General features: G+C 67.7%; 60 protein-coding genes, 1 tRNA gene and 1 pseudogene (2 of these 62 cut by a window edge). 47 read left to right on the top strand and 15 right to left on the bottom strand.

Going from position 1 to position 55685, the window contains the following annotated elements:
* A protein-coding gene (locus OG587_RS11490) for a phosphoesterase (RefSeq protein WP_329089518.1) crosses the window boundary here: on the bottom strand, window positions 1-1371 show its 5' portion. 132 nt of this gene lie to the left of the window's left edge; the window shows 1371 of its 1503 coding nt (coding positions 1-1371); its start codon is at window positions 1369-1371; its stop codon lies beyond the left edge, outside the window.
* A gap of 425 nt (window positions 1372-1796) precedes the next feature.
* On the opposite strand from OG587_RS11490, the gene OG587_RS11495 reads away from it, so the two are divergent.
* The 3 genes from OG587_RS11495 to OG587_RS11505 all read left to right on the top strand — a co-directional run bounded on the left by OG587_RS11495 (window position 1797) and on the right by OG587_RS11505 (window position 3755).
* Window positions 1797-2210, top strand: coding sequence for a ribonuclease domain-containing protein (locus OG587_RS11495; protein WP_329089520.1), 414 nt, complete (start codon window positions 1797-1799; stop codon window positions 2208-2210).
* Window positions 2211-2218: 8 nt separating this feature from the next.
* Window positions 2219-2599: a barstar family protein gene (locus tag OG587_RS11500; protein ID WP_329089521.1), complete on the top strand. Its 381-nt coding sequence runs from the start codon at window positions 2219-2221 to the stop codon at window positions 2597-2599.
* 604 nt (window positions 2600-3203) lie between these two features.
* Window positions 3204-3755 carry a phospholipase A2 gene (locus tag OG587_RS11505; RefSeq protein WP_329089523.1) on the top strand — a complete coding sequence of 184 codons (552 nt, stop codon included), beginning with the start codon at window positions 3204-3206 and terminating at the stop codon, window positions 3753-3755.
* 372 nt (window positions 3756-4127) lie between these two features.
* Here the strand turns inward: OG587_RS11505 and OG587_RS11510 are convergent, their stop codons facing one another.
* Complete coding sequence (locus tag OG587_RS11510) at window positions 4128-4808, bottom strand: NADPH-dependent F420 reductase (protein ID WP_329089525.1); 681 nt, start codon at window positions 4806-4808, stop codon at window positions 4128-4130.
* A gap of 500 nt (window positions 4809-5308) precedes the next feature.
* Here OG587_RS11510 and OG587_RS11515 point away from each other — a divergent pair, with 500 nt between their 5' ends.
* From OG587_RS11515 to OG587_RS11530, 4 genes and pseudogenes are all read left to right on the top strand, one after another.
* A complete protein-coding gene (locus OG587_RS11515; protein WP_329089527.1) occupies window positions 5309-5611 on the top strand; it encodes a hypothetical protein in 303 nt (100 codons plus the stop codon).
* A 134-nt stretch (window positions 5612-5745) separates the two neighbouring features.
* Window positions 5746-6093, top strand: a complete 348-nt coding sequence (locus OG587_RS11520; RefSeq protein ID WP_329089529.1) for a hypothetical protein — start codon at window positions 5746-5748, stop codon at window positions 6091-6093.
* A 298-nt stretch (window positions 6094-6391) separates the two neighbouring features.
* Window positions 6392-7651, top strand: coding sequence for a hypothetical protein (locus OG587_RS11525; RefSeq protein WP_329089531.1), 1260 nt, complete (start codon window positions 6392-6394; stop codon window positions 7649-7651).
* A gap of 46 nt (window positions 7652-7697) precedes the next feature.
* A pseudogene (locus OG587_RS11530) lies at window positions 7698-7850 on the top strand (IS5/IS1182 family transposase); the annotation flags it as partial.
* Between the two features lie 34 nt (window positions 7851-7884).
* Here the strand turns inward: OG587_RS11530 and OG587_RS11535 are convergent.
* On the bottom strand, window positions 7885-8373 hold the full coding sequence (locus OG587_RS11535; RefSeq protein WP_329089533.1) for a hypothetical protein: 489 nt from the start codon (window positions 8371-8373) through the stop codon (window positions 7885-7887).
* 79 nt (window positions 8374-8452) lie between these two features.
* Between OG587_RS11535 and OG587_RS11540 the strand changes: the two genes are divergently transcribed.
* Both OG587_RS11540 and OG587_RS11545 read left to right on the top strand, forming a co-directional pair.
* Window positions 8453-8944 carry a dihydrofolate reductase family protein gene (locus OG587_RS11540; protein WP_329089535.1) on the top strand — a complete coding sequence of 164 codons (492 nt, stop codon included), beginning with the start codon at window positions 8453-8455 and terminating at the stop codon, window positions 8942-8944.
* Between the two features lie 249 nt (window positions 8945-9193).
* On the top strand, window positions 9194-9721 hold the full coding sequence (locus OG587_RS11545) for a GNAT family N-acetyltransferase (protein WP_329089537.1): 528 nt from the start codon (window positions 9194-9196) through the stop codon (window positions 9719-9721).
* Between the two features lie 86 nt (window positions 9722-9807).
* Here OG587_RS11545 and istB read toward each other — a convergent pair whose 3' ends face one another.
* Window positions 9808-10770, bottom strand: a complete 963-nt coding sequence (istB, locus tag OG587_RS11550) for an IS21-like element helper ATPase IstB (RefSeq protein ID WP_329089539.1) — start codon at window positions 10768-10770, stop codon at window positions 9808-9810.
* Window positions 10771-10808: 38 nt separating this feature from the next.
* Entirely contained in the window at window positions 10809-11174 is a 366-nt protein-coding gene (locus OG587_RS11555) for a DUF2809 domain-containing protein (RefSeq protein ID WP_184759231.1), read from the bottom strand.
* A gap of 629 nt (window positions 11175-11803) precedes the next feature.
* Here OG587_RS11555 and OG587_RS11560 point away from each other — a divergent pair.
* The gene (locus tag OG587_RS11560) at window positions 11804-11980 is read left to right on the top strand and encodes a hypothetical protein (protein ID WP_329089544.1); all 177 of its coding nucleotides are present in this window, start codon (window positions 11804-11806) and stop codon (window positions 11978-11980) included.
* Window positions 11981-12208: 228 nt separating this feature from the next.
* Here the strand turns inward: OG587_RS11560 and map are convergent, their stop codons facing one another.
* Window positions 12209-12991, bottom strand: a complete 783-nt coding sequence (gene map / locus OG587_RS11565; protein WP_329089546.1) for a type I methionyl aminopeptidase — start codon at window positions 12989-12991, stop codon at window positions 12209-12211.
* A gap of 66 nt (window positions 12992-13057) precedes the next feature.
* On the opposite strand from map, the gene OG587_RS11570 reads away from it, so the two are divergent.
* The 12 genes from OG587_RS11570 (at window position 13058) to OG587_RS11625 (ending at window position 22039) form a co-directional block, all read left to right on the top strand.
* Entirely contained in the window at window positions 13058-13360 is a 303-nt protein-coding gene (locus OG587_RS11570) for a helix-turn-helix domain-containing protein (protein WP_329089548.1), read from the top strand.
* A gap of 725 nt (window positions 13361-14085) precedes the next feature.
* Complete coding sequence (locus OG587_RS11575) at window positions 14086-14223, top strand: hypothetical protein (protein WP_329089550.1); 138 nt, start codon at window positions 14086-14088, stop codon at window positions 14221-14223.
* 317 nt (window positions 14224-14540) lie between these two features.
* Window positions 14541-15206 carry an RNA polymerase sigma factor gene (locus tag OG587_RS11580; RefSeq protein ID WP_329089552.1) on the top strand — a complete coding sequence of 222 codons (666 nt, stop codon included), beginning with the start codon at window positions 14541-14543 and terminating at the stop codon, window positions 15204-15206.
* Window positions 15203-16207, top strand: a complete 1005-nt coding sequence (locus OG587_RS11585; protein ID WP_329089554.1) for a CU044_5270 family protein — start codon at window positions 15203-15205, stop codon at window positions 16205-16207. The genes OG587_RS11580 and OG587_RS11585 overlap by 4 nt, the downstream gene beginning before the upstream one ends.
* Window positions 16208-16403: 196 nt before the next feature.
* Window positions 16404-16979, top strand: coding sequence for a DUF4240 domain-containing protein (locus tag OG587_RS11590; RefSeq protein WP_329089556.1), 576 nt, complete (start codon window positions 16404-16406; stop codon window positions 16977-16979).
* A gap of 579 nt (window positions 16980-17558) precedes the next feature.
* Window positions 17559-17903, top strand: coding sequence for a type II toxin-antitoxin system RelE/ParE family toxin (locus tag OG587_RS11595; RefSeq protein ID WP_329089558.1), 345 nt, complete (start codon window positions 17559-17561; stop codon window positions 17901-17903).
* Window positions 17904-17908: 5 nt separating this feature from the next.
* The gene (locus tag OG587_RS11600; protein WP_329089560.1) at window positions 17909-18208 is read left to right on the top strand and encodes a helix-turn-helix domain-containing protein; all 300 of its coding nucleotides are present in this window, start codon (window positions 17909-17911) and stop codon (window positions 18206-18208) included.
* 704 nt (window positions 18209-18912) lie between these two features.
* Complete coding sequence (locus tag OG587_RS11605; RefSeq protein ID WP_329089562.1) at window positions 18913-19107, top strand: hypothetical protein; 195 nt, start codon at window positions 18913-18915, stop codon at window positions 19105-19107.
* 216 nt (window positions 19108-19323) lie between these two features.
* The gene (locus tag OG587_RS11610; RefSeq protein WP_329089564.1) at window positions 19324-19557 is read left to right on the top strand and encodes a hypothetical protein; all 234 of its coding nucleotides are present in this window, start codon (window positions 19324-19326) and stop codon (window positions 19555-19557) included.
* Between the two features lie 133 nt (window positions 19558-19690).
* Window positions 19691-20071: a hypothetical protein gene (locus OG587_RS11615; protein ID WP_329089566.1), complete on the top strand. Its 381-nt coding sequence runs from the start codon at window positions 19691-19693 to the stop codon at window positions 20069-20071.
* A gap of 409 nt (window positions 20072-20480) precedes the next feature.
* On the top strand, window positions 20481-20984 hold the full coding sequence (locus OG587_RS11620) for a SigE family RNA polymerase sigma factor (protein ID WP_329089567.1): 504 nt from the start codon (window positions 20481-20483) through the stop codon (window positions 20982-20984).
* A gap of 5 nt (window positions 20985-20989) precedes the next feature.
* The gene (locus OG587_RS11625) at window positions 20990-22039 is read left to right on the top strand and encodes a hypothetical protein (RefSeq protein WP_329089568.1); all 1050 of its coding nucleotides are present in this window, start codon (window positions 20990-20992) and stop codon (window positions 22037-22039) included.
* On the opposite strand, the gene OG587_RS11630 is transcribed toward OG587_RS11625, so the two are convergent.
* Entirely contained in the window at window positions 22021-22317 is a 297-nt protein-coding gene (locus OG587_RS11630; RefSeq protein ID WP_329089571.1) for a hypothetical protein, read from the bottom strand. The genes OG587_RS11625 and OG587_RS11630 overlap by 19 nt on opposite strands.
* 362 nt (window positions 22318-22679) lie before the next feature.
* Here OG587_RS11630 and OG587_RS11635 point away from each other — a divergent pair, with 362 nt between their 5' ends.
* The 4 genes from OG587_RS11635 (at window position 22680) to OG587_RS11650 (ending at window position 26522) form a co-directional block, all read left to right on the top strand.
* Window positions 22680-23141 (top strand): tyrosine-type recombinase/integrase, encoded by a 462-nt coding sequence (locus OG587_RS11635; RefSeq protein ID WP_329089573.1) that lies wholly within the window; start codon window positions 22680-22682, stop codon window positions 23139-23141.
* A gap of 475 nt (window positions 23142-23616) precedes the next feature.
* Window positions 23617-24891, top strand: a complete 1275-nt coding sequence (locus OG587_RS11640; protein WP_329089575.1) for an IS256 family transposase — start codon at window positions 23617-23619, stop codon at window positions 24889-24891.
* The gene (locus OG587_RS11645; protein ID WP_329089577.1) at window positions 24891-25253 is read left to right on the top strand and encodes a hypothetical protein; all 363 of its coding nucleotides are present in this window, start codon (window positions 24891-24893) and stop codon (window positions 25251-25253) included. The genes OG587_RS11640 and OG587_RS11645 overlap by 1 nt, the downstream gene beginning before the upstream one ends.
* Before the next feature lie 124 nt (window positions 25254-25377).
* Window positions 25378-26522 (top strand): IS3 family transposase gene (locus tag OG587_RS11650; protein WP_329083762.1). Its coding sequence is split into 2 segments (ribosomal slippage): window positions 25378-25591 and window positions 25591-26522, totalling 1146 coding nucleotides; the frame shifts between segments, so codons are not numbered across the junction.
* An 847-nt stretch (window positions 26523-27369) separates the two neighbouring features.
* On the opposite strand, the gene OG587_RS11655 is transcribed toward OG587_RS11650, so the two are convergent.
* Both OG587_RS11655 and OG587_RS11660 read right to left on the bottom strand, forming a co-directional pair.
* Window positions 27370-27843, bottom strand: a complete 474-nt coding sequence (locus tag OG587_RS11655; protein WP_329089580.1) for an NUDIX hydrolase — start codon at window positions 27841-27843, stop codon at window positions 27370-27372.
* Between the two features lie 41 nt (window positions 27844-27884).
* Window positions 27885-29099, bottom strand: a complete 1215-nt coding sequence (locus tag OG587_RS11660; protein WP_329089581.1) for a helix-turn-helix domain-containing protein — start codon at window positions 29097-29099, stop codon at window positions 27885-27887.
* 308 nt (window positions 29100-29407) lie between these two features.
* Here OG587_RS11660 and OG587_RS11665 point away from each other — a divergent pair, with 308 nt between their 5' ends.
* Together OG587_RS11665 and OG587_RS11670 are read left to right on the top strand one after the other, a co-directional pair.
* On the top strand, window positions 29408-29821 hold the full coding sequence (locus OG587_RS11665; RefSeq protein ID WP_329089583.1) for a hypothetical protein: 414 nt from the start codon (window positions 29408-29410) through the stop codon (window positions 29819-29821).
* 323 nt (window positions 29822-30144) lie between these two features.
* Window positions 30145-30405, top strand: coding sequence for a tyrosine-type recombinase/integrase (locus OG587_RS11670; RefSeq protein WP_443075613.1), 261 nt, complete (start codon window positions 30145-30147; stop codon window positions 30403-30405).
* Between the two features lie 101 nt (window positions 30406-30506).
* Here the strand turns inward: OG587_RS11670 and OG587_RS11675 are convergent.
* Window positions 30507-30580, bottom strand: a tRNA-Gly gene (locus OG587_RS11675).
* Between the two features lie 150 nt (window positions 30581-30730).
* On the opposite strand from OG587_RS11675, the gene dcd reads away from it, so the two are divergent.
* The 3 genes from dcd to OG587_RS11690 all read left to right on the top strand — a co-directional run bounded on the left by dcd (window position 30731) and on the right by OG587_RS11690 (window position 33347).
* Window positions 30731-31306, top strand: a complete 576-nt coding sequence (gene dcd, locus OG587_RS11680) for a dCTP deaminase (RefSeq protein WP_329089587.1) — start codon at window positions 30731-30733, stop codon at window positions 31304-31306.
* 418 nt (window positions 31307-31724) lie between these two features.
* Complete coding sequence (locus OG587_RS11685; RefSeq protein ID WP_030924556.1) at window positions 31725-32342, top strand: DUF47 domain-containing protein; 618 nt, start codon at window positions 31725-31727, stop codon at window positions 32340-32342.
* Window positions 32343-33347 carry an inorganic phosphate transporter gene (locus OG587_RS11690; protein WP_329089591.1) on the top strand — a complete coding sequence of 335 codons (1005 nt, stop codon included), beginning with the start codon at window positions 32343-32345 and terminating at the stop codon, window positions 33345-33347.
* A gap of 62 nt (window positions 33348-33409) precedes the next feature.
* Here OG587_RS11690 and mshD read toward each other — a convergent pair whose 3' ends face one another.
* Window positions 33410-34333, bottom strand: coding sequence for a mycothiol synthase (gene mshD, locus OG587_RS11695; RefSeq protein ID WP_329089593.1), 924 nt, complete (start codon window positions 34331-34333; stop codon window positions 33410-33412).
* 131 nt (window positions 34334-34464) lie between these two features.
* Between mshD and OG587_RS11700 the strand changes: the two genes are divergently transcribed.
* From OG587_RS11700 to OG587_RS11710, 3 genes are all read left to right on the top strand, one after another.
* Entirely contained in the window at window positions 34465-36264 is a 1800-nt protein-coding gene (locus OG587_RS11700; RefSeq protein WP_329089595.1) for a bifunctional metallophosphatase/5'-nucleotidase, read from the top strand.
* A 446-nt stretch (window positions 36265-36710) separates the two neighbouring features.
* Window positions 36711-37844 (top strand): sensor histidine kinase, encoded by a 1134-nt coding sequence (locus OG587_RS11705; protein WP_329089597.1) that lies wholly within the window; start codon window positions 36711-36713, stop codon window positions 37842-37844.
* 43 nt (window positions 37845-37887) lie between these two features.
* Window positions 37888-38577 carry a response regulator transcription factor gene (locus OG587_RS11710; RefSeq protein ID WP_329089599.1) on the top strand — a complete coding sequence of 230 codons (690 nt, stop codon included), beginning with the start codon at window positions 37888-37890 and terminating at the stop codon, window positions 38575-38577.
* Between the two features lie 374 nt (window positions 38578-38951).
* On the opposite strand, the gene OG587_RS11715 is transcribed toward OG587_RS11710, so the two are convergent.
* Window positions 38952-39665: a winged helix-turn-helix transcriptional regulator gene (locus OG587_RS11715; RefSeq protein WP_329089600.1), complete on the bottom strand. Its 714-nt coding sequence runs from the start codon at window positions 39663-39665 to the stop codon at window positions 38952-38954.
* A 206-nt stretch (window positions 39666-39871) separates the two neighbouring features.
* On the opposite strand from OG587_RS11715, the gene OG587_RS11720 reads away from it, so the two are divergent.
* From OG587_RS11720 to OG587_RS11760, 10 genes are all read left to right on the top strand, one after another.
* Entirely contained in the window at window positions 39872-40123 is a 252-nt protein-coding gene (locus tag OG587_RS11720; protein ID WP_329089601.1) for a MoaD/ThiS family protein, read from the top strand.
* Window positions 40124-40222: 99 nt separating this feature from the next.
* Entirely contained in the window at window positions 40223-40903 is a 681-nt protein-coding gene (locus tag OG587_RS11725; protein ID WP_329089603.1) for an LmeA family phospholipid-binding protein, read from the top strand.
* A 48-nt stretch (window positions 40904-40951) separates the two neighbouring features.
* Window positions 40952-41464: a sigma-70 family RNA polymerase sigma factor gene (locus OG587_RS11730; RefSeq protein WP_329089605.1), complete on the top strand. Its 513-nt coding sequence runs from the start codon at window positions 40952-40954 to the stop codon at window positions 41462-41464.
* Complete coding sequence (locus OG587_RS11735; protein ID WP_329089607.1) at window positions 41461-42306, top strand: anti-sigma factor family protein; 846 nt, start codon at window positions 41461-41463, stop codon at window positions 42304-42306. The genes OG587_RS11730 and OG587_RS11735 overlap by 4 nt, the downstream gene beginning before the upstream one ends.
* Window positions 42307-42570: 264 nt before the next feature.
* Window positions 42571-42927, top strand: a complete 357-nt coding sequence (locus OG587_RS11740) for a TlpA family protein disulfide reductase (protein WP_329093821.1) — start codon at window positions 42571-42573, stop codon at window positions 42925-42927.
* Between the two features lie 91 nt (window positions 42928-43018).
* Window positions 43019-43102: a putative leader peptide gene (locus OG587_RS47140; protein WP_350943563.1), complete on the top strand. Its 84-nt coding sequence runs from the start codon at window positions 43019-43021 to the stop codon at window positions 43100-43102.
* 62 nt (window positions 43103-43164) lie between these two features.
* Complete coding sequence (locus OG587_RS11745; protein ID WP_329089609.1) at window positions 43165-43563, top strand: DUF4395 domain-containing protein; 399 nt, start codon at window positions 43165-43167, stop codon at window positions 43561-43563.
* 15 nt (window positions 43564-43578) lie between these two features.
* Window positions 43579-44418 (top strand): sulfurtransferase, encoded by an 840-nt coding sequence (locus tag OG587_RS11750; RefSeq protein WP_329089611.1) that lies wholly within the window; start codon window positions 43579-43581, stop codon window positions 44416-44418.
* Entirely contained in the window at window positions 44418-44714 is a 297-nt protein-coding gene (locus tag OG587_RS11755; RefSeq protein WP_329089613.1) for a DUF1416 domain-containing protein, read from the top strand. The genes OG587_RS11750 and OG587_RS11755 overlap by 1 nt, the downstream gene beginning before the upstream one ends.
* Before the next feature lie 482 nt (window positions 44715-45196).
* Window positions 45197-46474: a hypothetical protein gene (locus OG587_RS11760; RefSeq protein WP_329089615.1), complete on the top strand. Its 1278-nt coding sequence runs from the start codon at window positions 45197-45199 to the stop codon at window positions 46472-46474.
* Here the strand turns inward: OG587_RS11760 and OG587_RS11765 are convergent.
* The 3 genes from OG587_RS11765 to OG587_RS11775 all read right to left on the bottom strand — a co-directional run bounded on the left by OG587_RS11765 (window position 46464) and on the right by OG587_RS11775 (window position 49695).
* Window positions 46464-47219: a hypothetical protein gene (locus OG587_RS11765; RefSeq protein WP_329089617.1), complete on the bottom strand. Its 756-nt coding sequence runs from the start codon at window positions 47217-47219 to the stop codon at window positions 46464-46466. The genes OG587_RS11760 and OG587_RS11765 overlap by 11 nt on opposite strands.
* A gap of 1001 nt (window positions 47220-48220) precedes the next feature.
* A complete protein-coding gene (locus OG587_RS11770; RefSeq protein ID WP_329089619.1) occupies window positions 48221-49048 on the bottom strand; it encodes a hypothetical protein in 828 nt (275 codons plus the stop codon).
* A complete protein-coding gene (locus OG587_RS11775; protein WP_329089621.1) occupies window positions 49045-49695 on the bottom strand; it encodes a hypothetical protein in 651 nt (216 codons plus the stop codon). Before OG587_RS11775 ends, OG587_RS11770 begins: the two co-directional genes overlap by 4 nt.
* Before the next feature lie 167 nt (window positions 49696-49862).
* On the opposite strand from OG587_RS11775, the gene OG587_RS11780 reads away from it, so the two are divergent.
* From OG587_RS11780 to OG587_RS11790, 3 genes are all read left to right on the top strand, one after another.
* On the top strand, window positions 49863-51818 hold the full coding sequence (locus OG587_RS11780; protein WP_329089623.1) for a hypothetical protein: 1956 nt from the start codon (window positions 49863-49865) through the stop codon (window positions 51816-51818).
* Window positions 51819-52182: 364 nt separating this feature from the next.
* On the top strand, window positions 52183-55155 hold the full coding sequence (locus OG587_RS11785; RefSeq protein ID WP_329089625.1) for an ATP-binding protein: 2973 nt from the start codon (window positions 52183-52185) through the stop codon (window positions 55153-55155).
* A 335-nt stretch (window positions 55156-55490) separates the two neighbouring features.
* A protein-coding gene (locus tag OG587_RS11790) for a MurT ligase domain-containing protein (RefSeq protein ID WP_329089626.1) crosses the window boundary here: on the top strand, window positions 55491-55685 show its start. Its footprint extends 1092 nt past the window's final position; the window shows 195 of its 1287 coding nt (coding positions 1-195); its start codon is at window positions 55491-55493; its stop codon lies off the right edge, out of view.

The following is a 55685-nucleotide window of genomic DNA, read 5'->3' on the forward strand; positions in this document are numbered from 1 at the left end:
GTTGCGCAGGGTGTGGCGGATGACGTACTCGCGTCCCGACTTGCGCCAGTCGCGCGGGCCGAACCGGGCCACGACCTTCGTGGTGGGGTTGGTGTCGGAGTCGAGGTTGCTGCTCGGGCCGGTGACCTGGCCGGTGATCAGGTCGACGCGCCGGACCTCCGGGTGGTCGCCGTTGGCGTTCTTGCCCTCCAGCGGCCGGAACCTGATCTCGATGTCGACGTCGGTGCGGTTGCGGCGGCTCACGCTGAGCGTCTCACCCGTGGTGGCCGAGCGGCCCTGGGTGCTCGCCGTGACGTCGAGGCTGGTGATCAGGTCGCCGGTGCCGACCCAGATGCGCCCGTTGCGGAGGCCGTCCATGATGTCGGCGTAGTCCTGCCTGGCCAGCACGTGGGTCTTGCTGTACTCGCCCGGCCAGAAGTCGGAGCCGCCGCGCGTCCAGTGCACGTGCGAGTCCGAGGTCGCCGTGATCCACCAGCGCCGGCCCTCGCCGAGCAGCGAGTCCCAGAGGCCGCCGACGCGCGCCGTCATCTGGTCGAAGCCGCCGTAGGTCGGGTGGTTGCCGTACCCGCCGCGTGCGCCGCCGTTGAGCGGGCCCGCCTGGTGGCCGGGAGCGCCCTCGAAGCCGACGTAGATCTCCGGCGCGGCGTTGTTGCCGTTGCGGAACTCCCGGGGAGTGTCCTGCCCGTAGACGCCGAGACCGGTCGCCGACCGCGCGGCGTGGTGGGCGATCACCAGCGGCTTCTGCCGCATGCCCTTCGCTGCCTTGAGGAACTCCACCATCTTGGCCTCGGTGTCGCGGCCGGGGTCGGCGGGGAACGCGTCGTGCTTGGCGAAGCGGCTCTCCAGCTCGAACAGCTGCTGCGCCTCGTCGGCGTGGTGGGGGATCATCAGCGTGTGGTGGTCCAGCGCCGGGGCGTCGAACTCCATCCCCCAGAACTGGAGCACCTCGGGCACGAGCACGCGCGAGCGCAGGAGGTCGGGGTACGCCTGCTCAAGGTTCACCTTCGAGTGCGTCGGCCCGCCGTGGTCGGTGCACATCGCCCAGCTGAGGCCGAAGTACTTCGCCATGATCGCGTTGGTGACGATCGGGTACACGGCGTCGGCGCCCTTGCTGAACTTCGGCGGGTTCGTCGACGTGTCGAACTCGCCGCTGTACTCCGAGTGCACGTGGTGGTCACCGGCACGCCACACCCGGTTGCGGGAGTCACCGCGGTTCTCGCTCCAGCGCTCGGGGTCTCCCTCCGCCCACGCCGCGTTGCCGGTCGCCAGCGGGCTCGCGGCGACCAGCGTCGCCCCGAGGCCGGCGTACTTGACCAACCGGCGCCGCGAGATCGCCGAGCGCTCGGGGTCTTCGATGTTCTGGTCCTTCACAATAAAACCTTTCGGTCATCTGCAGCTTGGTCCCAATCTGGGAGTCTCGAAGGCCGTGCTGAACGCAATGTGAACGGGGAACGGGGCAACCGAGAACAACGAGCTCAGGAGGTTGGAAATCGTCTCCGCGCGGCACTCGCTGACGCGTCGGACCGCCTCCCGGGGGTGGTACGGCGGCGCGTTGGACCGCCTCCCGGGGGTGATTCGGCGGCCGGTGCGAGACCCGCCCTCACGGTGCCGAGCGGTCCACGCCCGCCGCCTGACCGGATGACGAGCGCCCTCTCCGATCCCGCCGGAGGTCTCCGCCGCCGGATCCGCCAAGAGTTCACCGTACCTTTGGCGATCTTTGCCTTTACCTGACAGCTGTCGGGCGGCGATCCTGACAGGTGTCCGTCACCCTCGCACCCCCCTCGCAAGGAGACCCCGTGCACACCTCCCAGCGCCCCCGGCCCTCCCGGCTGGCACAGCTCGCCGTCATCCTCGCCGCCATCGTGTCCCTGACCGGCGTGGTCGGCGTCACCCCCGCCGGCGCGTCGGTTTACAACTCCTGCACCATCTCCCGGTGCGCCGACGCGCGCTCGGCCAACGCGACCTGGGCCTCCAAGGGCTACCCCACCAGCAGCGGCTGGTACACCTGGTCGGGTGGCAAGTACAACTACACCGGCGGACGCCACTACAACCGGGAGGGCCAGCTCCCCAGCGGTGCCACCTACTACGAGTACGACGTCTACTCCCGGGCGCGGGGCGCCGCCCGTGACGCCTACCGGATCGTCGTCAACCGCAGCACCGGCGTGACCTGGTTCTCGCCGAACCACTACACCGACTTCTACCGGCTCTAGGACTTCCCATGACATCCGCCGCACGTCCGCTGCCGCCATGGCTGACGGTGTCCACCGGCCCGGCACCCGCGGTCGTCGACGGGCGCGCGTGTCAGACCCGCGCCGCCTTCTTCGAGGAGGTGGCGCGGGTTCTGCGGTTCCCCGATTACTTCGGCCGTAACTGGGACGCACTCACCGACTCCCTGCGCGATGTGACCCGCACCGGGAACGTCACCCTGGTCGTGGAGCACGCCGAGGAGCTGCTCGGCGCCGAGCCCCTCGAACAGCTCGCCACCCTGCTCTCCGTCCTGGCCGATGCCGCCGACGCCGGGCTGACCGTGACGCTGCGCACCGATCCCGGCCACGAAATCCCACTCCGCCGGCGGGTCGCCGCCGCCCTGACCCAATAGCCCGTGTACGCGGGGGAGTCGCCGGTGGGCGTCTTCGTTCCGGCCCCGTGGCACGCTGGCGGCCGTGGACCACGCGGAGACTCCGGCCGTCAGCGGTCACGGCGGGCCCCGGTGCCGGGGCCGGGGCCGCGTGTCGACCGGCTGATCGGCGTGCTCGCGTGTCGGCGGGCTGATCGGTGTGGGGCCCGGCTGATCGGCGTGCTCGCATATCGGCCGGCTGAGCTGATCGGTGTGTTGCCGGGCAGCGCGCCGATCGGCGCCCGCGAGACGTCGACGATCGCGACAGCCGCCCGTCCGGGTACCGAGCCGCTGCCCGGAGGCGCCGCGAGCGGAGTGTCCACCCCCATGCCCCGCCCCTTCGAGACTCGCCATTACCTGACGTTGTAAATGTTGTAAAGAGCTTTCGTTAACGAATATCCACACCGATCTTCACAAAAATCTGTTCCGGCGTTCCGGGATATTTCGTTTCATTGTTGGGCCGTGGCAGATCCCTGCCGTGAGAGCCACCCCCCAGACAAAGGCAGAGTCCATGGTAAAACGTGCCCTCGCAACTGTCGCCCTATCCCTCGTTGCATTACTCGGATTAACCCTGCCCGCCTACGCGGTGACACTGCAGCAAAAACTCGCCGCACTTTCCAGTTTCAGCCAGCCTACGGCGGCCAGCGCCGCCAGCTGGGTTTCTGCCTGGCAGAACCAGGGAAGCTGGGCGGACTACAACTTCGACTGGTCGACCGACCTGTGTTCGACCAGCCCCGACCAGCCACTCGGTTTCGACTTCAGAATGCCGTGCCGCCGTCACGACTTCGGCTACCGCAACTACAAGGCGGTAAGCCTGTTCCCGGCGAACAAGCCGCGTATCGACGACGCGTTCTACTTCGACATGAAGCAGGTCTGCGCGAGATATTCCACCATCCCCAGGGGCACCTGTAACGGCCTCGCCTGGACCTACTACCAGGCGGTCAAGGAATTCGGCACCCTCAACGTCACCCAGGCGCAGATCGAGCGGATCCGCCAGGCCGCCGAGCAGGCCGCCCTGACGGCGGAACAGGCCACCCCGACCGCCGAGCAGGCCACTCCGACGGCGGAACAGGCCGCTCCGACCGCCGAGCAGGCCACTCCGACGGCGGAACAGGCCACCCCGACCGCCGAGATGTGACCCATCCCGCTCCCCGCAGGTGCGGGATTGCTCCTCCTCGCTGACCCGTGGCGGGCCGGTTTCGCACCGGCCCGTCACACCGCGATGATCGCGACGAGGATCGGCGCGTCGGCCGGCTACGGCGGGCGCGTGATGCGGCTACGGTCCCGGGAGTTGTTCCGCGAACGGCAGACGGGAAGGTCCGGCGTCCGTTCTCTCGCGCAGGCGGACAGGGGCGAGGAGGACCTGCCTGCCAGGTTCAGCCGCTCGCCTGCCGGCCCTTCCGGCGAATTTTGATATGGCGCATGTCCGTCACCGCGACGTGGCGAATCCGGTACCCGCTCGCCCAATGGGTCGGTCGGCTTGCGCCGATACCTGGGCCCGGTCCGGGTGTCAACGCCGGGCGGCGGCCAGCTTCGCGCTGAGCACCGCGGCGTCGGCGGGCACTCCCGGCGACTCCCAGAAGCTCTCGGTCTCCCCCGCGTAAACGAAGCCGTACGCGGGGGTTCCCGGCTGGAAACGCCACCCGTCCGCGAGTGCTCCCGCGTCGACGGCGTCGTAGCCGATCCGGTCGAGAAACGCGGTCACCTCTCCCTTCGCGCCGACGTCGTCGCCCGCGATCGCCAGGGCACTGCGGTCCGCCGCACCGGAGGACCGGGCCAGCGCCCGCAGATGCTGGAAGTAGATGTTGTTGAAGACCTTGACGACCTTGGACGTCGTCAGGTGCTGCTGCAGCAGTTCGCTGGACGTGGTGGATGCGGCGTCGAGCTCCGGGAAGGTCCCGTCCCGCTGGGAGTAGTAGTTGTTGGTGTCGAGGACGGTCTTGCCGGCGAGCGGCTCCACCGGAACGTCGCGATAAGCCTTCAGCGGGATGCTGACGACCACCAGGTCACCGGCCGCGGCGGCCTCAGCCGAGGTCGCAGCGCCGGCCCTCGGCCCGAGCTCGTCGACAAGTTCCTTCAGTGTCTGAGGACCGCGCGAGTTGCTCAGCACCACGTCGTAGCCGGCCGCGACGGCGAGCCGGGCGACCGTGCCACCGATACTCCCGCTGCCGATGAATCCAATGGTTGTCATGACAACCGCTAACCGCCGCACCACACCCGGCATTCCTCGCCGCCTTTTCCGGCACGGATCTGGCAAGCGAGCCATGGTGTGACGTCCCCCGCAGGAGGCGAAGGTGCCGTCGTCCAGCGGGAAAAGCCGTGGAGACTGCTGCGCCAAGTTGTTACGAAGGGCGGAGTACGAGAGGACGGGCGAAAGGCGGCGGGCAACGCGGACGCGATCGGGAGACTCGTGATCGGCGATGTGCCGATCGTGGCGGAAGACCACGGTGGGCACGGCAGGGATGTGCTTCTCCTGCATGGTGGCGGGCGGACACGCAGGAACTGGGACGTCTTCGCGGGGCTTCTCATGAGCGCCTCGTTCCGCTCTGAAGGGGCAACGGCTCGGGGACGGAGGGCATGGAGTTCGGGCCTCCGGATCGCCGATACGTACGACACGAGCTCGGTGTGCAGCCGTCGATCGTATGGGACAGTCGGGGGCATTGTTATCTACGCGGTTTCGAAGCGGGAGCCATGGCGGCGGAGTTTCAGCTCGGCGACTACATCCTGGTGCAGGACGGCAGGACCCTTGAGATCTTTCACCGGGGTCTCTCCGAGAGCAGCCGTTACCACGTGGCGTTTCTCGGGGTGGATGTCCAGCCGCACGGCGACGGGTTCAAGGTTCGGCTCGGTGCCAGGCGGGACGACGACCAGGTCGTGGGTGGGGTGAGGTTGAAGATGGACCAGGAGGAGTTCGCGCGTTTTCGCGATTTCATCGCCTTGGCCGTCGCGGCACGCGACCGGGTGAGCCCTCTGAACGAGCCCACCTCGCCCTGAACCACGGGGGCTTCGATCCACCCCGAGTCCGGAAGGGTTGCCCCGCTCATGGTGCCGGAGGTGATTCCCCCCCTGCCGGGGCCTTGAAGAAGGAGAACGGGTGGCGGGAATCGAACCCGCTGAGGGGGCGGCGGGTGGTCGGCGACAGCGGCGTCGTCATGGTCGTCGGCCAGAAGGTAGCCCTCCGATTTCAGCCACCACGCTACGATCCTCAGATGCCTGACTTCGTGCTCCCCTTTATTTTCATCGGGCTCTTCATCACGCTTTTTGCTGGTCTCTTCATATTTTTTATGGTGCTGCTGATCAAAGGTATTCGACAACGTCGTGTACTTAAGTACACAGATCCGATGAGGGCCATGGACATCATTGGCCGGGTGCGCCAGCTCAAGGTTCGAGGCAATGAAGAGGAAGCTGTGCTTCTCGTTCAAAGTGAACTCGCGATGCCTGCTGACGAAGCCCGGTCATGGGTGAAGTCCATCTGAGCCGTAAGTCACAGCCGCCGCGCAGCGGACTCCTCGTGCTGGCACCGCACCACCGGTTCGCGTCTCCATGGTCTGCTGCGGCCCAGGTAAGAGACGATTTCACTTTTATCCGTGAGTCCTCGTGATTCCCCCTCGGTGGCCCATCTGACGGGCACGCGACGAGTACGGCCTGAGCGCCTCGTGCGGACGCACACCCCCCTCACCGGATATTCGTTCCACCCCGGAGGGGCAACGGCTCGGGGACAGAGGGGCAAGGTCGTCTTCGTGTCTGTCGCTAGGGGGTCGGGTGGTGCCATGGGTGGTCTTTGTAGCGGAGGACGTCGATCAGGTGTCGGCTGTACCCGCTGGCCTGCACGACTTCGTCGATCTTCTCCGTGCGGGAGTGGTGAGGGAGGAGCTGCTGCACGAGGCTTGCGATCTCGGCGCGGACTTCTCGGAGCTCACGGGCCATGTAGCGCTCTTCTTCGCCGAGCCTGCTGAGTTCGGAGTAGCGACCGTCTGGAGGTGGTGTGCTCTCGGCCATGTCGCCACTGTAGGCGGCGGGTCGATGGTCGGCGAGCGGGTTGGGCGCGGCGGGTGCGCGGGCCGGTGGATGGCCTGGGTCGCCGTCGGCCGGGACCGGCGCCCACGCCACACGCCCGGACGGCGGGTGGTGGAGGGCCGGGTACACACCCGCAAGATCCTCGACGTGACCGTCGACGACACCCAAATCGCCATCCACGCCGACGGCGAACCGATCCGCGTCGTGTCCCGAACCGCCACCCAGGAAATCACCAGGATCAAGGCCAGAGCGCATACTGAACAGCGAAAGACCAGCCAGGAGTGTCAAGCATCAAATGAGACGAGACATCGTGACACGACATCCCTGCACCTGGTTTTGGGTTGGTCCAGGAAGCCAAATATGCAAGGGGTCATCGGCGTGCGGGATGTGCGGGTGATACTGATCGGCGGGACATCAAACGTCGGAAAGTCGACCGTCGCCCAAGCAGTGGCGGAGAAGCTCGGGTTCGAGTGCTTGTCAACGGACGGGCTGGCGCGGCACCCCGGGCGGCCCTGGAGAGCCTCAGAGTGGGAGGTGCCGGCGCACGTTGCCGAGCATTACGGGTCACTCACGGTTGACGAGCTGATCACGTCCGTTCTCGGCCACTACGAGCGGCTGTGGCCCCGCGTCGAGGAGCTGATCACAACCCGCGCGGCTGAGGGCGGTGCCAGGACGGGCCTGGTTCTGGAGGGGGCGGCGCTCTTGCCCGTCCGTGTCGCGACGTTGGAGGTCTCGCGCACGGCCGCCGTGTGGCTTACGGCGGACGACGCGGTTGTACGCGCTCGGGTGCATGCGGCCGGCCACTACGAGGCGGCAAGGGACGAAGAACAGTACCTGATGGACAAGTTCCTGGCCCGCACGGAGCGTTACCAGACACTCATGATCAATGTCATCGACAGGTTGGGCCTGGATCGCATCGACGCGGGTGACGGACGGTCCGTCGCGGCGCTGGTTGATTCGGTGCTCGCGGCCGTCGACGTGCAGGATGCGGTAAGGCGGTCCTCCGCAGGGTGGTGACCAGGCCCATCGTGGCAGCCCGCCAACAGCCGGCCCCGCTGGCTCAGCCCGTCGCGGCGTCCCCCACGGCTCCGGGCTGGGCAAAGTGCGCTGGGTCGTCGAGCGCACGCTCCACCAGTTCAGGCGACTCCGAATCCGCTACGAGCGCCGAGCGGAGCCCCACCGAGGCCTGCTCGAGCTTGCTCGCGGCATCATTTGCATCCGACGACCACCCGACCGCTCTGAACGATCGGCTAGGAATCCGAGCGGAGCCCCAACGCGCTGTGCTGAACGAGTCCAGCGGGCGCATCCGCAGAGCCGGACTTCCGGCGCGTCAACTCCACCAGCCTCGAACGGAGGTCAGACGCTGGTTCGCCAAGCACGATGGCACTGATCACCAACTCAAGCATCAGGCAGTCGTAGTCGTCGTCCGTGCTTCGATAGCGCTCGGGATCGCGTTCCACTACAGCATGAGCGACCCGCCGACCACCGTCATGAGCCGACGCGAAGGTCGCCGCGAAGACTCCGTTACCGGTCCAGCTTCGGTGCAGGAAGACGACCTCGCCCTCCGTGAAGACGTCCCACTTCTCGTCCATGCCCCGTGACGAATAGCCGCGCTGGATCCGCTCCCAGTCCTCATTCGACCAGATCCGCTGGGGCAGTTGTGGCATCGGCTGAGGAGCGGACATTGGCTGAATGCGACCGGAAAACGTAGACCGGGTTACGCGTTCGTCATCGGGCATGCGGCGATCCTACGGAAGAAGCCGAGCGTGACCACACCGGCTCCCTCGGCGATCCCATTGTGAAACGATCAGTAAGTCCGTGCCGGAACACAAGGAGAAGGACACCATGGGCACGATCCACATCGACCTGTTCGCGACGCTCGACCCGGTTGGCCAGGCGCCGGGTGATCCCGAGGAGGACCCTGACGGCTTTCCGTTCGGGGGGTGGCAGGCGCCTTTGTTCGACGAGACGGTCGGCCGGCAGGTCGGTGCCGGAATGGAGGGCATGGACGCCCTGCTCCTGGGCCGCAGGACCTACGACATCTTCGCCGCGTTCTGGCCGAACCAGGTCGACGGCGCCGACGGTGGGATCGCCACGCTGTTCAACGGCATCCCGAAGTACGTCGCCTCGCGAGGCAACCCGGATCTGGACTGGACGGGCTCGACCCGGCTGGGACCCGACCTGGTGAGCGCCGTGCGCGAGCTGCGTGACAAGCATGAGCACGTCCACGTGATCGGAAGCCTGAACCTGGTGCAGACCCTCCTGCGCGAGCGCCTCTTCGACCGGCTTGGTTTTGTTCGTGGGAACTGACCGCACTTGCTCGCGAGTTTTGACCGCACTTGGCAGCCGGAAGCATGATCTATGTTCGCGAGGAGTGACCGCACCTTTGGCGGCTGCGGGTCTGCGGCCGTGGTCGCCCTGGTGCGGGGTGAGCGGAACCGTGCTCCCGCCAGGTCGCGGCCGCTCGGGCATAGCGGACCACGTGGGGAACGTGGTGAGCGGTTGGCGCTTCTGCTTCGGCGGTAGCAGGGCGGTGGCTAGTCGGACATGATGTAACGAATGACCACTGTGCGCATGATTGCGGATCAAGAACCCGTTGAGATCGTCATTGCGGATGAGAGCGATCTCCCCGGGATCGTCGATATCTTGAACGACGTGGCGGCAAGCTCGATCGCAACCTTCGATACCCGGCCGACCAGCGTGGCCGAGCGGCACGCCTGGTTCGAGCAGTTCTCCCCGACAGGCCCCTACCGGCTGCTGGTCGCTCGGCGTCACGGTCGAATAGTCGGTTACGCCTGTAGTCAGCCCTATCGGAACCACGAGGCGTTCCGGGACACTGTTGAGCTCAGCGTTGCTCTCGACGCTGGTTGCCGGAGCGGGGGCGTGGGAACGTCGCTGTATCGAGCCTTATTCGAAAGCATCGCCGACGAGCCGATCCACGCCGTCGTCGTGGGAATCGCCATGCCTAACGACGCGTCGGTCGCCCTCCATCGCAAGTTCGGCTTCACAGAAGTCGGTACCTTCCGCGAGTACGCCACCAAGAACGGCCAGTACATCAGTTCGCTGTGGATGCAGCGGCTCTTCTGACTGTCGACTGTTCGCGCCTCGAAGGATGAGTTGTCGGCCAGGTGGGTCTACCAAGGCTCTGGCGATGGGATGGGGACCGATGAGGGTCAGCCGGCGGCATGTTCGGCTCGAGCGCGGGTCTGGGCGAGGCGGTAGGAGTCGGTGCCGGTCTCGATGATGTTGCCGCCGAAGGTGAGGCGGTCGACGATGGCGGCGCAGAGGCGGGGGTCGGTGAAGGTCTTGGTCCAGCCGCTGAAGGACTCGTTGGAGGCGATCGCGACGCTGGCCTTCTCCTCTCGCTCGGTGAGTACCTGGAAAAGGAGCTCGGCGCCGCGCCGATCGTGTTCCATGTAGCCCAGCTCGTCGACACAGAGGAGGTCGACGCGGCCGTAGCGGTTGATGGTCTTGGTCAGCTGCTTGTCGTCGGCGGCCTCGACGAGCTCGTTGACGAGCTTAGTAGCGAGGGTGTAGCGGACGCGGTAGCCGGCCATGGCCGCCTCGGTTCCCAGAGCGATGAGCAGGTGGGACTTGCCGGTACCGGAGTCCCCGATCAGGCAGAGGGGAAGGCCTTTCTTGACCCAGTCGCAGGCGGCGAGGGTGTTGATGACGGCGGGGTCGACGTTCGGGTTGGCGTCGAAATCGAAGGCTCGCAGGGACTTCTGGCGGGGGAACCCTGCGGCCTTGATGCGCCGTTCGGAGCGGCGGCGGGCGCGGTCGTCGCACTCGGCCATGAGTAACTCGGCGAGGAAGGGGTCCGGCCCACATAAGCCCAAAACCCACATTCGATCTTGCTGGGCTGCTGATGTACCGGATAACGCACCCGAGTCGCGCGGCGACCGTTCCGGTGAACCCGCAGGTCGCCGATACCTTGGCGACGGCCATGTACCGGATAACCGTCCCTTATCCGGTACATCAACCCATGTCCGCCGCGCGCCGCCCATCAGGCTCCTCGCCAGTGGCAACACCTGGTGAATGTGGGTTTTGGGCTTATATGGGCCGGACCTCGTCCTGCTTTGCAACGGCTGGCCGCCGCGCAGGACGAACCCGATGACCTCGCCGCTGTGGGGCATCCGTACCGTCAGCGTGCCGGTGGGGTGGAGTCCGAGAGTCAGCCGGTCTGATCACCGGATCGGACCAATCGGCGTTCCCAGGCCAGGGCCGCGACCACACCGATGGCATAGGCGACCAGGTCCCATGGGTCGGGGAACGCGCCGACCAGGACACCGCCGATGCCCGGCGGGGTCATGCCGACTATTTGGTAGAACTCGACGGCGGCGGCGATCGCGGCCGTGGCCAGGGTGCGGCGTGCGGCGGTGGTGCGCCACAGCAGCCCCAAGAACGCGTAGACCAGCATGGTGGCGCCGACGTCGCTCACGTAACCGCGGATGAACGGTTGTCCCGGGCCCCGGTAGAAGAGGGCGAACGCGCCGACGGCGAGGGCGACGCCACCCAGAAGGACCATGGCACGGCGCATGAGATTGACATCTTCTCCGAATCTCTATGATCAGGACGAACCTGATCATAGAGCTCGTCCCTTATGGCGGCACGCTGATTGCGGCAGGTCAGCGACCGCGGTGGAGTGCCATGGCGACGGCATGCCAGCACGCTGGAACGTAGTGACGATCCATCCGGAATGAGGCCCGACCAGATGAAACAGTGCCCCGCGTGGTACGAGGAAGAGCACTCCAACACCCGTTCATGATCCACCGAATGTGGGTTTTGACCTTATGTGGGCTGAACCCCTTGAACGGGTCCAGCTTGGAGGCCCTGGGTGGCAACTGCTTCCGCGGCTCGGGCCACGCAGACGCCAGGGCCTTGACGATCGTCCGCCGGCCGATTCGGTACTTCTTCTCGATCGCACGGCCCGACATCCCCGCACGGGCATCCCGGCGGATCGCCGCGTACAGATCAATCTTCGAAGGGGGCATGGGGACGCTCTCTCGTCACGAAGCGCATCCAGCATGTCACCATAAGACACCTCGTGCGGTCAAAACTCGCGAACAACGACTTCACCGGAATAGGGCCGCGGTCACACCTGGCGAGCAACTGCGGTCAACTCTCAGGAGCAGAACCAACCGGCTCAACCTGTGGGTCTTCCCCATCGTGCTCGGCGTCGGCAAGAAGGTGTTCGACGGCGGTGCGGTGCCTGCCAACCTGGTGCTCCTGGAGCCGCCCGTCGTCTCGTCCAAAGACGCCGTGCTCCTGCGTTACGGCCTCGACGCGGGGACCCCCGGCGTCGGGGACATGCGGCGTGAAGACCGCGGCGTCGATCCGAGCTGAACGGTGACCGCATTGGCGGTGACTATGCCACAACCGCACTACCGCCTCCTTGACCTGAGTCCTCCAGCGGTGCCGGCCTTCGCGTCCGAGCATGAGATTCATCTTCCTCGGACCGTGGTATCACTCCGGTGAAGGATTATCGGCCGCGGCAGTCGCCTGCGGTGCGGACAGGGCGATCACGGATGCGATCGACAAGCAGCTCGAAGGGCGCGATGACGACGGTCCGGCTCACGGTTGCGCCTGCTTCGGCAAGGTGAGGATCTCGGCTCCGTCGTCGGTGATGGCGATCGTGTGCTCGCTGTGTGCTGTCCGACAGCCTGTCGCACTTCGGAGCGTCCACCCGTCGGCATCGGTGACGAGCTCGGCGGTGTCCGCCATGACCCACGGCTCCAGCGCGAGCAGCAGCCCAGGGCGCAGTTTGTACCCACGACCGGGCCGCCCGGTGTTCGAGACGTGCGGGCTCTGGTGCATCGTTGACCCGATGCCATGACCTCCGAACTCGGTGTTGATCGGATACCCCGCCTCACTGAGGACCGAGCCGATGGCATGGGAGATGTCGCCGATGCGAGCCCCGGGCCCGGCAGCCGCTATCCCCGCGCTCAATGCGCGTTCGGTCGCGCTGATCATCGCGACGCTCTCCGGGGGCTTTGAGTCGCCCACGATGAAGCTGATGGCAGAGTCTGCAGCGACTCCGCCTTTGGAGACGGCGAGGTCGAGCGTCAGCAGGTCGCCGTCGGCAAGCGTGTAGTCGCATGGCAGTCCGTGGAGCACGGCGTCATTGACGGCCGTACAGATGTAGTGGCCGAACGGTCCGCGTCCGAACGACGGCTCGTAGTCGACGTAGCAGGACAGTGCTCCGGCCTCGACGATCATGCTCTTGGCCCACCGGTCGATGTCCAGGAGGTTCGTGCCGACCGTGCTGCGGCTCTTCAGCGTCTGCAAGATGTCGGCGACCAGGGCACCCGTCTCTTTTGCTCGGGCCAGTTCGGTGGGGTTCAGGATCTCGATCATGCGGCGCCCTTCTCATGCATCCAATAACTATACCGGCCATACTATCCCGGTACTAGAATCGGAGTCATGGTCAGATTGCCGCTCACACCCGCAGAGGTCGAGCGCGGACAGCGCCTCGGCGCCCTGTTGCGTCGCGCCAGGGGAGAACGCTCGATGCTCGAGACCGCGCTCGATGCACGCGTCTCACCGGAGACCCTCCGGAAGATCGAGACGGGCCGCGTAGCGACCCCTGCCTTCCCGACCATCGCGGCGATCGCCGATGTCCTCGGCCTCTCCCTCGACGCGGTGTGGGCCGAGATCAACCAGCCCGAACGTGGCGTTGAACCGGCCGGCTCTGATCGCAACACACGCGAGCGGTTGGTCTCGTGAGTCTCAATCCCGCAGCCGCGTTGGAAGCGTCGGCGAGAGAGGACGCGTGGGTACGGCTCTCAACCAACGTCCCCGGTCGGTGCAACTTGGCCGTGGTGTCGAGATACGGGAACAGCCCGCTGAGGAGCTCGTCACACCGCACCACGGCCTCAGGTCACGCCACGCCACCGTTCGAGAACCCAGTGATCGTCCTCACGGAATTCGTGCCTGATCCAATTTTCGGGCGGCGTCGACAGTCAGCCGCCGCCAGGCGATCGTGAGGGCGGTAGCCCAACAGGCCAGGTCTGGAGATTCCCTTCCCGGCGTGCGACCATCGGCTCATGACGTTGATCAGAAAGGGCTATGCCGCGTAGGCGCCCTTCGGGGGTCCGTGCACGGGGATCGGCGTGCGGAACCCACAGAGCTTCGATCCATCAGGTTCCGGGCCTCGGGCGTCGGCCTATGGCGGCGGTGATCGCGCTGGAGCACACTCGGATGAGGCCGGGCACAGTAGCGGAGGCACTGCTGGCTTGGACGCAGGCGGTCCTTCCTGGTAGCGCCGACCGGATCGGTCCTGGCTGCATGTGTCCTGAGTGCTGTGGAGACGCGCCACGCCGGCGGCTCGAACAGGCGCTCACCGCCTTGCCGCCCTGGGCCAAGCCGTACTTGTACGCCTTGATCCTTCCTATCGACAGGCGGTTTCTCGCGCGGACGTCGCCGGACCCGCACGCCTCGCCCGAATGGCCATGGTGGCAACAGCGGCGTTGAACGTCGAGGACGGCTATCAGCCGGTGGGCGGCGGCGCGGCCCCGGTGCGGCGGCTGACAGTCGGGTACGGCGGGTGCGTGGTGTGGTGGGCGGCCCGTGGTCCCGCCGCCGGCTGAGACCGGCGCCCACGTTGGGAGCCGTCTACTGACCTTGCTGTCCTGAGCTGGGAAAACGAGGGTGCAGATCAGAGCGGGTCGAGTCCCGTGATCCCCGTGAGTGACCGTGGTTCCCCGCCTGTTCTGGCACGCATCCAGCACGCGATCGAGAGTTCCGGTCGTGGTGGAAGGTGCGCTGCAAGCCTTGAGCTGGGCGAACGCACCACCCGCTTTCGTCCAGGCATCCTGGATCCTCGTCGAGGAAGTGGCCAGCCGGGTTTTCGCCCGAGGCGGCTTTCCGACGGGAACTCTGATGAGTTCTTTGGATAAGTACCGTTGTGACAACCATCCACGAACGGGAGCTCGCCTTGGCGGAGCCTCCGCATCCCATGGCGACGCAGTCGTCAATACACGACCGTGCCTGGCGGGCGGATCAGCGAGACGACTCATCGATCATCGAGGCGTCGCTGCGCACGCCTGAGTGCTTCGCGGAACTCTTCGACCGGCATGCTGCCGTGCTGCACCGCTACGCCGTCCGACGTCTCGGTCCCGAACACGCGGAAGACGTGGTGGCCGAGACGTTCACCCGGGCGTTCGAGAAGCGACACAGATACGACTTCGGCCGCTCGGAGGCGTTGCCCTGGCTGTACGGCATCACCACGAACGTCATCGGCAGTCACCGGCGGGCGGAGGTTCGGGGTTACCGGGCACTGGCCCGCACTGGTGAGGACCCCGTGGCGGTGGCATTCGACGAGCAGGTGGTCGCTCGGGTCGCTGCCTTGGCCACTCGGAAACGGCTTGCTGCCGCGCTGGCGAAGCTGGGGCGTGGTGAGCGTGACGTACTGCTGCTGATCGCCTGGGGCGATCTCACCTATGAGGAGACGGCGCAGGCGCTGGATGTGCCCATCGGCACGGTGCGCTCGCGCCTGTCACGTGCCCGCCGCAAGATCGTCCATGCTTTGGGCGGCGTCAATCCGATCAGTATGAGTGAGGAGACCTCGTGAACGACCTTGATCTGGTCCAGGATCTGCGCTCGGAAGTACGGCAGAGTGACCTCCGTACTCTGCATGGCGCGCGGGAGCGACTGCTCACCGCGATGGTCCCCGCGCCGCCTCCCAGGCGGTCCCGGCCCATGGTGCCGCGCCTGCTAGGTGTCGGTGCCCTCGGCCTCTCGATCGTTGTCGGTGTCACGGTCTTGCAGGGTCTCGATGGCACCGATTCGAGAGAGGGAACTGTCAGCACTCCGGTTTGGGCTCCGGCGGCCAGCGTAAAAAGCCTGGCAGAACGGGCCTCTACGGCGGCTGCGAAGGTGGTGGACGTCTACCCGCGTGCCGACCAGTGGCTCTACACCAAAGGGATCGGCTACCAAGCCCGGCAGAAGGGCACGTCGAAGGCGGGCAAGAGATGGACTCACGAACTCTGGCAGAAAGGTGACGGCAAGGGGAGGGCAAGGCGCTACAGCGATGAGACCACCGGGAAGAACGCCCCCCTCGCCACCGGCACTCCCAGCGGGAGTTCCGACGCCCCCAGGTGGGACGTCGCTTACCTGCGTTCCCTGCCCCTGGACCCGGCCGCCCTGTTGAAACGCTTGAGGAAAGATGGTGAGAACCCCTCCGATCGCCCCGACCTGCCGGAGGCGTGGATGCTTTTCCGAGACGTCAAGCTGATCCTTCAGGAGGGCGCCCCTCCGCCTCGCCTGCGTGCCGCCCTTTACACCGTCGTGTCCGAACTGGAGGGCATCGGGATCGAGGAGAAGGTGAAGGACCTGGCAGGCCGTGAAGGCGTGGGAATCTACCTGGACAGGGGGGACGGGACGCGCCACGAAGTCATCGTCGACCCGAAGAGTTACGCTTACCTCGGGGGACGAGAGATCTTCGTCGGAGGCGGCACGCAGGCTCCTCATTCCACTCATTCCACCAACGGTCAGTACGCCGAAGATGATGTGATCATCGCGTGGGCACAGGTGGCTCGTGGCATCGTCGACCACGCGGGTGATTTGCCGTAGCACTTGAGCCGCAAGGCGGAGACCCTCTCTCCGAGATGGCTTTTCCCGCTTGGAGCGGGTGACGGGAGCCGAACCTGCGCTGAGAGCCACGGCCGAGCCAAAAGGCCGATATGGCTCGTGGTGGGGACCAAGCTCACACACGATCAAGATTTCCGTGTCGTGGCACTGTCGGCGCAGCCTGAGACCATGCACCGTCATGGATATCGATGAGTTCTGGCTCTTCCTTCAGCGATCCCGGAAAGTGACCAGCAATCCGGATGAGCGTCTGAGGTGGCTCTCTCTCCACCTTGCACAGCGTCCGCCAGCCAAGATCGCCGACTTTCAGATCCTCCTCAACCAAGTACGGCGGCGATCCGATACCTACGACATGTGGGAAGCCGCCGACCTCATCTTCGGCAACTGCTCCACCGACGGCTTCTGGTACTTCCAGGCGTGGCTGATCGGGCTCGGCCACGACACTTTCGAACTTGCCGTAACCGACCCCGACAACCTGGCCGAGGTTCCGGAGGTACAACGGCTGGCAGAGCGCCCGATGAGAGAGTGGGCCGATGATGGGTGGCCGGAGTGGGAGGCGTTGAGCTACGTGGCCGCCGGCGCATACGAAGAGGTGACCGGTGAAGAGGACGGCGTCTACGACGCCATGGAAGAACGCGGACACACCAACCAGAGCAACCCTGAGCCCACCGGGCTGTCGTGGAGACTCCGCGACTCCGAAGCGGTGGCACAGAGATTGCCCCGGTTGAGCCGCGTGTTCCAACGAGATGAACTGTGATCCGGCGTAGGGAGACGCGGTTACGTACCTGCGTACACTCCACCCGCCCGTAGGAGAAGCAGGGCACGGGCCGGGGCGCCAGATGGAGCGCCCTACCGGATGAACGACTTGGCGTCCCGGTCCGTGGGCCGCCCGGCGTGTCCCGGGTCGAGGGCAGATGGGCTGATCAGGTTCCTACCCCAGCCACTGGCAGGTCGGCGGTGATGAGCGCGTCCTTGGTGGTCATCCTGGAGCCGGAGCGCCCCCGTCGGAGGTGAATGCCGCGCAGGGTCGTAGGGCCCGAAGAGGTGGCGTGGCTGTCGGATCTGATCGTTATCGTGGCGGCACATCCGGAACAGCAGGGAGCGTGCACATGGAGATCAATTATGCCGATGTTGCCTGGCTCGCCAGTGATCACGGATTTGGGCGACCTGTGGTGCCTCACTTTTGTTCGTGGGCTCGATGAGGCTGAGGCGCTTCGGCGTGTGGGTGCCGAGGAAAGAGGCATCAGTCCACTCACCTACGAGTGGAGCGCTTGGCCCCCTGTGAATTTGCGTGATCCGCGGATATGACGCTTGCCCGCTGTATAACGTCCGTGTTATGACTTGGGGAGAGGTGGAGCTGGAGCCAGAGGTGGACAGGTGGTTCGACACGCTTGATCAAGAAGGTCAGGAGACGGCGGCGTTCTATGTCGACCTGCTGGCCGAGCGGGGTGTCCTGCTCGATGAGCCCTACACCCGGCAGTTGCGTGGCAAGTTGCGTGAGCTGCGGTTTCATCTTGAACGAGAGGCGGTGCGCGTCAGCTACTGGATCGCACCGGGCAGGCGGATCATCCTGTTGACGGTCTTCCGTAAGCAGCGGATGCGTGAGACTGCCGAAGTCGAGCGTGCGTGGCGGGCCATGCAGCGATGTATCGCTGAGGCTCACACGGCAGACGAGGAGTGAGCGGAATGGGCGAGCGTAAGACGTGGGCCGACAAGCGGGAAGAAGTCATGAGCCGTCCCGGCGCGGGGGCCGCGTACGAAGCGGCGCGGATCCGTTTCGAGCTTGGTGAGGCGGTACGGCTGCGCCGCGAACAACTCGGGCTGACTCAGGCCGAACTGGCCGAGCGCACAGGGTTGAAGCAGCCCGCGGTGGCGCGGTTCGAGGCAGGTGGGACGATGCCGACGATTCCGATGCTGGAGAGGCTCGCGGAGGCGTTGGAAATGCGGCTTAGCGTCCAGTTCCAGCCGTTGCGTGAAGCGAGCTGATCTGTTGAAGAGGTACTGAAGCCATCGAGTACGCAATGGCATAGGTGGTCGTTGAGGTGCCGGAAAAGATCAAGCCCAGGTTCGAAATCCATCCCTGAACTGGGCCTTTGTGTGTGGAGCGGGTGACGGTGTCAACGATGTCCTGAGACCTCACATCGACAGACGGGAATCGAACCCGCGCTGTCAGCTTGGGAATCATCTACTGGCCTTGGCATCCTGAGCTGGGAAAACGGGGGTGCAGGTCAGAGCGAGTCGAGTCCCCGTGAGTGACCGTGGTTCCCCGCTTGTCCTGGCACGACGATCGAGATGCCGGCTACTTCTCTGCCTCTATCCCGGCGTCGGCCAGGTTGGCCCCCTGGAGCTTCGCTCCGAGCAGACTGCTGGCCTGACGGTTTGGATCATTGGGACTGCCCGAGAAGGTCATCTGAACGCCTGTCATCTCTTCTCTCCATACCGCTCAGTGGACATCCACCTGCTCTTCCTTGCGCGGCGCGCACCTCGCCTGCCAGATCTTCCCGTCTGCCTCGGCCCACCCCGGAGGGGCAAGGTTGTCTTCGCGTGTACGTCAGCCGGTAGACGTTCCTCGGTCATTGGATGTCAACGGTCACAGACGGCCTTGATCCGGAGGAGCCGGGAAGTTGGGCTTGCCTGGGACGTGGCAGGCGGGACGATCAGGCCTACCTCAGCCACTCAAGGACAGAGCCTTGCTCCTCGCGATCATCCCGGAGCTGAGGACCTCGCCGGAGGCCTCGAAGACGGCGTGGCAGGTAGTAAAAAGCAGTAACGATCAGGGCGGTGATCAGGAGGACGGAAAGCAGCAGGGCGCCCAGGATGATCACTGTGCGGAGGGCCTCGTAGGTGAAACCGAAGAGGAGCTCTCCATTGGAGACGCCGGATAAAGGCATCTCATCTGTTTCATCGGGTAACAAAGTCGCTCCTCGTCATATGCACCGTAGGTGCAGAGCGACAGTACATCGCGATGCGGGGTGCGTCTTGTGTCCCTGGCTATGCATGCGGCGTTATGGCCCCGGTACGGCGAATCGGTCGGTCAGGTGCGGCGGGTGCACGGTGCAGCGCGCGGCCCTGCCCTGGTGCCCCTGGCGACTTTCGGCAGTATGCGATGGGGCGAACTCGCAGCTCTCCGGCGTCACAACCTCGACCTCACGGCGCGGACGGTGAAGCTCAAGGCGTCGGTCTCGGAGATGAGGATGGGGAAGCTCGTCACCGGCCGGCCCAAGTCGGACGCGGGCGCCCGGGTCGTCACCCTGCCGGAGATCATCGTCGGTGACCTGAGCTGGGAGAACGGGGGTGCAGGTCAGGGCGGGTCGAGTCCCCGTGAGTCCCCCTGAGTGACCGTGGTTCCCCGCCTGTTCTGGCACGGATCTGGCACGCGATCAAGGTCTTGGCCGCTTCTCTACCGTGATCACGCCAAGTGCGATCAACAGCTTGCAGTACCTGGAGGCTAGGAACAGAGTGAACTGCATGATCGAGATCGACGGTCCTTTCTACCGTGTGAGCGAGTCCGGTTTCGAGATGCTGATCCCTCGATGGGAAGGGCATGAACCTGAGACCGCCGAGGAGGCTGATGCGACGATCACCTTCCCCGACGGCTCCCGGAGATATGCGACCTTCATGACCTTGGACGTAATCAGACGGATCATGGACAAGAATGCGCGCACGGGTGAGTCTCTCGGCGGCCGGTACTTCTGGTGCTCGGACTTGATCATCATCAGGGATGTCGGGCTCGAAAGCATGGCGGCGGCGATCCGCGACCTGATCTCCTCGGGAGACATTGAAGGAGCCTGTGATCTCCTCGACCCTCTTGATGAGGACGAGGAGGAGACCGATATCAGAAAGAGCTGAGGTGACCTTCAGTACCGTTGGAGCGGGTGACGGGAATCGAACCCGCGCTGTCAGCTTGGGAAGTCTCTAGCGCGCCTGCTCACTGAGCTGGGGAAACGCTGACCTGCGGGGAACGGTCCGATTCCCCGCGATTCCCCGCGAGTCTCCCTTGTTCCCTCTGCTGACGGGCACGCAACGGGCACGTCGTGGGGGTGGCGGCTGCTTCCCTATCAGGACTATCCCGGCGGTGATCGGCGGTTCGCGACTTGGGCGTGAACATGAGCGGTCGTAAGGGACTATTCACCGCGGGCGCGCCCAGAAGTCCGCTGCGGAACCGATGGAACTCCGAGGCGCTGGATCGCGTCGCGGGCAACCTTCTCGCGCCCCGGCGGCGTAGAACGGGTGACTGTCGTTTGAGGGAGGCCTGTGAATGGCGGATCGGTCGGAGTACGACGCGTTCGTTGCGGCGGTGTGGCATCGATTGCTCCGCACCGCCTACCTGCTGACCAGGGACTGGGCGGTGGCCGAGGACTTGGTGCAGACGGCGCTGATGAAGGCGTGGCTGGCTTGGCCGCGTTTGGGGAACGAACGCGAGGCGTACGTCCGCAAAATCATCGTCAATGTGCACGTGTCGTGGTGGCGGCGGCGCTGGAGACAGGTGGAGGTCACGACCGGATCGCCGCCTGACCGGACACAGGCGGCCGACGACATGGGACAGGCCGATGAGCGCGAACTCGTCTGGCAGGTGCTCGGACGGCTGCCCGCCCGGCAGCGAGCCGTGGTGGTGCTGCGGTTCTTCGAGGACATGACCGAGGCCCAGGCCGCCGAGACGCTGGGGTGCAGCGTAGGGACGGTCAAAAGCCAGACCAGTAAGGCGCTGGCCAAGCTGCGGGTCGACGACTCGTTCGCGTCCACGTTCGTGAGAAGGGGGTAAGCCTTATGCCCATCAACCGGCGAGATCTCCATGACCTTCTGGAGGAGCGCAGCCGTCCCGCGGTCGAGCGCCCGATTCCGTGGGAGTCGCTGCGGACACGGGTGCGTGGCGTCCGGCGCCGCCGTTTCACCGCCGTTACCGCCGGAGCCGTCGCCGTCGCAGGCTTCGTGGCTGTGGCGGTCGTGGCGGCGGGGAGCCTACTGAACCTGCGTGGGCCTGACGAGGACGGCCAGGTCACCGCGTCCGTCGCCGGCCAGATCCCGGCTCAGTTCCAGGAGGCGGACGGGACGGTCTACCGCAGGGTCGCCACGGCGACGCTCGACGCCCCCCGCAAGAAGTCGGTGACGTTCGACGTGGAGATGCGCGGCAAGCCTTTGGCCGTCCTGGCGGACTGCCCGACGGAGTCGATGTTCATGATGCCGCACGTGACCGTACGGGTGCCGGGCGTCTCCAAGGTGTTCACCCTGTCGCCCGTGCCCTCCCTGTCGGCCGGATGCCAGAGCAACAGGCCGGTCGATGTGATGCCGCTCCCGGCCGGGACGCGTCGGGCGACGTTCACCGTCGAAGCACCCAAGGGGTTCGAGAACGTCGCTCCGCACGAGCGCCTGGAGAGATGGCGGTTCGGCGTCTATGAGTGGACGCCTCCCGCCACGATGAAGGCCGCATCGCCACCGGCCGAGCCGCCCGCGGCTTTCGGAGGGCGGCCACCCGAGTTCAACCTGATCACGAAGAAGAGCGACACCTGGCCGGCCGCCCGCGAAGTAACGATCACCGTGCCGAACACGGGCAGGCCGCTGGCCTTCATGGCGTACTGCGGAGGCGACATCGCCGGCCGCCTCACCAGTGAGGTTCGGGTGAACGGCCGCCTGATCAAGGGCTTCCTCGGCTGCCCTGCCGCGCCCACCAACCGGGGGGGCGGGTACACCGACTTGGGCGGGCCGAAGCCGCGCAGCCAGAAGACGGTGACCATCCAGGTCCGGCTGGTGGCGAAGATTCCTGAGTATCGGCAGCGGCCGGGGACGCTGACGGTAGCCGTCTACGAGAGGCCCAGGTGAGCTCGGACCCGGCCAGGTAGCAGCAGCGCGGGCACGACCGCGAGCGCCGTGAACGCCGGTGCCCAGACGAAGGTGTGGGTGAACGCGGCATCGGCACTGGCCGGCTCGCGCTGCAGGATCACGGCCACGTCGGTGTCGAACGAGCCGCTGACCATGACGACCATGTTGACCACGCTCAGTCCTGCCCCGCGCACGACGAACGGCGGCCGGTCGAAGATCCGTTTGATGGCGTCCTTGTAGGGGCAGGCCTGGACGTCTGCGGAGACAGTTCCTTGCATGGTGTGGGGCCAGGCCGAAGCCAATGCCTTCTGTGCCTCGGGCGATAAAGACGCTTCACTTCTTCTCGTGTCGCGATGCCTGCGGTGCTCAACCGCGTTTACCGGTGAGCCAGGGTGAGGAACGAACCCTGGATCTTCCGATCGCCCCCGGCCGCAGCAGACCTCAGCCATGATGGGGCGATCGTCGGGCTGCATGTGGGCGGTGGCGCGACCCAAGGTCGGCGAAGGGCGTAGGTACGGCGCAGCGCGCGTACGGCGACGGCCCGGAGTCCTGCCGCACGTCGGGACCGGCCCCCAGGCCGCATGCCCGGCGTGCGCCGCAGGCGCAGCGCCGCCGCCTTGATGCCCGGACGGTCCGGGTCGTGGCCTCCACCACCGAACTCAAGGACGGCTCGGTAACTGTCGGCCTGCCCAAGTCCGTGGCCGGTACGCGCACGATCGCTCTTCCCGAGGTGGTGGTCTCGGAGCTTCGCGCGCACCTCGACAAGTACACCGAAGAGCATGACGAGGCGTTCGTCTTTCTCGGCGCGAAGGGCGCGATGCTGCGGCGGCCGGCCTTCAGCCGGATCTGGGCCAGGGCTCTGAAGGAAGCGAACCTCTCGGGCGTCCACTTCCACGATCTTCGCCATACGGGCAACACGTTCGCCTCGCAGTCGGGTGCGACGCTGTGGGAGTTGATGAACCGGATGGGGCACTCGACCACGCGGGCCGCGCTGATCTATCTGCACACCGAGAACGGGCGAGACCAGATGATCGCCGACGGCATGGGAAAGCTCGCCGAAGCCGCTCTCAAGAAAGAAGATCCATCGGGATCGGGCACGTAACGGGCACGGAAGATCGAAGAGGCTCAGAAAACAACTAAGGCCCCGGTTCGGATTCGCATCCTGACCTGGGCCTTTGTATGTGGAGCGGGTGACGGGAATCGAACCCGCGCTGTCAGCTTGGGAAGTCTCTAACGCACCTGGTCGCTGAGCTGGGAAGATGCTGACCTGCGAGGGAGCGGGTCGAGGGACCGTGATTCCCCCTTGATCCCCCTCCTGGCGGACACGCAACGGGCACGGGGTCATGCGCCAGCGTGATCGGTGAAGTCTCCACGTGCCATGGCGATGGCCTATCAGGACGGCAAACCACTACGCAGGCGAATCCCCCTGACCTCAACCCCGTACAGGCCTGGCAGACGGCCGGGGAGCAATGCTTGAAACCTGTGGATCTGCCGGGAAGGGGTGTACCTTCCCGGATCTGAGATGAGGTTCTCAAGTAGGCCGATGTTGGCGCATCGGTCGGGAAGGCACCCCCAGAATGCTCACCATAGTTCCCGAGCTGCCCGCTGACGATGGCGACGGCTCGGCTGGCACCTCGTCGGTCTCGCTGATCGACCAACTGGTGCGCGAGGGCGCCCGCAAGATGCTTGCCGCCGCGCTGCAGGCCGAGGTCGACGCCTACATCGCCGCCTTCGCCGACGAACGCGACGAGCACGGCCGTCGGCTGGTCGTACGCAACGGCTCTCATGCCCCGCGCGCGATCCTCACCGCGGCCGGCGCGATCGAGGTCAAGGCCCCACGCGTGAATGACAAGCGCATCGACGAGCAGACGGGCGAGCGGCGACGGTTCTCTTCGGCGATCTTGCCCGCCTGGGCCCGCAAGACCCCCTCGATCAGCCAGGTGCTACCGCTGTTGTACCTGCACGGCCTGTCCAGCGGGGACTTCATGCCCGCGCTGGGGCAGTTCCTCGGCTCCACGGCGGGCCTGTCGGCCTCGGTCATCACCAAGCTGACCGAGCAGTGGAAGGCCGAGCAGCGCACCTTCGCCGCCCGCGACCTGTCCGGCGTGGACTACGTCTACCTGTGGGTCGACGGCATCCACGTCAACATCCGCCTGGAGGAGCACAAGCTGTGCCTGCTGGTGATGATCGGCGTGCGCGCCGACGGGCGTAAGGAACTCGTCGCGCTCACCGACGGCTATCGAGAGTCCACCGAGTCGTGGGCCGACCTGCTGCGCGATGCCAAGCGACGCGGGATGCGCGCCCCGGTGCTGACCATCGGGGACGGCGCGCTGGGGTTCTGGTCCGCGCTACGGGAGGTGTTTCCACAGGCCAAGGAACAGAGGTGCTGGTTTCACAAGATCGCAAATGTGCTGGGGGCGCTCCCGAAGTCAGCCCATCCGGGCGCGAAGAAGGCCCTGGCCGAGATCTGGAACGCCGAGGACAAAGACCACGCCCAGGCCGCGGTTAAGGAGTTCCAGGCCGCCTATGGCGCCAAGTATCCCAAGGCCGTGGCCAAGATAACCGACGACTTGGACGAACTGCTCGCCTTCTACGACTTTCCGGCCGAGCACTGGGTGCACCTGCGCACGACCAACCCCATCGAGAGCACCTTCGCCACCGTCAGGCACCGGACCAAGGTCACCAAGGGGCCGGGCTCACGCGCTGCCGGGCTGGCCATGGCCTTCAAGCTGATCGAGTCCGCCCAGGCCCGCTGGCGGGCGGTCAACGCGCCCCACCTCGTCGCCCTGGTTCGTGCCGGAGCCCGCTTTGAGAAGGGGCGCCTGGTCGAACGTGAGGAGCGGGCAGCCTAATGACAACTCCCGAGCCGCTGACCGATGAGGAACTGGCCGCGATCGAAGAACTCGCTGAGGCGGCAACTCCAGGGCCGTGGTTCATCCGGCACCTCGACGACGAGGTGGCCATGAGCCTCGTGGCCATCAGCACCGTTCCCGACACCGGCCACGGTGAACGGTGGCCGGACTTCGATCATCACGAGATCGTGGCCGCAACCCTCATCCAGCACCCTCGCTACGTCGGCGTCGCCGACGGACGTTGGGATGAGAATGCCCAGTTCATCGCGAACGCCCGCCAAGATATCCCTCGGCTGATCGCCGAAATCAAACGACTCCGTCAGCTACTCACTCCAAAGGGCCACCAAGACCTCGAGGCGTAATAACGCTCACCACCGATCCTGGAGTTGGCCCGGTTTGGTGGACACCTGACCTCTGGGGAACCCTGGTTCCCGAAAGAAGGAGTTCACTGTGCCGAACAACTATCCGCCGGAGTTTCGCCGGCAGATGGTGGAGCTGGTGCGCGCGGGACGGTCGCCGGAGGAACTCGCCAAGGAGTTCGAGCCCTCCGCGCAGTCGATCCGTACCTGGGTGCGCCAGGTCGACCTCGATGATGGCCGCCGCCAAGACGGCCTGACCAGCGCTGAGAAGGACGAGCTGGTCCGGCTGCGCCGTGAGAACAAGATCCTCCGCGAGGAGAAGGAGATCTTGCGTAAGGCCGCGGTTTTCTTCGCGCGGGAGACGGATCGGCCGAGATGAAGTACCGGCTGATCGATGCGGAGAAAGACCACCACGATGTCTCCCTGCTGGCCCGGGTGCTGGGTGTGTCGCGCCAGGGCTACTACGCCTGGGCCAAGCGCGGCCCGTCCACTCGCGCCTGTCGTGATGCCGAGCTGACTGAGAAGATCCACCGGCACCATACGGCCTCTGATGAGGTGTATGGGGCGCCGCGCATCCACGCCGACCTGCGTGAGATCGACGGGGAGAAGGTGGGCCGCAAGCGAGTGGCCCGGCTGATGCGTGCGGCCGGGCTGGCCGGTGTCTCCCGGCGTAAGGGCTGCCGCACGACGATCGCGGATCGGCGGGCTGCAGCCGCGTCGGACCTGGTGAAGCGGAAGTTCGAAGCGGACGAGCCGAACCGGATCTGGACGGCCGACATCACGTATGTGCCGACCTGGCAGGGTTTCGTTTATCTCGCTGTGGTCTTGGACGTGTTCTCCAGGCGGATCGTCGGCTGGGCGATGGCCGACCATATGCGGACTGAGCTGGTGACCGACGCGCTGGCGATGGCGATCCATCAGCGCCGCCCCAGCGCCGGGGTGATCCATCACAGCGACAAGGGCAGCCAGTACACCTCGATCGCCTTCGGCCAGCGATGCGAGCAGGCAGGAGTTCGCCCCTCGACGGGTAGGACCGGGACGTGCTTCGACAATGCGATCACGGAGAGTTTCTTCGCCTCGCTGGAGTGTGAGCTGATCGACCGGCGGACCTTCCGTACCAGGTCAGAAGCCGAACGGGCCGTGTTCGCCTACATCGAGGGCTTCTACAACCCACGCCGCCGCCACTCCGCGAACGGCCAGCTCAGCCCCACCGAGTACGAACGCCGACACGCCCTTAAGAGCATTCAAGAAGACGGCTATGCTGCCGCGTAGCCGAAAGCCCTGACGTGTCTACTGAACCGGGGCAACTCCACCTATGAGAACAATTCGGCAGTGGACAGCGGGGCTCTTGCGTCTTCGTCGGCCCGAGTAGTTCATGAACCTGAGTGACGGCTTGAGCAGTTTCCCTGGCAGGACCCTGCCGTTTGGGGCCATGCGCAAGTTCGACGCAGCCAGCGCTCAGGAGGGGTAACAGCCGCGTGACCGTTCCTGCTGCTGGTTGTTAGGTTGTAGCAATGAGCGAAGAGCGATCTACGGGACCAATGGGCTTCAGGTAGCTCGCCAGGAAATACCTGGCGGTGTGACCAGGGAGTCTCATGTCCCGCACTGCTCACCATGTTCCTCTATCGCGTTCCGACATCGGTTATGTCCTCGATCGTCCTGGTCCTTGGCGGTTGGTGACTGTCGTTGATCTGCGTTACAGCGACGCGTGCCTGAAGGAAGCAGCTCGAAGCGGGCGTAGGCCGCACCCGAAACTTGTCCGGCGTAGGACTGTCGTCTACTCCTGGGCACGGGCCGATCCGCGGGATCGATCCGTAGCGTGGTGGGCAAACATCGAGGAGCGTCAGGGGCGGCAGCGCCTTCGCCGTTCCACCGAGTTGATCCGCCAGGCGGTCAACGCCACATCCAACGGTTATCGCCTCGCTGAGTTGGCTGAAGACTTCGACGTTCCGCCAATGCGGCACCGCCGCAACGCGGTCTGGCAAGCGTGATCATCAGCCAGGTGCCATACCCCTGATGATCGGACCGACCGATGACGGCAGCAGGTTCGCCGGTCGCCTTTCTCCCGTACCGCACTGACGATGCTCCATGCTTACCGGTGTTTACGCGGCGGTACGGATTACTTCGGCAACTGCTGGCCGTGCTCCAGATACAGCGGACGGCCGATGGTGCGAGCGGTGACGGCGGCCAGGACGCGGTTGGCGAGTCGTTCGATCAGGAGGCCGGGCAGTTCCTCGACAGGGTGGAAGTCGTAGCCGGACAGCTCGTCGACGCCGAGTCGGATGCTGTCGCGCATGCTCGGGCTGAGGGTTCCGCCGTCGAAGAGGAACAGGACCTTGTCGCCTTCTTCGGGGTGAGGAGCCCAGTCGACCACGAGGAGGTCCCCGATCGGCGGTTGAATGCCGAGTTCTTCCTGAACTTCGCGTACGCACGCCTGGAACGGGGTCTCGCCAGGCTCGATGTAGCCGCCGGGAATGTCGCGGTAGTCCTTGTAGTGAGGGCGAACCAGCAACAGGCGGCCGTGGTCGTCGAAGAAGAGTGCCCCGGCTGCGGCGCGGGGGGTGGCCATGGGCGGGGTCTCTTGGCCGGTCATGATCCCCACGGTACGGGAAGTCCGCCCGGTGTGAAGGTCGCTCAGGTGACGCGCAGGCGACGAGCGAGATCGGTGAGCCGGTGGCTGGGCTTGCCCTTCTGGCGACGAATCCAGTTCGGGACGAGCTGGCGGCTGAGGTAGTGATGACGGATCTGCTCGGGAGCGAGATGTTCAGCCTGAAGGAGGGCGCCCAATGCCTCGTCGGTGTGGTTCCACAGGCTGAACGCCTGGGCAACGGCGATTCCATGACGGGCGCGACGCTCGATCGGCAGGGCGCTGGTGTCCAGGCCGGGGCCGATGTCGATGGCGACTTGGATGTCTCCCAGCTCGATGGCCGTGGCCACCTGGTGGATGGCCACGTTGGTGGGGCCGAACGCGGTCCAGACGTGGTTGGCGTCGCCTCCCAGTCGGCGGGCCGATTCCGCGGCTTCGGCGAGGAAGGCGCGGGTGGTGGCGCGGTCATCGGCTCGAGCTGCGGCCATCGATCCTGCGAGGAAGAGCGTGCCGTGTACCGATAGGAGTTCGGGGCTCCCCTGGGGCAGGTCTGCTTGGAGAAGTCCGGCGGCGTCGCTCGTCAGTTGTGATGCGGCGTCATAGCGACCGTTGGAGAGCAGGGCGTGGGTGACGGATCGCAGCAGTGAGGCGACCACAATCTGATTACCGGAGTTCTGAGCGTAGGTCAGGCCCCGTTCCGCGGCGATCCAGGCGAGGTCATTCTCCCCGATCTTGACGAGGATGCTGGTGGCGGCATGGTAAGCCTGACCGAGCAGGCTGAGGGCCTGGATGTGCTGATCACCCTGGTAGGCGCCAGCGGCGTGGTGGGCCTCGGTGAGAAGTGCCGGCAGGCGGCGGACCACGAGGCCGTACCGAGATGCCTGGTAGGCATGCCAGACATCGGCGATCTCGCTGCGCAGTTCGCAGAGGCTGGGCGGTTCGTGGGCCTGGGCGAGGGCGGCGAGCGGGGTGAGCTGGCGGTAGTCGGTGATCGCCGCACGCAATGCCGGGACGGTGCGGTCTCCGCTGTCGGGACTCCAGTCGAGTAGGGAAGGCTCGGCGAGAAGGTCGCCGAGTGCGACGTCCAGAGCGACCGCGAGGGACTTGATCACCGACAGACGGTCAAGCTCAATCCGGTCGTTTTCTATCTTGCTGAGCCAATCGACCGTGCGGCCGACGAGTCCGGCCAGGACTTCTTGTGACATTCCACGCCGTCGGCGGTACCACGCTACGCGTTCCCCGATAGTCAGATGATCCGTCATGCCTCGCATACCGATCAGCCTCGCACGAATACCTCGGAGACCCCGGAATTCTTTTCCGGGGCGGAGCGGCCACCTTTTCCTAGTGTCTCGACTGACCGAGAAAACGTCCATTGCGACGGAGGAAAGGGAGTGGACACGACGGGCTCGCGAGAGACCAGCAGGGAGGGCTGCTGCTCGACCTGCCGGGGCAAGGGGTGGCGATATGCGCGGGTGAGCGCGGCTTACGGCGCTCAGGTCATCGATGGTCGGCGTGCTCCAAGAACGCGGAGCGATTGCTTCGACTGCGCTGGAAGCGGACGGCGGGAGACATGACAGACACGCTTGTGTGGCGGCGACCGGCTGAGCCGGTGACCAATGACCCTTTATATGCGGCTGTGCGCCTCGCCGAGGAGCTGCGCAATCTGGAAATGCCCGCCGACATTCACCACGGCGTCGGAATCGCGCTTGTTTCGGTCTGGATCGATCTGGTCGTCTGGACCAACGGGGCCTCGTATCACTGGTGGTCGGGGAACACGTCGGCGCGCAGGCGCCGGCTCTACGCGTACAGCCCGGTGAATGATCCGCTGACGACTGCTCGCCGGGTCGCCGTCCGGTACGCGGACCTTCGCGACGGTCATCCGTTGTCGGAGGTGGTCGAAGAGACCCAATGCGTACTCCCGGATGATCGCCGACCGGTCGACCTGCGCGGACGGCGTCTTACCTCGCCCGTATGGCCGGAGTGATCGCTGTGATGGTCAGCGAGTTGAACGCTGTCTACGGCAGGCGGTGGAGGATCTCGGCGTCCCTCGGGGGCGGGTGGTACGCGGTGCGTCGGCATGACCTCTCCAGGGAGAGCCTTCAACGTGGCCTGTCCTATGTGCGCTGTGGGCAGACCTTGGAGGAGTTGGCCGGTCACTTGGCCGCCGAGAAGCGAATTGAAGATCAGTGGTGGGTCGTCAATCTGCAGGACGAGAGTTTCGGTCCTGCCGTCGGCGTTCCACCGAAGCAGGCGCGACGACGAGGTTGATCCCTGCTGGTGTGTCATTTCAACACCCGCACGCGCTGGGTGGATGTGGTCAGGGAGATGGGTCTTCCCGGTCTCCACTTCCATGATCTCCGTCACACGGGCAACATGCTCGCCGCAGAGTCCGGCGCGGGGCTCAAGGATCTGATGGCCCGTATGGGTCACGACAACGTGCGCGCCGCGATGATCTATCAGCACGCCGTGCGGGGTGCCGACAGAACGATCACGGACGCGATCGACCGGCAGATCATTGGGCGCGACGAGGAAGACGGCTCGGCGGGGATGCTGATCCCGGTGCACTGATCGAGAGCTAATGGCACGCTAATGGCACGCGAAGATCAAATAGCTTTGGAAACAAACAAGGCCCTGGTCGGGAATCCATCCCTGACCTGGGCCTTCGCTCTTGGAGCGGGTGACGGGAATCGAACCCGCGCTGTCAGCTTGGGAAGCTGATGTTCTGCCATTGAACTACACCCGCGTGCGGCGTGCCGCGCGTCACCACTCTAGCGGAAAGTTGGGCGACTCTCGTCCCTCCAGGGAGCAAGATTCGTGCGCCCCACCGGGAGCAGGGCTCGTGCGTCCCTCCGGGGAGCGGGTTTCACGACTCCGGCGTTGGTAGGTTCCACACGTGCTGCTTTCCGATCGTGACATCGCCGCTGAGATCGAGGCCGGAAGGGTCATGATCGATCCCTTCCAGCCGGAGATGATCCAGCCGTCCAGCGTTGACATACGCCTGGACCGCTACTTCCGAGTCTTCGAGAACCACCGGTACCCCCACATCGATCCGGCGGTCGAGCAGCCCGATCTGACGCGGATGGTCGAGCCGGACAAGGGTGAGCCGTTCATCCTGCATCCGGGGGAGTTCGTGCTGGCGAGCACGTACGAGGTCGTCACCCTGCCGGACGACATCGCCTCGCGGCTGGAGGGCAAGAGCTCGCTGGGCAGGCTCGGGCTGCTGACGCACTCGACGGCGGGGTTCATCGACCCGGGGTTCAGCGGGCACGTCACGCTGGAGCTCTCCAACGTCGCGACGCTGCCGATCAAGCTCTGGCCCGGTATGAAGATCGGCCAGCTCTGCATGTTCCGGCTCAGCTCTCCGGCGGAGTATCCCTACGGTTCGGAGAAGTACGGATCGCGCTACCAGGGGCAGCGAGGGCCGACGCCGAGCCGTTCGTACCTCAACTTCCACCGGACCCCCATCTGATCTTCGCGAACCCCGGCGCCAGGGGTTCGGGGCGTCGGGGGCCTGAACGCGGTTCAGTGAGGGGTCGTGATGGAAATCACCCTGTTCGTTCGCGAGGGCCACCGGTCTCTTCGATCTTGGTGGATCTCGGAGAAACGTCGTGGAAGCCGGGGTTTCGAAGGGGAGTGCGGACAACGTGCCGGACGGTGATCCGGGGGAGAGAGTCCCATACGTGACCTGTCTTCGGCATAATGTGGCCGAAAACTAGCAAAAACGGTCACCGGAAAGATGCCCGCAAGACTGCCTCAAGCTGTGTGTCGCCGGGTACCCGCCGGGTAACGACATCACGAAGAGTGCACGTCTAGCGGGTGAAGTTCGCATTTCCGCTGGTAACCCGTACCCTTCTCTGCGGACCATCCCCGCACATCTGGAGAACGACGTGCGCCTGCGTCTCACACCTAGTGAGGACAGCTACTACGACTTGTTCGCCGACTCGGCGAACAATCTCGTCACAGCGTCCCGTCTGCTGGTAGAGATCATCAGTGACGGATCGGACAGAGAAGCCCTGGCCGAGAAGATGCGCGCATGTGAGCACGCCGGTGACGAGCGCACTCACGCGATCATGAACCGGCTCAACGAGAGCTTCATCACGCCCTTCGACCGCGAGGACATCTACCGTCTCGCCTCGAACCTCGACGACGTGATGGACTACATGGAGGCGGCCGCGGACCTGATCGTCCTGTACCAGATCGACCACCTCCCCAAGGAGGTCGTCCGGCAGGTCGAGGTTCTGGAGCGCGCCGCGGAGCTCACCGCCGAGGCCATGCCACGGCTGCGTTCGATGAAGAACCTCAACGAGTACTGGATCGAGATCAACCGGCTGGAGAACCAGGCCGACCAGGTCTACCGCCGCCTTCTCGCCAAGCTCTTCGGCGGGGAGTACGACGCGTTGACCGTCCTCAAGATGAAGGAGGTCATCGATCAGCTCGAGATGGCCGCCGACGCCTTCGAGCACGTGGCCAACACGATCGAGTCGATCGCGGTCAAGGAAAGCTAAGTGGATCTCACGCTCGCACTCGTCATCGGCGTGGTGGTCGTGGCGTTGGTGTTCGACTACACCAACGGTTTCCACGACGCCGCGAACGCGATCGCGACCTCCGTCTCGACGCGCGCGCTGACGCCGAGGGCCGCGCTGTTCATGGCCGCGGCCATGAACTTCCTGGGTGCGCATCTCGGTACGCAGGTGGCGGCGACCGTCGGCAAGGGCATCATCGACGCCCCGCAGGGAAGCCACGGCCTCGTCATCGTCGGCTCAGGTCTGATCGGCGCGATCACCTGGAACCTCGTCACGTGGTACTTCGGCCTGCCCTCCTCAAGCAGTCACGCGCTGATCGGCGGCCTGGTCGGCTCCGCGCTCGCCTCGGCGAGCACCGTCCACTGGAACGGGGTGCTGGAGAAGGTCGTCATCCCGATGATCCTGTCTCCGCTGATCGGCTTCACCCTCGCCGGGCTCATCATGATCGGAATTCTATGGGGGTTCCGGCGCTCCCAGCCCACGAAGACCAACCGGGGCTTCCGCCACGCGCAGACCGTGTCCGCGGCGGCGATGGCACTGGGCCACGGCCTCCAGGACGCGCAGAAGACCATGGGGGTCATCTTCCTGGCCCTCGTGGTCGGCGGTTACCAGAACGACGGTGACCCGATCCCCCAGTGGGTCATCCTCTCCGCGGCCACGGCCATCTCGCTCGGCACGTACGCGGGCGGCTGGCGGATCATGCGAACGCTGGGACGCCGGATCATCGCGCTCGACCCGCCGCAGGGATTCGCCGCGGAGACGGCCGCGGCGACCGTGCTCTACACGGCGGCCATCGGCTTCGGCGCCCCCATCTCGACCACTCACACGATCACCAGCGCGATCATGGGCGTCGGCGCCACCAAGCGCCTGTCGGCCGTGCGCTGGGGCGTCGCGGGCAACATCGTGACCGCCTGGATCCTCACGATCCCGGCCGCCGCGCTCGTCGCCGCGCTGTCCTACTTCGCGCTCCACTGGATGGTCGAGTAGTTCCCCGGCGACCGCGCCGGACCGGGGACGAACCCGGTCCGGCGCGTCCTGTTTCCGGTGCGTCACTTCCGGTACATCACGTCGACGTCCCAGCGGGTGAAGCCCAGCCCCTCGTACAGGCGGATCGCCGCGGGGTTGCTCTCGTCCACGTACAGCATCACCTGGCTCAGGCCCCGTGACCGCAGGTAGGTCAGGCCCGCGAGGGTCAGCGACCTGCCCAGGCCGCCTCCCCGCTCCGCGGGGTCGACGCCGACGACGTAGACCTCGCCGAGGGGTTCGTGCGCGTGGTCGCCGTCGCCGTGGACCTTGGTCCAGTGGAAGCCCACCAGCCGGTCGCCCTCCCAGGATCCGTCCGGCCGTACGGCGAGGAAGAATCCGGCCGGGTCGAACCAGGGCTCCCGCTCGCGCCGCTCCAGGTCCTCGATCGTCCACGCCCCCTGCTCGGGGTGCTGGGCGAAGGACCTGGCGTTGAGCGCCACCCACGCCTCCCGGTCGGAGGTGCCGGGCTCGAACGTGCGCAGCCGTACCCCCTCGGGAAGGTCGAAGCCGGGGATGTCGGAGGACAGGGAGCGGCGCATCCGCCACAGGGACCTGATCTTGTCGAAGCCCGCCGACCGGGCGAGGGCCTCGGCGGCCGGATGTCCGCCGTGCGCCCACAGGCGCAGATGCCCGCCGGTGTGGTCGAGCACGGCCTCCAGCAGTCGCCGCCCGTATCCCCTCCGGCGGAACGCGGGATGGACGACCAACTCCCCGCTGGGGCCTTCGACGGGGTCGGTCGGGTCGACGTGGGCGTAGCCCGCGAGGTCGTCCCCGGCGTACAGCAGCACGGCTCCGGCCCGCTCGTCGCCGCCGTAGCGCAGGTGCAGCATGACATGCTCGTTGAGCGGTCTGACCCTGTCGGCCTCCGTGGCAGCCTCCACCACCGCGAGGACGTCGGACACCTCTTGTTCGCCGAGTAGCCCCCGGTACTCCACACGCACGTTCATGGTGTGGACTCTAAGCGGGTACATCTTTCCTGAGCTCACTGGGGACTGGCAAAAGGCGCCATGTCCCCACCAGGCGAATCGTTACCTCTCGGTCATTCTTTGCACAGGTAGTCCCTTTAGTGTCGTGGTCCATGATGTCTCGTTCCTTCCTGCGGTTGGCCATGGCGGGCGTGCTCGCCGGGGCCGGTCTCGTGCTCGCGATTGGACCGGCCCAGGCGGGCAACAAGCCCGCCAAGCCCGCCAAGACGGTGCCGGTCCGCCTGCTCTCCCTCAACGACTTCCACGGCAACCTTGAGCCGCCGACCGGTTCGTCCGGCCGTATGGTCGACGAGACCGGCGCCACGGTCGAAGCCGGCGGTGCCGCGTTCGCCGCCACCCATCTCAAGCAGCTCTCCGACAAGAACACGCTGAAGGTCGCCCAGGGCGACCTGATCGGCGCCAGCCCCCTGATCTCCGCGGCCTACCACGACGAGCCCGCGGTCGAGTTCCTCGGCAAGGTCGGCGTCACCGCCTCCGCCGTGGGCAACCACGAGTTCGACGAGGGGTACGCGGAGCTCAAGCGGATCATGAACGGCGGCTGCCACCCGGTGGACGGCTGCTCGCCCGCCGGTGAGTGGAAGGGCGCGAAGTTCAGCTACATCGGCGCGAACGTCATCTTCAAGCGCCCGGAGCGGGACGCGGAGAAGCAGGCGCTGGAGGCCCTGGGCGGGTCGAACAGCAGCTCGCTGCGCAACCTCCTCAAGGGCTACGGCATCCCCGCGCTGCCCCCGGTCGCGATCCGCTGGATGAACGGCGTGCCGATCGGTTTCATCGGCCTGGTCACCCAGACCACCCCGAACATCGTCACCTCCGAGGGCATCAAGAACCTTGAGTTCATCGACGAGGTGAAGGCCGCGAACGTCGCGTCCAAGCTCCTCCAGATCGTCGGCGTCAAGGCCCAGGTCGTGCTCGTGCACGAGGGCGACCAGGTCACCGCGGGCCAGTCGCCCGACGCGTGCAGTGCCCAGCCGGGCGCGGGCAACCGGATCGCCACGCAGGTCGACGCCGAGATCGACATGATCCTCAGCGGTCACTCCCACCAGGCGTACCTGTGCAAGGTGGCCGACCCCAAGGGCGCCACCCGCCTCTACAGCCAGGGCGGCTCCTTCGGCCGGGTCATCACCAAGGTCGACTTCCAGGTGGACGTCAAGACCCGTGACGTCGTGCGCTCCTCGGTCGTGGCCGACAACCAGGTCGTGACCAGGACCGTCACCCCCGACCCGGATATCGCCCAGTTCGTCAAGGACTGGAAGGACGACGTCGCGTCGGTGGCCGACAGGCCGATCGGTAAGATCACCGCGGACATCAACTCGGGCCTCTCCGACAAGGAGTCGCCCCTGGGCGACCTCATCGCCGACGGCCAGCTCGCGGCGACGAAGACCGGCGGCAACGCCCAGATCGCCCTGATGAACCCGGGTGGCGTGCGGGCCCCCCTCACCTACGCGAGCTCCGCCCTTGAGGGCGACGGCGTGGTGACGTACGGCGAGGCGTTCACGGTCCAGCCGTTCAACAACCTCATGCAGGTGGTCACGCTCACCGGCGCGCAGCTCAAGACCGTTCTGGAGCAGCAGTTCGTCGGCGGCCCCAACGCCCAGGCGTTCACCAAGATCCTGCAGCCGTCGTCGAACTTCACCTACACCTACAGCGCGAGCGCGCCGTGGGGTTCGAAGGTCTCCGACATGAAGATCGACGGTGTCGCCGTGACGGACACCCAGACGATCAGGGTCGCGGCCAACAACTTCCTGGTCGGCGGCGGTGACGCGTTCCTCGCCTTCAAGGACGGCACCGACCTGTGGAGCGGCCCGCTGGACATCGACGCCTTCGCCGCCCACTTCGCGGCGAACCCGTCGATCACGCCCCCGGTGCCCAACCGCATCACGGTCGTTCCGTAACGCGGGCGAAAGGCGCGCCGCGCCGAGGAGATCGCGGTACGTCGTGAGGCGTGTCACACCGTGAAGGTGTGACACGCGTGAGAGGCCCATCGGACGCGTCCGGTGGGCCTCTCCTGTGGGGCCGGCGACTAGGGTGCCGGCAACTGTGGGGCCGGCGACGTCTCGCCGGACGTCTCGCCGTACGGTCTTGCCGGACGTCGCGAGGTGCCCGGCGGGGTATCGCCCTGTGTCGCCGGGTGCTCCGGTCCGGTACGCGCCACACGTCGCGGGCCTCCCGCCGCGCCGTACGCCTGAGCCGTACGCCTGAGCCGTACGTCGGAGAGGTGCCCGTACGCCGGGGGTGGTATCCGCGGCCCGGTGGAGGCCGGTGTACGGCCGGGGATGTACGGGTGACATCCCCCTCAAGGGGGTCGGCGCGGTGGATACGGTGACCTACCGTGTCAGGGGTGAGGACCCGGACAACCGATGCGCTGGTGGCGGCCGGGGTGCTGACGGGGATCGTCGGGGGCACCTACGGCGGGCTGTCCAGTTCGGGTTCCCCCGAGCGCCCGCTGGACACGCTCGGCTTGGCGCTGATCACGGTGGCGTCGCTGGCGCTGGCGTTCCGGCGGAGCGCGCCGCCGCAGGCGGGAGCGATCACGGTGGCCTGCGCCGTGGCCTACTACGCCTGGCGGTATCCGGGGATCTTCGCCGCCGCGCCCGCCCTGATGTCGATCTACACGGCGGCGGCCCTCGGACGGCGTCGCCTGGCGGTCTGGCTGGCCGTCGCGATGAGCGTGGGGGTCTACGGCCTCATCGCGCTGTCCGACGTCGACCCCGCCCCCGACGGGGGGTTCACGCTGCTCAGCGGCTGGCTGGTGGCGATGGTCGTCCTCGGGGAGACGACCAGGAGCCGTCGCGCGTACCTGCACGAGGTCGAGAGGCGGGCGGTCCAGGCCGAGCGCACCCGCGAGGAGGCGGCGCTGCGCAGGGCCGACGAGGAGCGGCTGTGGATCGCCCAGGAACTGCACGACACCCTCACCCACAACATCTCGGTCATCAACGTCCAGGCCTCCGTCGCCATGCACCTGCTCGACCGCGACCCCGCGCTGTCCCGCGAGGCACTGGCCGCGATCAAGGAGTCGGGGCGGGAGGCGATGCGGGAGCTCCGCGCCACGCTGGGCGTGCTGAGACAGGCCGATCCCGACGATCTTGGGGCGGGCCTCGCCCGGCTGCCCCGGCTGGTCGCCAGGGCGGAGGCGGTGGGGCTGCCGGTCAGGGTCCTCGTCGTCGGGGAGCGCCGGGATCTTCCCCCGGACGTCGACCGGGCGGCCTACCGCATCGCGCAGGAGGCGTTCACCAACGTGCTCCGTCACGCCGGGCCCGCGTCGATCACGCTGACGACCGAGTACCGGCCTGAAATGATCGTGTTGCGCGTCGAGGACGACGGGGAGTCGTCCGCTGAGGTCACGAGGTACGGAATGGGACTGATCGGGATGCGCGAGCGCGCCGTCGCCGCCGGAGGATCGCTCACCGCGGGACCGCGTCCGCAGGGCGGGTTCGCCGTCCGGGCCGAGCTGCCCCTGGCGGGGCGGCCGTGATCGGGGCGCTGTCGGCCGACGACCGGGCGCGGGCGGGGCGGCCGTGATCAGGGTGCTGCTCGCCGACGACCAGGCGCTGATCCGCGCGGGCTTCCGGGCGCTGCTCGACATGGCCGGAGACATCACCGTCGTCGGGGAGGCGGGCAACGGCGTCGAGGCCGTCGAGATGTCCCGCGCGCTGCGGCCGGATGTGGCGCTGCTGGACGTCAGGATGCCGCTGCTCGACGGGATCCAGGCCACCAGGAGGATCGGCGCCGACCCCGAGCTCGACGCGGTGCGCGTGGTGATCCTGACCAACTACGCCCTCGACGAGTACGTCTTCGCCGCGCTGCGCGCGGGGGCCGGGGGCTTCCTGCTCAAGGACATCGAACCGGCCGAGCTGCTGAGGTCGGTCCGGGTGGCCGCCGCCGGTGACGCGCTGCTCTCGCCCTCCGTGACCCGGCGGCTGATCGAGGAGTACGTGTCCACCCCGCCCAGGCCCGTCGCGGGACCCGGCCTGGAACGTCTCACCGGCCGCGAGCTGGAGATCCTGGCCCTGGTCGCCACCGGCATGTCCAACGCGGAGATGGCCGGGCATCTGGCCATCAGCCACGCCACCGTCAAGACCCACGTCAGCCGGTCGATGACCAAGCTCGGGGCGCGTGACCGGGCGCAGCTCGTCGTCTTCGCCTACGAGTCGGGGCTGGTCACACCTGGGACAGCCGGAGCGCCCGGGGTATCCGGGGCGTCTTGAACATCCGGGGCGTCCTGAGCGGCCGAGACGTCCTGAACACCCAGGTCGTTCTGAACATCCGGGTCGTCCTGAGCGGCCGGGGCGTCCTGAGCACTCGGGGTGTCCTGGGTCTCCGGGGCGTCTTGGGCGTTCGGAGAGCCCGGACGTTCGGGGCCAGGCACGCCAGGCTCGCCCGGCCTGTCGTCCGGTGAGCGCGTCCGGCGCCACGCGTACCAAGCATGTCCGCACATGTCCGGACGTGTGGCCGGCGTGCCCGGACGCGGGCGTGCCCTGCTCCCGCCCTCGCGCGAGAACCGCCGCGGGGACGGGAACGTGCCACGGCCGTTCCCGGTGACTCCCGGGAGCCTGAGAGCTCCCAGGGGACAGAGGGTGGCCTAGTGGCGGGCGGGCTCGCGCTCCTCGATGGGCTCGTTGCCGCGCTCGGGGACGAACCGGTAACCGACGTTGCGGACCGTGCCGATCAGCGCCTCGTACTCGGCGCCGAGCTTGGCGCGGAGCCGCCGGACGTGGACGTCCACGGTGCGGGTGCCGCCGAAGTAGTCGTACCCCCAGACCTCCTGGAGGAGCTGGGCGCGCGTGAAGACCCTGCCGGGGTGCTGCGCCAGGTACTTCAGAAGCTCGAACTCCTTGAAGGTCAGATCCAGCGCGCGGCCGCGAAGCCTGGCGGTGTAGGTGGCCTCGTCGATCGACAGGTCACCGTTGCGGATCTCGTCCGGCACCTCCTCGGCGGCGGACAGGTTGAGCTTGCCCACGGCCATCCTGAGCCGCGCCTCGACCTCGGCGGGCCCGGCGGTGTCGAGGATGACGTCGTCGGCACCCCACTCCGCGGTCAGCCCGGCGAGACCGCCCTCTGTGACGATCACCACCAGAGGGCAGGCGACGCCCGTGGTGCGCAGCAGCCGGCACAGGCTTTTGGCCTGGACGAGCTCGCGGCGCGCGTCCACCAGAATCGCATCGGCGGGTGGGGCGTCGAGCAGGGCGGATGCCTCCGCGGGCGCGACCCGTACCGAGTGCAGTAGTAGCCCCAGCGCCGGGAGCACCTCAGTTGAGGGCTCGAGGGCGTTGGTGAGCAGCAGGAGATTGCTCACGATGCCTCCTTCCCGCGTCATGCCGGCGATAGCCGTACAAACACGTAAGGACCCGGGGGCTACGTTGCCCAGGTCCCGTAGTAGGTGAGGATAACCCACAAGGGTCCGGCGTCCAGCGAACGTCCACCTGGTGAACACCCGTTCTCCATGTGAATTCGCCGTAATGGCGCGGTAACTCTACGTGTATTTGGGGAGTTGATTCACTGATGGCGACGGTCATTGTCAGATATTGGGCCGCGGCGAAGGAAGCGGCGGGGGTCGCGGAGGAGCGTTCCGAGGCCGCGACCCTTGCCGAGTTGATGACGAAAATCACATCGAACCGTGAAAGGCTGGGTCGCGTGGTGAGCCTGTCATCGTTCCTGGTGAACGGGGATCCGGTGGGCAGGAGGGCCCACGAGACGATCGTCCTGACGGACGGGGCGACGGTCGAGGTGCTCCCGCCCTTCGCGGGCGGCTGAGCGGGGCGGACGCTACCACCGGCGCGGCGTTTCGGACAGGATTGCGGGGGGAGATCACGCCAATGCCCCCCTCGGGCCGGAGAACGAACAGGGAGTCGGATGCGCAAGCTGATCGGTTTTCTTCTCCTACTTCTTGTTCTCGCCGTGATCCTCGACCGGGTCGCCGTCGAGGGAGTCCAGCGCGAGATCGCCACGCAGGCGACGGCCAAGTACGACCTCACGACCCCGCCGGAGGTCACGATCGAGGGCGTCCCCTTCCTGACCCAGGCGATCGCCGGCCGCTACGAGGAGGTCAGGGTCGCCGCGGGCAGGATGACCGTCTCGGGTGTCCGGCTGTCGAGCGTCGACTTCACCCTGCACGGCGTCACGGCCCCGCTGGAGGACCTGGTGCTCCGTCCCCAGCAGGTGGACATGCGCGCCGAGCGCGTGGAGGGGACGGTGGTCGTCTCGGTGGAGACGCTCAACCAGAGGGCACCTCGCGGGATCAAGGTCGATGTCGTGGGTGACGCGCTCAACGTCAGCGGGGAGATCACCGTGCTGGGGCAGCAGGTGCCGGTGAAGGCGGATCTCAAGGTCGAGATCGTCGAGGGCGGCCTGCGGCTCGTCCCCGGGAAGGTGACCCTGGGCGGAGGCATCCCCGTGCCCGATCCCGAGCGGTTCATCAACTACCGCATCCCGATCGGGAAGCTGCCGTTCAACCTCAAGCTGACCGAGGTCAAGGCCGTTCCCGAGGGGTTGCGCATCTCGGGCGAGGCCTCCGACGTGCCCCTCCGAGGCTGAACGTGCCTCGTGCCTGAACCGGATCGCCCCGCCGTACGTCGTGAGGATGTGAGCCAAGCCGGAACCGCCGACGAGCAACTCGTCAGGGCGCTCTTCGACGAGCACGGCGGGCCACTGTACGGCTACGTGCTGCGGCTGACGGGCGACTCGGGGAGAGCGGAGGACGTCGTGCAGGAAACGCTGTTGCGGGCCTGGCGCCATCCCGACGCGTTCGCCGGCCGCTCCATCCGCGCGTGGCTGTTCACGGTGGCCCGCAACCTCGTCGTCGACCAGCACCGCGCACGCAAGGCGCGCCCCCCGGAGACGGGTGACGAGGCGCTCGCCGTGGTGCCCGCCGTCGACGAGCTGGAACGGGCCGTCGAGTCGTGGGCGGTCGCCGAGGCGCTGGCCGCGCTGCGGCCCGAGCACCGGGAGGTGCTGGCCGAGGTCTACTACCAGGGGAAATCCGTCAAGGAGGCCGCCGAGTCGCTCGGCATCCCCGCTGGAACGGTTAAATCGCGCACGTATTACGCGCTTCGGGCGCTCAAGCTGGCGCTGGAGGAGCGGGGGCTCGCGCCATGATGATGACCTGTGACGAAGTACGGATGTCGCTCGGGGTCTACGCGCTCGGTGCCTTGGAGCCGGACGAGCGCGTGCTCGTCGAGGCCCATCTCGCCGAGTGCGCCGAGTGCCGGGCCGAACTGGAGGAGCTGGCCGGGGTGGCGACGTTCCTCGGCAGGGTGTCCGAGGGCGACGTGGCGCAGGTGGCGAGCCCGCCCAGGGCGGTGCTCGACCGGCTGCTCAGCGCCAAGGTCAGGCGGCGCCGTACGAACCGCCTGATGCTCTCGCTGGCCGCCTCGGTCCTGGTGGTCGGGCTCGGCGGCGGAACCCTGTGGGTCGTCACCCAGTCCCCTCCGGAGGCCACCACGGCGTCGGCGCCCCAACCGGCCCAGGCGGCTCAGTCGGCCCAGGCGGACAGGGCGCCGGCCGACGCCGGGGGCCGTCAGGAGAGCGCTCAGTCCTTCACGGACTCGACCGCGCCCGACGCCAGCGCCAAGGCCAAGTCCTCTCGATCCCCGGTGGCGAGCCCGGCCCCGGAGGTCCTGCTCGCCCCGAGCGAACTGCGGTTCGAGAAGTCGGACAGCACGGGCACGGTCCGGGCGGTGGTGACCGCCTCCGCCGGGGAGGGGACGACCACGGTCAAGGTCGTGCTCACCGGGGTGGCCAAGGGCACGCGCTGCCGGCTGGAGGTGATCGGGGAGGGCGGGCTCAGGGAGACGGCGGGCAACTGGGTCGTCAACCGGGCCGCCTACGACAGGTCGGGCTCCTTCACGGCCACCACGACGATCCCGCCGGAGCGGATCACGGCATTCAAGATCACCACCGCCGGTGGGCGGGTGCTGCTCACGATTCCCACCCGCTGAGGCCGTCCGGTGGTTCCGGCCGCCGGATCCGTCCCGCCGGGTCGTCCGCTCGATCCGTCCGCCGGTTCATCGGTCCAGCCGGTTCGCAGGATCCGCAGGTGTCACCGGGGGGCGCTCGGGAAGGGCGTGGGCGGCGGGGGGAATGGGCCGGGCAGGTGGGACGGCGAGGGAATGGGCCGGGGCGCACGTCTGTTGTCGTGTTCCGTGACCGGTTTGACGGTGGTGATCGTCACCCTCGCCCTCGCCACGCTCGCGGGCGTGGTGATGCGGCGGCGGAACGGTGCGGCGCGAGAGGTGAGGGGCGACGTGGAGCGGCTCACGTCCGGCGACATCCACGCGGAGCTGGGGGAGCGGGCCACGCTCGTGCAGTTCTCCACCTCCTTCTGCCAGCCGTGCCGGGCGACCCGGCGGATCCTCGGCGAGGTGGCCGAAATGGTGCCCGGCGTCGCACACGTGGAGGTCGACGCGGAGTCCCGCCTCGACCTGGTCCGATCACTGAACATCCTGCGCACCCCCACCGTCCTCGTCCTCGACGCGTCCGGGCGGATCGTGAGGCGTGCCTCCGGCCAGCCCCGGAAAGCCGACGTCATCGGTGCCCTTGGCCTGGCGGTCGGCGAATGAGCGGCGCACCCTATCGCTCATTGAACGATCATGTCTCAGAAATTGGACAGGGATGTGACAGATGGCGGGACGCCGGGGTAATGTCGTGGACATGAACTCCACGACAGAGCTGCTCACGAAGCGGCGCGCGGTTGATTTCTGCCGCGTGACCACCGCTCTCTGTCGCATTTCCTAAGGGCGATCTCAAGCGGCCGTCGAGCCGCACCGATCTGCACAACCCTTCAGGAGCATCAGGCGATGCAAGTTGATTCCCGAGCTCTCCGCTTCACGGCGGCTGTCACCACCGTCATGCTCGCACTCGTCCTCGTGACGGACAGCGCGTGGCTGCTGGCCGCACAGGCCGTCGCGTTCGCACTGGGCGTTCTCGGCCTCTCGCCGTACGGGATGATTTTCAAAGGGATAGTGAAGAGCCCGCCGAAGGAACTGGAGGACGCCGCCCCGCCGCGCTTCGCGCAGGGGGTCGGACTCGCCTTCGCTCTGGTGGGCTTGGTCGGATACGTCGCACAGATCACGCCGCTGGCCCTCGGCGCCGTCGCAGTGGCACTTTTCGCCGCTTTTCTCAATGCCGTTTTTGGTTTCTGTCTCGGCTGCGAGATGTTTTTGATCATTCGCCGTTTACTACCCGCCGCACGATGATCCTGGAGGATCAATATGAGCCGCTCCGCCGTCCTGGTCGACGCTGACTGGGTCGAGGCCAACCTCGACACTTCCGGTGTCGTCCTCGTTGAAGTGGACGAGGACGCCAGCGCATATGACAAGGGCCACATCCGTGGCGCCGTGAAGATCGACTGGAAGCAGGACCTCCAGGACCCGGTCCGTCGTGACTTCGTCGACCGTGAGGGCTTCCAGGCGCTGCTGTCGGCCAGGGGCATCGCCAACGACGACACCGTGGTCCTCTACGGTGGCAACAACAACTGGTTCGCCGCCTACGCGTACTGGTACTTCAAGCTCTACGGCCACGAGAACGTCAAGCTCCTCGACGGTGGCCGCAAGAAGTGGGAGCTCGACTCCCGCGAGCTGGTCAAGGACGTCGCCGCGCGTCCCGAGACGAGCTACCAGGCCAAGGACCAGGACCTGTCCATCCGCGCCTTCCGTGACGACGTCGTCGCCGCGATCGGCAAGCTCAACCTGGTCGACGTCCGCTCCCCCGACGAGTTCACCGGCAAGCTGCTCGCGCCCGCCCACCTCCCGCAGGAGGCGGCGCAGCGCGGCGGTCACGTTCCCACCGCCCGCAACATCCCGTGGTCGAAGACCGCCAACGACGACGGCACCTTCAAGACGGACGAGGACCTCAAGGCCCTCTACGAGGGCGAGGGCATCGACTTCGCCAAGGACACCATCGCCTACTGCCGCATCGGGGAGCGCTCGGCGCACTCGTGGTTCGTCCTCCACGAGATCCTCGACCAGGCCAGCGTCAAGAACTACGACGGATCGTGGACCGAGTACGGCTCGCTCGTCGGCGTGCCGATCGAACTGGGAGAGGCCCGATAATGACTCAGGGATGCGCTGCTCCGGAACAGACTGTTGCCCTTCCGGCAGGGATCGATCTTTCAAGCCAGGCCGTCATCCAGGGCGTGGTCTCGGGCGCGGGCACGGCATACGCCCGCCTGCTCGACCACGCGGGAGAGTTCACCGGCGAGGTCGTGGTGTCCGACGAGGGCATCTTCCGCTTCTTCGCCGCTCCCGGTGACTGGACCGTCCGCATCATCGCGGGCGGCGGGGTCACCAAGGACATCCCGGCCCAGGCCCGCCTGGGTGAGGTCACCCAGCTCGCCGTGGCCGTCTGACCCCTCGGGTCCGGCCTCGCCACAGCGAGCCAGCAGGTTGACCGACCAGCACGAACCAGTACGAACAGTATGAACTGGCACGGTGAAAGGACCGGCGCTCCCGCAGGGGAGGCCGGTCCTTTCCGTTGTGCCGGATGCGTCGGCGGCTCGCTGTCCCGGTGGTCTGCCGGGTTTGATGGTTCGCCGTTCCCGAAGGCTCGCCGTTCCCGGTGGCCTGCCGGGTCTGACGGTCCGCCGGCTCCGGACATTCGCCGTTCCCGGCGGCTCACCGGGTTTGACGGTTCGTCGTCCTTGAGAGGACGGAACGGTGTCTCCGTCTTTTCGCGTCAGACGGCGAGACGGTCCGCCGGACGGTTCTCGACGCGGTCGAGGGCGTCGGGGCGTCGGAGGTGTCAGGAGCGCGGTATCCGTCGGTCTCACCGGTCGGGCTGCGTTCCGTCAGGGGAGTCGTTAGCATGCGTCGGGTGCCTGAAACGCCTGTTATGCCCGCACAGTCGCCGGCAGTTGGCCGGAGGCCCGCCTCGCTCTCCGCGGCCTCGCTGCCCATGCACACGCTCAGGATCTTCGGTGCCTGCGCCCTGACGCTGATCCTCTGGTTCTCGGTGGGCAGGGTGGTCCGGGCGCTGCTGATGGTGGCCGCCAGCGAGGTCTCCCACGGTGACTACCGGCAGGTACGGCTCGTCATCACGATGTTCGTCTTCACGTTGATCGTGCTGAACGAACTCGTGGTCATGGTCGGCATGCTGCACTCGGTGCGCGGGGCGCTCCGGGAGATCCGGGCGCGGCGGCAGGGAGGCGAGGCGGACGAGAGCATGTTCGGCGCGCTGAACCGCGCCACCCTGGTCTTCGCCACCATCTACCTCGCCTGGAGCTTCCATAACGCGGACGCCAGGGAGTTCATCGCCGTCGACACCGCCAGGCGGGTCGACCAGGACTTCTTGGCGGGCCTCGCGGGGAACGAGGTGGAGGGCGGTACCGGGCTCTCCACGCTGGACGTGCGGGTCTCCATAGGGGTCGCCGTGGTCGCGTACCTGCTCAAGATGTTGTTCAGCTGGTGGCACGTCAACGGCAAGGTCAGGGGCAGCGGCGTGTTCGCGACCTTCTTCGAGCTGGCCTTCGCCTTCTACAGCCTCAACGCCCTGTTCGCCTTCGCCGAGGCGCGGGCGGACTGGCTGGACCACCGGACCGTCGTGGCGACGGTCAAGGGCTGGGCCGAGGAGGCGGGCGAGGCCCTGCCGTGGTGGAAGTCCTTCTGGGCCGCGGCCGGGGATGTCTGGCCCCATGTGGTCGACGGCCTGATCGTCCCACTCACCTGGCTGACGGTCGCCTCGCTCGTCTACGGCGCCTTCGCCGAGGACACCCGGGCCGTCGTACGGGGGACGAGGCTCGACGACGTGGCCACCCGGATGGAGCGGACCCACAACCTCACCCAGAGCACGATGACCCGCGCCACGGCCGGGTTCCAGGAGCGCTGGGTTCCCCCGGCGAACGCCTTCCGGCTCGCCGCCCGGGGCGGCCCCGCGCTGTTCGGCCTCTTCTGCCTCGGTTATGTGGCGATCCGCGTGGTGACCGACTACGCGGACCGGGGTGTGCGGATGCTGATCGGCAACGAGGACCCGTTCGTCTGGGTGGCGCTGGCCGGGCCGGTCGCCTTCGTCAGGGACCTGCTGGTGCTGACGCTGACCGTGTGCCTGCTGGCGGCCACGTTCGACATCGCGGCCACCCGCAGCCGTGAGGCGGGGGAGACGCTCACCGCCTGAAGCGCAGCACCTGGTCCTGGACGGGGTCCTTCTCCTTCGCGGTTCTCTTGAAGGTGTCCGTGAGGGACTCGTTCTCCACGACGCGGTAGGTGGCGGGGCGGACATGGACCTCGACCTGCCCGGCCAGTTTCCTGGGCACCACGCCGACCATGTTGTAGGAGTAGGCGGTACCGACCCTGTGGTCCTTGACCTCGTCCGGGAGGTCGTCGCTCTCGGGGAGCACCTTCCACGCGCGGCCGTCGGAATGCCTGACCTCGACCTCGGGATCACCACGCCGGCTGACGCCCTCGGCGTCCAGCGAGGTCCTCGTCACCTTGATTTTCAGCCACTGGCGGTCGGCCGGGAGGGGCTTCTGGCCGGGCATGCTGTTCACCTGCTCTACCGAGGCCCTCCATGACACGTGCATCAGCGTCATGGCGCCCCCGGCGGCGACGGTGTGGATCCTGTCGGCGGGGTTGCCGGTCCGGTAGACGGTGTAACCGTTCCACGTGGAGAGCGCGATGCCGAGCCCCACGGCCACGATCGCCCCACCGACCCGCAGCGCCGTACGGCGTCCCCGCCTCGGCGGGGTCTCCTCCGCGGCCGGTGAGGTCTCCGGCGCGGAACGTTCCCCGGGAGGCGCGTCGGCCGGTACGGCGGCGGGGGCGACCGTCGGCGTCCCGGTTCCGGTGGCGGAGGGCCTGGGCAGCGGGGGCCCGGGGACGGAGGGGAACGGCTGGGTCGAGGCTCCCGGCGGCTCTTCCACGGGTGGCTTGGGAGGCCAGACCTGTTCGTCCGGGAATGTCCGCAGAGGGCCGGGCATCCACCGGTCACCGCCCGGAGGTTGCCGGCGCTGGGGCGGGGTGGGGCGGCTCCGGGCACGGGCCGGGGGCGTGGCGGGGAGATCCGCGGACGGTGCGGGAGGTGCGGCGGGGAGGTCCGGAGCCGGGGTGGGAGGCGCCGGCGGCGCGGCGGGCCGCGGCCGGGGGGCGGGGGGCGGCTGTGGTGAGGGGGAAACCCTCTGCCCGGCATGGCGGTTTCCCGGCTCGGGCGGGTTCAGCCGCCGGGCCCGTGGCGGCGCGGGCCGTCCCGGGTTCTGTCCGGTACGTGGTTGGGTCGCGGGGAGCTCCGGGGTCTGCCCGGTACGTGGTTGGGTCGCGGGGGGTTCCGGGGTCTGCCCGGTACGCGTCCGCTGGGGCACGGGGGGTTCCGCGTGACGTCCACGAGGTTGCGTGGGCGCGTTGTCGTCGAAACCGGGCGGTGCCGGGTGCCTGGCGGGGGCGTCGAGAGCACCGGGAACGGTGGGGGCGCCGGAGGTCATCGGGCCGGGCGGTGCCGGATGCTCGCCGGGAGTAGCGGGACCGACAACAAGAACACCGGGAGTACCGGGACCGACAACAGGAGCACCGGGGGCACCGGGACCGGCGGGAGCGCCGAAAGACGGCGGGCCGGGTGGTGCCGGATGCCCGTCGGAAGCGCCCGGCCCGCCGGGAGCGCCGGGAGGCGCCGGCCAGGTGCCGAGGGTGGCGGGCCAGGGGCTGCCTCGGTAGGGATCGTGAGACGGTCCGGAAGGATGACCTTCCGGGACGGGCCGATCCCGTCGTACGGGCCGGTCCTCCCAAGAAGACCGGTCCTCCCAAGTGGACCGGTCTTCTGCGGATCGATCTTCTCGCGCGAGCCGCTCCTCGTGCGCGAGCCGCTCCTCCCGCGAGGCGAACCAGTCGCGGCCCTGCTCGTCCTCGGGACCTCCCTGGTATGGCGTCCCCATCAGTTCCTGCTCGCCAACTCGTAGACGTCCTTCGCGGTGGAGGTCAGTCGTCGCGCGGCCGTTTCGTCCAGGCCCAGGTCAATCTCGATCTCGGGTCCGTTCGGCTCGACGATGAAACCGGATGAGGGGGCGAGCAGGATCCGGGAGTCCGGGAGTTCCCCGGGCGGGATCTCGAAGACCGCCACTCCCTCGGTCCACCAGCCGGGCTGGATGTAGGAATGGGTGATGGTCGACATCGGGTCCACCCTGTCGGAGGCCACGTAGCGGCGCCCGCCGGCCGTCAGCAACCGGGGAGGTCCGAACTGCTGCGGCTCCCAGGTCGCCGTGGCGGCCACCTCCACGATGATGAAGATCCCCTTGGCGGTCACGCGTTCCTGCTCGCCGGCCTTCATGGCCGTGATGGCCTTGGCCGCGTGCACCGCCCTGACCCGCGCGGAGATCCGCGAGCCGGTGACCTCCTCGTTGATGGCGCCGGTCGAGGTGAGGGGCGCGTTGTGGTCGGCGATTTCCGCGCCGAAGGCCTGCAGCCCCACGGCGGCGGTCGCCAGCGCGATCCCGGCCAGCACGGCACCGGCGGCGCGCCACCGGCTCGGCCGCGCGGCGGTTCTGCGGCGGGCGGGCGCCCCGGGCCGGGAGCGGGTCTCGGGCCGGGGACGGTCCTCAGGCCGAAGACGGTCCTCGGGCCGGGAACGGGTCTCGGAACGGGTCTCGGGTCGAAGATGGTCCTCGGGCCGGGGACGCGTCTCGGGCCGGGAACGCGTCTCAGGCCGGGGGCGGTCCTCAGGTTGGGAACGTGTCTCGGGCTGGGGGCGGGAGGAGACGTTCACGAGCGAGCTCCCTCCGGTACGACGGGAAGCGTGACCTGGGCCGCGACCACGGGCTTCTCCTTGCCACCGTCGTCCTTCGCCACCACGAACCAGCCCGGCGCGAGGGTGATCCCCTCGTTCCACTCGTACTTGCCGACGTCGATCGTCAGCTGTTTGGGAGGCCGCTGCCTGCCCTCCAGCTCGTACCTGACCACGACACTGGTCGGCAGGGCCGGATGCAGCTGGCTGCTCTCGCCCCCTCCGGTGGGGGTGAACACCGACGCGCCGTACTTGCCCTTGATCGCCGGGGTTATCTTGAGCAGGGACGCGCCGAAGGACCCGCCGCCGGGCGGTCCGCCCTCGTAGGGCAGTCCCATGTCGGCGGTCTCGTCGCCCTTGTTGAGGACCCGGAACTCGATCTCCAGGAAACGCTTGGCCGGGCTGCCGAACAGGCCCGGCTCGCTCGTGGTGCGGGACCCGACGAACGTGGTCGTGAACTGTTCCTGATCCACGGTCGAGCCCTGGCCCAGCCGCTTGGGAGGCGTGTCGGGGGCCGTGGCGAAGCCGCCGAGGGCGGCGGTGACTCCCAGACCGGCGGCCGTCACCAGAGCGGCGAGCGGGACCGCGATGGGGCGCCGTCTGGTGGGACCCTCGGGAGGGGCAGTCATGAGAAACGATGTTAATCGCTGACGTCCGTCTCATCCGACTCATCTGTCCCTTAAGTACTGGTAAACCTGGGGAAAATACAGCGGATTGACGGGAACGCTGCCCGAATATGATGGCGAACTCTTACGCTGTCTCCGAGGCTTCCGATGAGCCCGATGGCGGAGGTTCCGTGGCGGACGTGCATCCCGAGCATGCGCAGCTCCAGGCGGATCGGATCTACCTGGGCTGGCAGTACGCCTTGTTGCACCCTGATCCGGGTCCGGCTCCCAAGCGACCCTCGCCCGTCGAGAATCCTCCCGAGCCGCTCGACCCCGAGTGGGTGCGCAGGGAGCGCCTCAACGAGGACCTCCTGAACCGGCCGGTCAAGATCGTCCGTGCGTTCATGACGGCGCTCGCCACCCTGATCCTCGTCCTCGGTCTCACCGAGATGCTCAGCTGGTCGTTCGCCGCCGTCGGGGTGATCGCCGCCGGTGGCATCGCGGCGTTCTGCAGTTACGCCGTCCACCAGGGCGACCGGGCGGTACGTCACCGCATCAGGGAGCGCGAGGTGGCCGGTGACCGGCTGCGGGAGGAACGTGACAGGGAGCTCTTCCTCGCCCAGGAGGAGCACGCCGCCCGCTACCGGGAGTGGGCGGAGAAGAAGGAGCGCCACGACCGCCAGCTGACCTGGTACGCGGTGGCGGTGCCCGACGAGATCGACCGGATCGACGTGGCCGGGGGCACGCTGCCCGGCTGGTCGGCACTGATCACCCTGCTCGGCGCGACCCGCCTCTACAGCGGCGGCCACCTGACCGTGCTCGACCTGTCCGAGGGCGCGATCGCGAAGGACCTGATCGAGCTGGCGCGCAGGGGCGGCGACGACCCGCTGGTCTGGGTGCTGCCGGTCGACCTGCCCCGGCTCGACCTGGGCGCCACGCTGGCCCCGGAGGCCTTCGCCGACGTCCTCGCCCACGTCGTGAGTGTCAGCGAGGAGCACCGTACGACCAGGGATCTGTCGTTCGACAACGCCATCCTGGAGCGGGTCCTGGAGGTCCTCGGCGAGAGCGCCACGATCAACCAGGTCACCGCCGCCCTGCGCGCCCTGGCCCAGGTCGGCGACCCCCGCGAGGACCTGCGGTTCGGCCTGATCACCGCCACCCAGCTGGAGCGGATCGGCACGCTGTTCGGCCGGGGCGTCAGCGACCGGGTGGTGATCGAGCGGGCGTGGGCGCTGGAGTCGCAGCTGCGCAAGCTGGAGACCCTCGGCTCGGAGGCGGTGCGCCTGCCGCCCGCGCGCCTGCGGGTCGTGTCGATGGACCGCCAGGCGGGCGTGCTCGGCAACCGCGTCCTCGGCACGTACGTGGCGACCGCGCTCACCCACATCCTGCGCCAGTCGCCCGCCTCCGAGCGGCCGTGGTACCACACGATCATCGTCGCGGGCGCGGACAAGCTCCGCGGCGACGTGCTCGACCGGCTGATGGACGCCTGCGAGACCTCCAGGACCGGGCTGGTGCTCACCTACCGAGCGCTGACCCCGACCGTACGGGAGCGGCTCGGGCGCGGGCACGCGGCGGTGACGTTCATGCGGCTCGGCAACGCCGAGGACGCCCGGGTCGCCAGCGAGCACGTCGGCACCGAGCACCGCCTGGAGCTCGCCCAGCTCACCGAGACGATCAGCGCCGCCGGGGCCGGGATGGACGGCGGTTACGTCTCCACGGTCGGCCAGGCCGAGGAGGGCGACGAGGAACGCGACGTGAGCCACACGGACCTCAAGGAGGACATCACCGAGTCCACCGAGTGGGGCCGCCGCGCGACCAAGGCGATGGGGGAGACCGAGCGGGTGTTGCACCGCTCCAGGGAGTTCCTCGTCGAGCCCCACCAGCTCCAGCAGCTTCCCACCACCTCGGTGATCGTCACCGACGCCACCGCCGAGGGCCGCAGGGTCCGTCTCGCCGATGCCAACCCGGCCATACTGACCTTCCCCAAGACGACGCTGGGCGAGTTCGACGAGATCAGGGAAGCCGCGCTGGACCACTCGCAGGAGAAGCAGGAGAAAAAGGTGGAGCCGCGCGCGTCGAGCGCGTTCGAGGACGCGCCGCCCAACCTCGGCCCGCCCCCGGCGAGACTCGACTGGCGCCGCCGCTGATGAGAACCCGGCCGGTGGAGACTCGGGCGATGGAGACCCGGGTGAGGATTCGGACGGCAGGGTCTTCGACGGCGGGAACCCGGGTGGTGAGGGCTCCGGCCGGGGAGGTTCGGCCGGCGGAGACTCGGGTGCGGATCGTTCGAGCGGTGGCGTTTTCACCGGTTGCGTCAACGAGGCGTCCGTATGTCGTAATGGGATGGTCAATGCCGGGGTGCGAGCCCCGAGTCAGGTTCGACCGTGGTTGCGGGGGTGACCTACCCTCGATCTCGATCTCGATCTCGATCATGCGTCGGCCGGTACGACGGAGCGATCCGTGAAGCGTCAACCCTCCGGCCTGGAGCCGGGTCCCCCGGGTGGAGACCAAATGCAGCCAAGTGTGTCCCGTCCGCCCAACGCCCTGACCGGTCCCTGGTACAGAATCCAGGCGATCACGGCGCCCTCGCGCAGCTCCTCCGCCGAGTGGGACTTCGTCACCGTGCTGCCCGCCGTACTTTCCACGGCCCAGCGCAACCGTCCCTTCGTGGTCGGCTGGCTCTCGCGGGGGTCGGGCGCCCCGCTGGAGCTGATCACCAACGCGGGGCCGCTGACCCCGCCGCGCCCGCCCCGCAGGGCCGCCACCGAGGTCGAGCAGGCTCCCGGAGGTCCCGAGCCGCTGCTGTTCCCCAGCGGCGCCCGTGGCGTCCGGATCGGCGACGAGTGGCTCCGCGACCTGTCCGACCTGGCCTGGACCGTCTGCCCGGGACGGCAGGCCCCGCCGCTCGGCGGACGCCGCGAGCCGGACGCCGACGAGATCAGGCGGCCCACGCTCTTCGAGTCGACGCTGGTCACGCTCATGTCCCGGCCGTTCGCCTGGCTGGTGGTGGCCGAGCAGACCGACCTGCTCGACGCCGAGGTCTCGCACCTGCGCACCCAGCTCAACGTGCTGCGGCAGTACGGTGACGCCTCCGAGCGCTCCCGCTACGACGCCGAGCGGGCCGAGCGGCGCATGCAGGAGCTGGACGCCTTTCGCGAGGCGGGGCTCTGGAACGTCCGGGTGCTCGCCGGGGCCGCCGGACCCGAGGAGCTGCGCCAGATCGCCCCGGTGCTCGTCGGCTCCGCCGAGATGAGCCACCACCCCTACCGCCTGCGCAGCGCGCTGTCCGGCCCCGTGTACGGTTTCGCCGAGGCGCTGGCCACCACCCTGCAGGACCCGGCGGACGGCGCGGCCTCCCCGTTCGCGGCCACCGCCGGGGCGCTCGCCGCCCTCGCCGGGCTGCCGCACCGGGAGGTGCCGGGGGTACGGGTCCTCGACGCGGGCTTCTTCGACGTGACCAGCGAGGCGGACACCGTGCCCGGCGCGCTCACCGTCGAGCTCGGGTCCATCCTCGACGGCCAGGACAGGCCGGTCGGCTCGTTCAAGGTCCCGCTGGCCACCCTCAACCGGCACGCGTTCATCACCGGCGCCACCGGCTCCGGCAAGTCCCAGACCGTCAGGCACCTGCTGGAACAGCTCACCGGCGCGGGTATCCCGTGGCTGGCCATCGAGCCCGCCAAGTCCGAGTACGCCTCGATGGGCGGCCGGATCGAGCACCTCGCCCCGGTGACCGTGATCAACCCGTCGGCCCCGGAGAGCGTGCCGTTCAGCGTCAACCCGCTCGCCCCCGAGCCCGGCTATCCGGTCCAGGCCCACATCGACATGGTCCGCGCGCTGTTCATGGCGGCCTTCGACGCCGAGGAGCCGTTCCCGCAGATCATGTCGCTGGCCCTGCAGCGGGTGTACGAGGCCAACGGCTGGGACGTGGTCACCGGCTGGGCCGCCCCGGGGGCCGCCGTCCGGCCCGCCGTACCGACCCTCGAACAGCTCCAGCAGCACGCGATGGACGTGATCAAGGAGATCGGTTACGGCCGGGAGGTCCAGGCCGACGTGGAGGGCTTCATCTCCCTGCGGCTGCGGTCGCTGCGGGTGGGCTCCGCGGGCCGGTTCTTCGAGGGTGGGCACCCCGCCGACATCGGCGACCTGCTCCAGCGCAACGTGGTGCTCGCGATCGAGGACGTCGCCAACGACGAGGACAAGGCGTTCCTGATGGGCACCTTGATCATCCGGATCGTGGAGCATCTGCGGATGCGGGCCAGGAAGGAGCGCAGCAGCGGGCTCAAGCACGTCATCGTGATCGAGGAGGCGCACCGGCTGCTCCGCGACCGGGGCGCGGGGCGGGCCAGCACGCACGCCGTCGAGCTCCTGGCGGGCATGCTCGCCGAGATCCGCGCGTACGGCGAGGGCATCGTGGTCGCCGAGCAGATCCCCACGAAGCTCGTCTCCGACGTGGTGAAGAACACCGCGCTGAAGGTGATCCACCGGCTCCCTGCCGAGGACGACCGCCGGCTGGTCGGCGCGGCGACGAACCTGAGCGAGGAGCAGTCCCGGCAGGTCGTCTCGCTCCCGCCCGGTGTCGCCGCGGTCTTCGCGGACGGCATGGACCGGCCGCTGCGCATCCAGGTGCCGCTGGGCGAGGACCGCGAGCGTCCGGTCCCCGGCCACATGCCGCCCATCTGCGGCCGCCGCTCGGCGGCCTGCGGGCAGGAGTGCCGCGGCGGCCGGGCGTGCACGCTGGTCGAGCTGCGCGAGGCGGACCTGCTCGCCGGAGCCCCCGAGTGGGCCTGGCTGCGGATCTGGACCGACACGCTGGTGCTGGCGTTCTGCACCAACCGGCCGCTGCCCGGGGTGCCCAGGGCGCTGGCCGAACTCTGGTCGGAGCTCCCGCCGCGGCGGCGCGAGTGCCTGCTGGCCACGGCGGTGGAACGCTGCGTGGGCCGCCGCGCGTGGTCGCTGCGGACCGTCAACGACCCGACCAAGCTGACCGAGCAGGTCGCCGCGGTCGCGACCAGGCTGCTCGGCCCCGACCGCGACCCCGGCGAGCGGCCGGGGCCCGCCTGGGTCATCCCGCAGGTGCGATGGCTGCACGAGGTGGACAGGCTCTTCCCCCACGGCCAGCCCGCGCCCAATCCGCGCGGCTCCGCGCCGGTCATGGAGTACGCCCTGTTCAACCGCCCCGCGGGCGGCACGGAGCTGCTCGGCCACCGGGCCAAGGCGCTCCGCCACCACCCGCTGTCCATGGAGGTGGACAGGAACCGGGAGCTGGCCTGGCGGGTGATCCTCGGCGACGACGAGCGCGAGAGCGTGGAGCGCGACATCCTCACGGTCACCATCGGCGTCGACCCGTCGGAACGGCTCCGGCACGTGTCCCAGACCATGGGGGCGGGCTGGCTGGAGAGCGTGCTGTCGTGGCCGCACCGGTTCGTGCTGCCCTTCGACGCCGACTCGCCGGAGCCCGTGGAACTCGCCTTCGCCGAGCAGTGAGGGCGGTTCGACCGGGGTTGTTCCCGGCGGTGAGGAGGACTCGCTCCGTGAGCGTTCCCACGAGCTTCGCGTGAGCTTCCGGCGAGCGTTCCCACGAGCTTCGCGTGAGGCTTCTCCGTGAGCTTTGTTCGGGATCTTCCCGGGGCTCCCGCACCGGGTGCGAGGGCTTCCGTACCTCACCGTCACCGGGGGGTGCGTGTGACGTGCCGCCGGGGGGGACGGTGCCGAAGCAGGGCTAAGATCTGCGGCATGAACGATTCGGTGATTCCGGTCCCGCGGCCGGGCCGGTCGGCCGCCGGGTCGTCCCGCGACGGGTCGCCAAGCGAGGAGACGGCATGACTCAGCTTCCGCTGCGGGCGCAGCTCGCCACCGCTCTCGGCCGGACGGCCGCGACCCTGTCCCGGGTCACCGGGCGCGGGGACGGATCGGTGATCGGGGGCCGGGTCAGCCTGGTCCTGGAGCCCGACCTGCTGCGCAAGCTCGCGCACGACCGCAAGCTCGCGCTGGTGAGCGCCACCAACGGCAAGACC

The sequence above is a fragment of the Streptosporangium sp. NBC_01469 genome, from assembly GCF_036227305.1.
Classification (GTDB): Bacteria; Actinomycetota; Actinomycetes; order Streptosporangiales; family Streptosporangiaceae; genus Streptosporangium.

Bases quoted from the DNA above. Each gene is read 5' to 3' on its own strand.
- OG587_RS11500 (WP_329089521.1), top strand. From the start codon at position 2,219: ATGACATCCGCCGCACGTCCGCTGCCGCCATGGCTGACGGTGTCCACC.
- OG587_RS11510 (WP_329089525.1), bottom strand. From the start codon at position 4,808: ATGACAACCATTGGATTCATCGGCAGCGGGAGTATCGGTGGCACGGTC.
- OG587_RS11515 (WP_329089527.1), top strand. From the start codon at position 5,309: ATGGCGGCGGAGTTTCAGCTCGGCGACTACATCCTGGTGCAGGACGGC.
- OG587_RS11535 (WP_329089533.1), bottom strand. From the start codon at position 8,373: ATGCCCGATGACGAACGCGTAACCCGGTCTACGTTTTCCGGTCGCATT.
- OG587_RS11545 (WP_329089537.1), top strand. From the start codon at position 9,194: ATGACCACTGTGCGCATGATTGCGGATCAAGAACCCGTTGAGATCGTC.
- istB (WP_329089539.1), bottom strand. From the start codon at position 10,770: ATGCCCCACAGCGGCGAGGTCATCGGGTTCGTCCTGCGCGGCGGCCAG.
- OG587_RS11555 (WP_184759231.1), bottom strand. From the start codon at position 11,174: ATGCGCCGTGCCATGGTCCTTCTGGGTGGCGTCGCCCTCGCCGTCGGC.
- map (WP_329089546.1), bottom strand. From the start codon at position 12,991: ATGATCGAGATCCTGAACCCCACCGAACTGGCCCGAGCAAAAGAGACG.
- OG587_RS11570 (WP_329089548.1), top strand. From the start codon at position 13,058: ATGGTCAGATTGCCGCTCACACCCGCAGAGGTCGAGCGCGGACAGCGC.
- OG587_RS11575 (WP_329089550.1), top strand. From the start codon at position 14,086: ATGGTGGCAACAGCGGCGTTGAACGTCGAGGACGGCTATCAGCCGGTG.
- OG587_RS11590 (WP_329089556.1), top strand. From the start codon at position 16,404: ATGGATATCGATGAGTTCTGGCTCTTCCTTCAGCGATCCCGGAAAGTG.
- OG587_RS11595 (WP_329089558.1), top strand. From the start codon at position 17,559: ATGACTTGGGGAGAGGTGGAGCTGGAGCCAGAGGTGGACAGGTGGTTC.
- OG587_RS11600 (WP_329089560.1), top strand. From the start codon at position 17,909: ATGGGCGAGCGTAAGACGTGGGCCGACAAGCGGGAAGAAGTCATGAGC.
- OG587_RS11610 (WP_329089564.1), top strand. From the start codon at position 19,324: ATGCGATGGGGCGAACTCGCAGCTCTCCGGCGTCACAACCTCGACCTC.
- OG587_RS11615 (WP_329089566.1), top strand. From the start codon at position 19,691: ATGATCGAGATCGACGGTCCTTTCTACCGTGTGAGCGAGTCCGGTTTC.
- OG587_RS11620 (WP_329089567.1), top strand. From the start codon at position 20,481: ATGGCGGATCGGTCGGAGTACGACGCGTTCGTTGCGGCGGTGTGGCAT.
- OG587_RS11625 (WP_329089568.1), top strand. From the start codon at position 20,990: ATGCCCATCAACCGGCGAGATCTCCATGACCTTCTGGAGGAGCGCAGC.
- OG587_RS11630 (WP_329089571.1), bottom strand. From the start codon at position 22,317: ATGCAAGGAACTGTCTCCGCAGACGTCCAGGCCTGCCCCTACAAGGAC.
- OG587_RS11640 (WP_329089575.1), top strand. From the start codon at position 23,617: ATGCTCACCATAGTTCCCGAGCTGCCCGCTGACGATGGCGACGGCTCG.
- OG587_RS11645 (WP_329089577.1), top strand. From the start codon at position 24,891: ATGACAACTCCCGAGCCGCTGACCGATGAGGAACTGGCCGCGATCGAA.
- OG587_RS11655 (WP_329089580.1), bottom strand. From the start codon at position 27,843: ATGACCGGCCAAGAGACCCCGCCCATGGCCACCCCCCGCGCCGCAGCC.
- OG587_RS11660 (WP_329089581.1), bottom strand. From the start codon at position 29,099: ATGACGGATCATCTGACTATCGGGGAACGCGTAGCGTGGTACCGCCGA.
- OG587_RS11665 (WP_329089583.1), top strand. From the start codon at position 29,408: ATGACAGACACGCTTGTGTGGCGGCGACCGGCTGAGCCGGTGACCAAT.
- mshD (WP_329089593.1), bottom strand. From the start codon at position 34,333: ATGAACGTGCGTGTGGAGTACCGGGGGCTACTCGGCGAACAAGAGGTG.
- OG587_RS11700 (WP_329089595.1), top strand. From the start codon at position 34,465: ATGATGTCTCGTTCCTTCCTGCGGTTGGCCATGGCGGGCGTGCTCGCC.
- OG587_RS11720 (WP_329089601.1), top strand. From the start codon at position 39,872: ATGGCGACGGTCATTGTCAGATATTGGGCCGCGGCGAAGGAAGCGGCG.
- OG587_RS11725 (WP_329089603.1), top strand. From the start codon at position 40,223: ATGCGCAAGCTGATCGGTTTTCTTCTCCTACTTCTTGTTCTCGCCGTG.
- OG587_RS11735 (WP_329089607.1), top strand. From the start codon at position 41,461: ATGATGATGACCTGTGACGAAGTACGGATGTCGCTCGGGGTCTACGCG.
- OG587_RS11740 (WP_329093821.1), top strand. From the start codon at position 42,571: ATGCGGCGGCGGAACGGTGCGGCGCGAGAGGTGAGGGGCGACGTGGAG.
- OG587_RS47140 (WP_350943563.1), top strand. From the start codon at position 43,019: ATGAACTCCACGACAGAGCTGCTCACGAAGCGGCGCGCGGTTGATTTC.
- OG587_RS11745 (WP_329089609.1), top strand. From the start codon at position 43,165: ATGCAAGTTGATTCCCGAGCTCTCCGCTTCACGGCGGCTGTCACCACC.
- OG587_RS11750 (WP_329089611.1), top strand. From the start codon at position 43,579: ATGAGCCGCTCCGCCGTCCTGGTCGACGCTGACTGGGTCGAGGCCAAC.
- OG587_RS11755 (WP_329089613.1), top strand. From the start codon at position 44,418: ATGACTCAGGGATGCGCTGCTCCGGAACAGACTGTTGCCCTTCCGGCA.
- OG587_RS11760 (WP_329089615.1), top strand. From the start codon at position 45,197: ATGCCCGCACAGTCGCCGGCAGTTGGCCGGAGGCCCGCCTCGCTCTCC.
- OG587_RS11775 (WP_329089621.1), bottom strand. From the start codon at position 49,695: ATGACTGCCCCTCCCGAGGGTCCCACCAGACGGCGCCCCATCGCGGTC.
- OG587_RS11785 (WP_329089625.1), top strand. From the start codon at position 52,183: ATGCAGCCAAGTGTGTCCCGTCCGCCCAACGCCCTGACCGGTCCCTGG.